Raw genomic sequence first — 50,642 nt, forward strand, 5'->3', positions numbered from 1 at the left:
CGAAATACGTGGCAGACCCGGACCATGTCGCGCCCCCTGCTGGTGCCTGGTCTTCATTGCTCGACAAAGACTACCTGGATCAGCGCTCTGCCCTGATCTCGACAAAGCGCATGCCATCGGTCGATGCCGGACAACCCGGTGGCGCCACCACGGCCTATGCCCCCATGCCTGATCAGCCCGAATACGGCACCAGTCACGTCAGCGTGGTCGACCGTCACGGCAATGCCGTGTCCATGACCACCACCATCGAGTCAGGATTTGGCGCCCGCATCATGGTCACGACAGACGAAGGTCGTCCAGGTGGATTCCTGCTCAACAACGAACTGACCGACTTCAGCTTCGCACCTGCTGACGAACAGGGTCGTCCCATCGCCAACAGGGTTGCACCGGGCAAGCGCCCCCGCTCCTCCATGGCGCCGGTGATGGTGTTTGACAAGCGAAGTGGCGAACTGCTGATGAGCCTGGGCAGCCCAGGAGGGGCCTTCATCATCCACTATGTCGCCAAGGTTTTGCTGGGCACTCAATGGTGGGGCTTGTCACCCCAATCCGCCATCGACCTGCCCAATATCGGCACGACAGGTGGCCCTCTGGTGCTGGAAGAAGATCGCTTCACCCAAGGCACCCTTGGCGCGATCGAGGCCAGGGGACACAAAGTCGTGCAGATTCCGCTCACCAGTGGCCTGCAAGCTCTGCAACGCCTTGGTCAGGGCGACCAAGGGGTCTGGCGGGGTGGGGCCGACCCTCGCCGTGAAGGTGAGGTGATGGGGCAATAGGCCGACAGGGCGACCGGGCAATGGGGCAGTCTCCGCATCGGAGACAATACACTGGTGGCCATCCCTCAGACCTTCATCCAGGACCTGCTCAACCGCGTTGACATCGTCGACGTGGTGGGACGCTATGTCCAGCTGAAGAAAGGGGGCGCCAACCTGATGGGGCTGTGCCCTTTCCACGGAGAAAAGTCGCCATCATTCTCGGTCAGCCCGTCCAAACAGTTCTATCACTGCTTTGGTTGCGGAGCGAATGGCAACGCCATCGGCTTCCTCATGGAGCACACCGGCATGAACTTTGTGGAGGCAGTCAAGGAGCTGGCTCAGCAAACCGGCATGCAGGTACCCGAAGAAGAAGCGCGACCGGGCGACCGGGAGCGCGCCGCCAAAGCCCGCGAAAAGCGGGCAAGCCTGACCGACTTGCTCGCCAAGGCAGCCAAGGACTATCAAAAGCAACTCAAGGACTCGCCGCGCGCTGTGTCCTATCTGAAGCAGCGCGGGCTGACAGGCGCCGTCGCCAAGGCTTTTGGCATGGGCTACGCACCTGAAGGCTGGCGCCACCTCGCTGGTGTCGTTCCTGACTACGCGGATGCCCGTCTGGTGGAGTCCGGGCTGGTCATCGAGCACGTCGACGAGAAGAATGCCGAAGGAGAGTCGAAACGCTACGACCGTTTCCGCGACCGGATCATGTTCCCGATCCGCAACGTCAAGGGCGAAACCATCGGGTTTGGTGGCCGCGTGCTCGACAAGGGCGAACCCAAATACCTGAACTCGCCGGAAACACCGGTGTTCAGCAAAGGTCACGAACTCTACGGCCTGTTCGAGGCCCGCACCCCCATCCGCGCAGCTGGCTATGCGCTGGTCACCGAAGGCTACATGGATGTGGTGGCCCTGGCCCAGCTCGGCTTCCCTCAAGCGGTAGCCACACTGGGCACCGCCTGCACACCCGATCATGTGCAAAAACTCTTCCGGTTCACCGATTCGGTGGTTTTCAGCTTTGACGGCGACGCCGCTGGCAGGCGTGCAGCGCGCAAGGCTCTGGAAGCCGCCCTGCCTCTGGCCACTGATACGCGCAGCATCCGTTTTCTCTTCCTGCCGGCCGAACATGACCCCGACAGCTTTATCCGGGCCAACGGCGCGCAGGCCTTCGAAGACATGGTTCAGAAGGCGACCGTGCTCTCGCGTTTCCTGATGGAAGCGGCTAGCGCAGACTGCGACCTGTCAACGGCCGAAGGGCGAGCCCGCATGGCCTCGCAGGCAAGGCCACTGTGGACAGCCCTGCCCGATGGGGCACTCAAACGCCAGCTTCTGGGCGACCTGGCTGACCAGGCCGGGCTTGACGCCAGAGACCTGGAGCAACTCTGGGCCGGGCAGCAACGCCACGACACTGGCAAACGTTCTGCAAAGAGCCGCTGGTCCCCGGAAGGACAAGCCGCGAATGGTGAAGGGGAGCGCCAGGCAGGCAAATATCGCAAAGGCAAGGACTGGCAGACACCGGGTGGCAGTTCGAAACCCTACCCATATCCATCCCGAAGGGAGGGCCAGCCCCGGAGCGCAGCACGCGCTCAACGAGGCGTTCCCAGCCGGGCAGACCGTGCGGTGGGCCTCTTGCTGGCCAATGCGCAGGAATGGGATGCATTGTCGCCTGATGACCACACTCTGCTGGGCCACCTGCCCTCCCCGCATGGCGATGTGTTCGCCTGGCTGGAAAGCCAGATGATGGAGCATGGACCTCAGCCGTGGTCCGCCTTGCGCGAAGGCTTGCGGGGGCATGCGTTTGAGGAAATGGCCTGCAAACAGGTGGAATTGGCCACTCTGGGTGCCGACACCCAGGCAGAACAGGAAGAGTTGCTGGGCGTGATGAATCTCTTGCGGGAAGACGCCTGGGCCGCTCAGGCCGCGGTTCTGGCCGAGCGCGTAGCCGGTGGTGACTCCCATGCGCTGGAAGAATACAAACGCATTCGCGACAAGATCACAGCCTTGAAAAACGGCCAGGCGGTATAATATAAGGCTTACGCACCGCAAGCGCGACAGCAGCACCTCCGGCAAAGGCCTAACCCCAGGACAGGGGCGACGCGGAACTGACCCCGGCCACCTCCGCTCTCAGCAAGAGCGCGAGAGATCCCCGCAAGGACTGCACACCAAATGATCGCCCACACAGCTTGCGGGCCCGCCCTCTTCCGGCCAAAGGCGGGTCCAGCGCACCTCCATGCTCAGCTCATGACACGCCATTGTGGCGCGCGTTTGCCGTGCATGAACAGGTGAAGATGCTTCCCAGCCGGCCCCGATCCGAGAATTTTGAGGTTCAAATGCCCGCGAAAAAGTCCACTACCGGCGCACCCGCCAAAACGACCCGCAAGAAGGCTGCTGCCGTCGAGTCCGATTCCGTCGAGAAGAAGAAAGTGACCACAGCCAAGGCTTCAGCAGCCGCGACGAAGGCCAGCACCAAGTCCACTGCGACCAAGAAAGCTGCCGCCGCCAAAACCACCCGCACCAAGGCCGACGCTGCGGATGCCGCGCCTGCCCCAGCCAAGAAGAAGCCAGGACGTCCGGCGAAAGCCAAGACGGCGGCCCCTGCTGCCAAGACGCCGGCCAAGCGGGGTCGCAAGCCCAAGGCTTCCAAGATGTCCGACGATTCGGACGATTTTGACGACGACTTCGACAACGACGGGGACGACGGCAGCGAGGCCGACAAGACACCTCAGGCCAAGCCGGAGAAGGTCAAGCCGCTGCGCATGAAGATCAGCAAAGCCAAAGAGCGCGCGCTGATGAAAGAGTTCGGCCTGGACGATACCGTCCTGTCCGAAGAAGAGGCCACTTCACGCCGCGAACGTCTCAAGACGCTGATCAAGCTGGGCAAGACCCGTGGCTACCTGACCCATGGCGAGATCAACGATCACCTGCCCGACAAGCTGGTCGAGACCGAAACACTGGAAGTGGTGGTCTCCCTGCTCAACGACATGGGTGTGGCCGTCTATGAGCAAACGCCGGACGCCGAAACCCTGTTCCAGAACAACATCGTTCCCTCCGCTTCAACCGAAGAAGAAGCAGAAGAGGAAGCGGAAGCCGCCATCTCCACGGTGGACAGCGAGTTCGGCCGCACGACCGACCCGGTTCGCATGTACATGCGCGAGATGGGCACGGTCGAACTGCTGACCCGCGAAGGCGAGATTGAAATCGCCAAGCGCATCGAAGCCGGGCTGCACGACATGATGGCCGCGATCTCCGAGTCGCCCGCCACCATCGCCGAGATCCTGGCCCTGTCCGACGAAATTCGCGCCGACAAAACCGTGATCTCCACCATCGTCGACGGCTTCGCCGATGCCGATGAGAATGACGACTACGTGGCTGAAGAAGACTTCGACGACTACGACGAAGAAGACGATGATGACGGCAAAGGTGGCTCCAAGGCGCTGACCCGCAAGCTCGAAGAGCTCAAGAACGAAGCGCTGCGCCGCTTCGACTCCATCCGCGACTTGTTCGAGAAGCTGCACAAGATCTATGACCGCGAAGGCTATGGCAGCCCGAACTTCGTCAAGACCCAGCAGCAGATCACCAAGACGCTGATGACCATCCGCTTCACGGCCAAGACCATTGAGAAGCTGTGCGACACCGTGCGCGGTCAGGTGGACGAAGTGCGCAAGAAAGAGCGCCAGCTGCGCCGCATCATCGTCGACAAGTGCGGCATGCCCCAGGAAACCTTCATCAAGGAGTTCCCTCCCAACCTGCTCAACCTGCAGTGGGTGGAAAAGCAGGCTGCGGCCGGCAAGCCATGGAGCACCATCATCGAGCGCAACATCCCGCCGGTGCAGGAACTCCAGCAAGGCCTGATGGACATCCAGAACAGCGTGGTCGTGCCCCTGCCCCAGCTCAAGGACATCCACAAGCGGATGAATGAAGGCGAGGCAAACTCGCGCGATGCCAAGAAGGAAATGATCGAGGCCAACCTGCGTCTGGTGATCTCCATTGCGAAGAAGTACACCAACCGTGGCCTGCAGTTCCTGGACCTGATCCAGGAAGGCAACATCGGCCTGATGAAGGCGGTGGACAAGTTCGAATACCGCCGCGGCTACAAGTTCTCGACCTACGCCACCTGGTGGATTCGTCAGGCCATCACGCGCTCCATCGCTGACCAGGCCCGCACCATCCGCATCCCGGTGCACATGATCGAGACCATCAACAAGATGAACCGCATCTCGCGCCAGCACTTGCAGGAATTCGGCTTCGAGCCGGATGCCTCCATCCTGGCCGAGAAGATGGAAATGCCCGAAGACAAGATCCGCAAGATCATGAAGATTGCGAAAGAGCCGATCTCGATGGAAACTCCCATCGGCGACGACGACGACTCGCATCTGGGCGACTTCATCGAAGACCAGGCCAACACCGCACCCATCGATGCGGCCATGCAGGCTGGTTTGCGCGAAGTGGTCAAGGACATTCTCGACAGCCTCACGCCGCGCGAAGCCAAAGTGCTGCGCATGCGCTTCGGCATCGAAATGTCAACCGACCACACGCTGGAAGAAGTGGGCAAGCAGTTCGACGTGACCCGAGAGCGCATCCGCCAGATCGAGTCCAAAGCTGTGCGCAAGCTCAAGCACCCCAGCCGCTCGGACAAGCTGCGCAGCTTCATCGATTCGATGTAAGCCGCGACGCTGTCGTCAAGCGAGCAACAAAAAGGGAGCCCTCGGGGCTCCCTTTTTGTTTAAAGGCGCCAAGGTCGGCGACCGAGCGGCATGCCCTTACACCGTCTCCAACGCCAGCACGCCCGTGGCAGTGTTGGAGATGGGGATGTGGTAGTTGCTGTGCACCTTGCGCACGCCAGCGCCACCGGCCGTGAGGGCCGCGCGCATGGCCAGCCACATGAGCAGTTCCACGCCTTGCGTGCCGGCCTTTTCCACTAACTCCAGATCGCTGAATTGCGTGGCCCATTCAGGGTTGCTTTCCATGGATTCGAGGAACTGCAGGTCGAAGGCCTTGTTGATGAAGCCGGCGCGCTCGCCTTCGAGTTGGTGAGAGAGGCCTCCGGTGGCCATGACGGCGACTTTCTTGTCGCTGTCCCAGTTCACGATGGCCTCGCCCACTGCCTTGCCCAACTTGTAGCAGCGCTTGGCGGTAGGCAACGGGAACTGCACCGTGTTGATGTTGATGGGGACGATCTGCACCGGCGCCACGGCTTCATTCGGCCAGAACAGTTTGAACGGCAGTGTGCAGGCATGGTCGACCAGCATTTCCTGACAGGTCACGATGTCGAACTCTTTGGCGATGAGCTCATTGATGAGGTGCCAGGACAGGTCCACGCAGCCTTGCATGGGCGGCAGCGTGGGAATGCCCCAACCTTCATCGGCATTGCTGTAGGTGGCGGCCGCGCCCACGGCAAAGGTGGGCATCTTGTCGAGGAAGAAGTTCAGGCCGTGGTCGTTGTAGAACACGACAACCACGTCGGGCTGATGCTCGCCCAGCCACTGGTGGATGGGCGGAAAGCCGTCGAAGAACGGCTTCCAGTACGGTTCGTTTTGCAGACCTTTGTGGATGGCGCCGCCGATGGCGGGGATGTGCGAGGTGGCCAGACCACCGATGAGTTGTGCCATGTTGATTCTCCTGACGGATCAGATCTTCTGAATTCGAGTGAGTGACTCAGGTGCCATGTCGCCATGCTGTTGAGTCGATGCTGAGGAGCGAGCGATTGGCCTTGGACACCCGTGGAACCGGCTTTGCCGGGCCACCGGGGTGCAGCCCCCTTCCAGGGGGAAGGCGCACAGCGCCGCAGGGGGTCAGCACTGGTTGTTGGCTGCCACGAGCTTGGCCTTGAACTCGTCCTTGCTCATGCCGGTCTGCTGGGCACCAATGTCCTGCATGTCCAGACCAAAGATGCCGGCGAACTTGGCCAGGTAGTAGGCATTGCCGCCCGCTTCCAGCAAGGCCAGCACCTGCTTGGAGCGAATGGCCTCGGCTTGCTGCTCGTTCAGGCCGTACTTCTGCATGTAGGCCTCGGGGTCGGCGACAAAGGCGTCGCGGTTGGCCTTGTCGTTGAAGGAAAAGCACATCTTGTTCAGTGCAAGGCCTTTGGCCGCCATTTCACCGTCAAACGGCGTGGTGCCGGGAATGCTGATCTTGTTGCTCACAGCGAGTCTCCTCTGAATGTTCCGCTTGTGAAGCGGTGCGTCGACAACTGAAGGAAAGTTTGCGCCGCTCATTGCAAAAAATAAACACATGATTCATCATATATTTCATGAGCAATATCGATTGGTTGGATCTGGATGCGTCGCTGCTGAAAACCTTGGTTGCGGTACTGGAGCACGGCAGCGTCACCCAGGCGGCCCACGCCCTGGGCGTGACCCAATCGGCCGTAAGCCATCAGCTGGACAAGCTGCGGGCCATCACGGGCGACGCCTTGTTCGTCAAGAGCGGGCGCGGCATTGTGGCCACAGCCCGTGCGCTGGCACTGGCCGAGCCGGCACGTTTGCTCTTGCGTGACATGGAACGGTTTGCCCATGCAGGCGATTTCGACCCGGCGCGCTGGCAGGCAACCGTCACCATTGCGGCCAACGATTTCCAGCGAGAGGTGTTGCTGCCATCGCTGATGGTGCGTTTGCGAATATCGGCGCCCGGTGTGACGCTGCGCGTCATCCCCTCCGATGTGCCCAGCCTGGACATGTTGCGTGATCGGCATTGCGACATCGCCATCAGTCCTCGCCCGCCGGAAGGGAGCGACATCCTGCAGCAAAGACTGTTCGTCGACGAATACCGCGTGTACTATGACCCGGGGGTCCGGGAACCACCGCGCCAGCTCAAAGACTACGAAGCCGCCGAGCACATCACCGTGGTCTATGAGCCCCGACGCAGCCTGCAGGTCGACACGGACCTGGCAGCAGCGGGCGTCCGCCGCCACTTTGCCGTGCAGGTGCCGGGCTTTGCCGCATTGCCCGCCTTTCTGGCCGGCAGTGATTGGCTGGCCACCGCACCGTCGCTTCTCGCCCTGGGCTTCATGCGTCCGTTTGCCAGCGTGGCTGTTCCTGTGTCGAAGTGCCCTCGTTTGCCGATGTACCTGATTTGGCATCGACAACACCATGATGACGCAGCACACCGCTGGCTGAGAGAGCAGCTGCTCGAGGTAGCCAAGGCAGCGTTGCCACAGCCACCAGCCAGACGCAGCCGCAACACTCGGCCTCGGTCAGTCTGAAGCTGGGGCACCCTGCTTCGACCGGCGCCATTGCTGGGGGCTCATGCCGGTGTGGCGCTTGAAGAAGCGGGAAAAATAGGCGGGGTCCTCAAAGCCCAGCTCCATGGACAAACTGGCCGCCGGTGCGGCCACATAGAGCAGGCGACGGCATGCCTCTCGAATCAGGCGTTCGTGTACGAGGGTCAGCGCACTGCATTGGCGTTGTGCCCTCACCAGGCGGTTCAATCGCTGAGTAGACAAACCCAGCTTGGCGGCATAGTCGTCCATGCTCCAGTGTTCGGCGTAGTGCGCCTCGATGAGCATCAGGTAGCGCGTGAACAGGCTTTGCTGGTCCGTCGCGCTGCTCATCAGGTCTCGCCGCTCGCCCATTCGTGCCAGTCGCCAGACGACTGCCCGTGCCAGCCATCCGATGACCGGGCTGTCGGCCGCGTCTGGACTGTTGAACTCTGCTGTGAGCCCTGCCAACTGATGCCGCAACCGGTCCGCGTCGGCGGGTTGTTCGCGCAAGTCGATCACGCCGGGGGAATCGAACAGGGTCTGAAACGATTGACCGACCTGCTGGAAGTCGCCCTCCAGCAACAAGCGCGGTGAGAGTGTGAGCACATGTCCGTCGGTGTCCGGCGCAAAACGAAACCCGTGCACCACGCCTGGCGGTGCCACGATGGCCGCCGGGCCCGCTACCGAACCCTGCCAGTCGTCGAGTGCCACGTCCGCACGCCCTTCATGCAGACACAGCACCTGGTGCAGGCCTGTATGCACGTGGGGCTCGATCTCCCACCGGTAGAGCTGGCTGCGTGATCGCACGTCTTCAATGTGCAGGATCTCCTGGCCCGGTGCACTGCGCTCGCCGTAAAGGGCGAACTTCGGAATGGAGCGGCGGTGTCGAGGCTTTCCGGGATGACTGACCATTTGTCCATTTTGATCGAAAAGTACAATCAATAGCAGCAAATATTGCATTTTTTGTTTTGTTGTCAGACGTAAAGTGCACTCCATCGCCAATTCAAGGACCGAAGGAGACACACATGAGCACGAGTCTGGGCAGCTTTCATTTCGACCCCTATTCCCCGGCCATCGACGCCGACCCGTTCCCTTACTACAAGCACCTGCGTGACGAGCACCCCTGCTTCTGGAGCGAGGAAGCCCAGATGTGGGTGCTCTCACGCTACGCCGATATCGTCTCTGCCGGACAGGACTGGCAGACCTACTCTTCGGCCAGTGGCAACCTGATGACCGAGCTGCCAGGCCGCGCCGGTGCCACGCTGGGCAGCTCTGATCCACCAAAGCACGACCGACTGCGTGGGTTGATCCAGCACGCCTTCATGAAGCGCAATCTGATGGCGCTGGAAGAGCCCATCCGGGATGTGGCCAGACAGGTGTTTGCCCAACTCAAGGATGTGAAAGAGTTCGACTTCAAGGACGTGTCAGCGCAGTTCACGGTGAAGGTACTCATGGCTGCCCTGGGACTGCCCATGGGCGAAGACGCGCTGGTGCCCGAGCATGAAGTTCGCGAGAACGCTGTGCTGATGGTGCAAAGCGATGCCCGTACCCGCGCCAAAGGGCCGGAGCACATTGCGGCCTACAACTGGATGCAGGAGTACGCCAGCAAGGTGATTGCCATGCGCCGCGCCGAGCCACAGAACGACCTCATCAGCAACTTTGCGCTGGCCGAGATCGATGGTGATCGCCTGGACGACCGCGAAGTGCTGCTGACCACCACGACGTTGATCATGGCGGGCGTGGAGTCACTGGGCGGCTTCATGATGATGTTCGCCTACAACCTGGCCACCTTCGACGAGGCGCGCCGCGCCGTGGTGGCCAACCCGGCCCTGCTACCCGACGCCATCGAGGAAAGCCTGCGTTTCAACACCTCGGCCCAGCGCTTCCGTCGCCGCCTGATGAAGGACGTGAGCCTGCATGGCCAGACCATGAAGGAAGGCGACTTCGTCTGTCTGGCCTATGGCAGCGGCAACCGCGATGAGCGCCAGTACCCCAACCCGGATGTGTACGACATCACCCGCAAGCCTCGCGGGCACCTGGGCTTTGGCGGCGGCGTACACGCCTGCCTGGGCACTGCCATTGCGCGCCTGGCGGTGAAGATCGCTTTTGAAGAGTTCCATCAAGTCGTTCCCGACTATGCCCGCGCAGCAGACCAGCTGCCATGGATGCCGTCGTCAACATTCCGCAGCCCGCTGGTGCTGCAACTCAGGGCGCTGTGAATCACACCAGCGCACAAGATCTCATCGAACCACGGAGAAACCATGGCCAACATTACTTTTATTGAAGCTGACGGGCAGTCCACCACCATCGATCTGGCAGACGGCTGGAGCCTGATGCAAGGCGCCATCACCAATGGCGTCGAAGGCATTGTTGGTGAATGCGGTGGTTCTTGCGCCTGCGCTACCTGTCACTGCTACGTGGACGACTTTCTGGCGGGCGTGCTGCCGGCACCGAGTGAAGGCGAGCTGGACTTGCTGGAGAACGTTGCCGCAGAGCGCAAAGCCAACAGCCGCCTGGCCTGCCAGATCAAGGCCAGTGCCGCCATCGATGGCGGCGTGGTGACGCTGCCGGAGTGCCAGGAATGAGCAAGCCAACGGGTGACGCGCCTGGCATGGTGATTGTGGGAGCCGGCCAGGCCGGTGTGCAAGCCGCCGAAGCTTTGCGCGCCGGTGGGTATGAAGGCTCTGTCACCTTGTTGGGCGACGAGCCCTATGGGCCTTATCACAGACCGCCCTTGTCCAAGGCCTGGCTCGCCGGCGAAATGGATGCTGCCCAACTGATGATGCGCGCGCCCGACATGCTGGCGCGCAAGAACATCGACTTGCGCACGCGTGTGTCCGTGGCTTCCATTGACCGCCCGCAGAAGCTGTTGCATCTCAAGAATGGTTCGGTACTGCCGTATGACGGGCTGGTGCTGGCCACAGGCTCGACGCCTCGCTCGCTGAACATCCCTGGCGCCGATACCATGGGCGTGCTGGCACTGCGCTCCCGCGACGATGCCAATGCCATATCCGACAGGATGACGATGTGCGCCGAACAAAGCCGGCCTGTTGTGGTCATCGGCGGCGGTTTCATCGGGCTGGAGGTGGCAGCCACCGCACGCCAGAAGGACCTGCTGGTCACCGTACTCGAATCGGCGCCGCGCCTGCTCGGTCGAGTGCTCTCGCCGTCCCTCTCGGACTGGTATGCCCGATTGCACACCGGTCATGGTGTGACCTTGATGCTGAACACCCAGTGCATCGCCATCGAGCACGATGAACAGGGCGTGACAGGTGTGCGGCTATCCGATGGCAGCTTACTGCCCGCCGGCCTGGTAGTGGTCGGCGTTGGTGTACTGGCCAACGATGCAATGGCCAGGAAAGCAGGCCTGCCATGTGATCGCGGCATCATTGTCGACGCCTGCGGCCGCACCGACGACCCTTTCATCGTGGCTGCTGGCGACTGCACAGCGCGGCGCCTGTCCGATGGCAGCCTGCTGAGGCTGGAGTCAGTGCAGAACGCCACCGAGCAGGGCAAGAGCGCCGCGTCGGCCCTGCTGGGCCAGGAGCGCCCGTTCACCGCCACACCGTGGTTCTGGAGCGACCAGTTCGACAAGAAGCTGCAGATGGCGGGCTTGTCGATGGGTGCTGACCACTGGGCGGTGCGCGGCGACATGGACGCGGGCACCGGGTTCAGTGTCTACCACTTTGCCGGCGACCGTCTCATCGCAGTCGACAGCATCAACAGCGCCAGGGAGCACCTTCAGGCCCGCAAGCTGCTGGACGCTGGTGTGTCACCAACGGTGGCCCAGGCAACCGATACCGGTTTTGATCTGGCCAGCCTGCTGAAGAAAGCCTGAAACGGCTGCGGTCACGCCCTGAGTGTGACCACCACCGACAAGCCCGGATTGGCATTGCGGATCGTGAAGCTACCACCGTGTGCCATGACCACCAGCTTGCACAGGTACAGACCCAGGCCCACACCACCAGCGCCCCGCGTGCGGGCTGAGTCGGGGCGGTAGAAGGCTTCCGTCAGGCGTTCGAGCTGATCTTCCGGTACACCAGGGCCATGGTCACGAACTTCGACGATGGCTTCATCGGGCGCCTCTCCCTGACGCACACTCACATGCACTTCAGGCGCTTCCGGGGCACCCGTGCTGTGCCGAAGCGCATTGTCCAGCAAGTTGCGCATCAGCAGACGCACGCGCGAAGCATCGACCGCAACCTTGGGCATGTCCTGCGTGGCATCCACCGTCACGTCCTTTGCTCGAGGGTGGCGCGCAGCCAGGTCGCGCAGCACGCCGCGCGCCAGATCTGGCAGGTCAATCGGCTCCCTCTGCAGCACCGCATGATTGCCCGCCAGGCGTTCGCTTTCGAGCAGGTCCGCAATCAGGCAGGCCATTTCCTGCAGGTCTCGAAGCAGGGCAGCGCGGCCGTCTGCCGTATCGCCCTCTTCCGGCAACAGCTCCGCGTTGAGCCGAGCACGGGTCAGCGGACTGCGCAGCTCATGACTGATGGCCAGCAGCAGGGCTCGCTTGGCTTCGAGCATCTGGTGGATGTCCTTGCCCATCTCATTGATGGTGTCAGCCAGCTGGCCAAGTTCGTCCGGGTGGCGCGTGCAACGCACCGGAATCGGAGTGGTGAAATCACCTTTGCCAAACCGTTGTGCGCCCGCCTGAATATCGTCCAGAGGCCGCAAGATGAAACGCACGTAGGCGTAAGCAAGCCAGGTGAGCAGCAGCAGCGCCAGCAAAGCGTAGCCGATCACGCGAGGACGCCGCTCAAAAGCCTGCCCGTCGATCCCGAACGTCACGGTATGGCCGTCCGCAGTGGTGCGGGTCAGGATGCGGTCCCAATCCTTGCCTCCACCCCAGTGCTCTTTGCCCCAGGCCTCTTCAGAGGTGTCGTCACTGCGCAGCAGGTGATCATCGCCTTCGCCGTCATCCGGGTGTGACTGCCACTGAAGACTGGGGCCTGAGATGGACACCGTCAAAGGCAACCTCGCCACCACGGCCTGGGCCTTGACCCGATCGGGCGTACCGGCGTCATTGGTGATTTCCGCCACCAGATGATCCACATAGTCCATCATGATGGGCCGCGCAGCCTCTCGCCAGCCAAGCGAGAAGGCCTTCTGTGCACCGGCAATGAACACAAAGGTCATGGCCGACGCCAGCAACAGAAACAGCATGACCATCCGCAGCTTGATGGAATGCCCAAGCTTGTGGCGGGCTCGCCGGTGCCATGGCCCGCAGCCTGGTTCCAGCTCGTCGGTGCTTCGGGATCTCGAGAACACGTTCAATTCAACTCCTTGCGCAATGCCAGGGTATAGCCGGCATTGCGCAGCGTCTTGATGCAAGCCAATGGCTCCAGTTTCTTGCGTAGGCGACTGACCACAATGTCCACCGCTCGGGTATAGAGGTCGGCCTCGTGCCCTCGCAACTGGTTGAGGATGTCGTCGCGGCTATACACGCGACCCGGGTGGCGTGCCAGCATCACCAGCAGCTCGTACTCGGTGCCGGTCAGCTCCACTGCCTCACCCTGTCGCAGCACACTGCGGCGAGCGGTGTCTATGGCCAGCCCCTCGAAACGCAACACCTCGTCGTCACCATCACTTCCATGGTTCGACGATGCACTGCCTTGTACGGGGCGCCTGCGCATCACGGTTTGCACCCGGGCCACCAGCTCACGCGGCTCGAACGGTTTGGGCAGATAGTCGTCCGCCCCCAGTTCCAGACCCACCACGCGGTCCATCACGTCGCCGCGCGCAGTGAGCATCACAATGGGAATATCGTTGTCCTTGCGAATGGTCCGGCACAGCTCGAAACCATCCATTTCAGGCAACATGACGTCCAGAATGGCCACGTCGTAGCCGCCGGCCGCCAGACGTTCCAGCCCCTGGCTGGGTCGAACAGCTTGCTCCAGCGCCATGTCAAAGCGCTTGAAGTAGGTTGCCAGGGGGGGGCCGAGCTGATCGTCGTCGTCAATGAGCAGAATTTTGTGCATATCTCATTCTGACATTGCGGCAAGCCGTGCAGGAAAACGCCTGCGGTGCCGGAGCACGATTTGCCGCACCCGTTGTTGAACCGGGCGCTCCAGAGCGTCAAACGCCTTGGCCGCCTGTTGCACGTGACGCAACCAGAAGCCTTGCGTGCCCTGGTCCTGATGGTCCAGCAGCGTCAGGGCATGGTCGCGGTCAAACCGGTTGGACCAGAACAAGGTCAGCCATTCGGCATGAGGGTCCCGAACTTGCAGCATCAGCGCAGGCCCGAGAATCCGCATCTGAAGCAGCAAGCGCTTGTGCACCACCGTTCTGGAAGAACCGCCGCCCGGCGGGCGACGGCGCTGGTCCAGGCGGAAGGATGTGGGCATAGGGATCGGCATGATCGCCACCACTGCCTGGGGCTCGATCAGCTCTCAGAGCCGTGACGGCCCCAGCCACCCCAGCGGCCATGGCGTTTGGCCATGCGCTCGCGCACCATTTGCTGTTGCTCAGGGTTCAGGCTGTCGTAGAAGTCGCCAAGGGCTGCGATGACGCTCGGTGCCCCTGTCTGGACCATTTCGGTCTTGCTGGCCACCAGGGCCTGCGCGGCCTCACGGTCGAACTTGTCGCCCGCCACCAGTGCCTGAATGGCGTCACGGGTGGAGACCTTTTCCTGTGCCTTGATGGCCACGCGCTGGGCTTCCAGTGCTTCGCCCAACGCCACCAGCTTGGCACGCTGGTCAGCGTTCAGATCGAGCTTCTTGGTCACACGCTCGACAATCTTGCCGCGCACTTCGGCAGACTTCTCGACCGTCATGGGGCCGCGATGCTCTCGGTAGTGGTGAGCACCGCAGGCGGTCAGGCCGCCGAGCAAAACAGTGACACTGGCCAGGCCAATCAGGGTACGTTTGATCCAGACTTTCATGATGACATCCTCTCTTGGGTTCAGTGGGTAGAAAAACTGAGTTGATGTCCATGATGGTGCCGGCAAGCGCCCTGGCTGTGGTTTCTGCTCCTTCTCTCTTCTTTTCGCTTTGTTTCATGTTCCTGCCGCAGCGCAACATGGCTCTGCGGCAGGAACCAGGGCTGGGGAACGCCGCTCAGAAGCGCTCGGTGTCCACTTCCTTGTTGGCCTGTTCGGGGTAACGGTCGCCCTTGACCGTGTTCTGGTTGATCAGGCCATTGAGGCGTGCCAGAACATCGTCAGACAGCTTCACACCGTCTGCACCCAGATCTTCCCTGAGGTGATCCACGCTGCGCGTGCCGGGGATGGGCAGGATGTCATCGCCCTGGTGCAGCAGCCATGCAATGGCCAACTGAGCGGGCGTGCAGCCCACTTCTTTGGCGATGGCTGCGTAGGCCTCAAAGAGTTTGAAGTTCTCAGGATAGTTCTCTGCCGAGAAACGGGGCATGGGCTTGCGAATGTCCTTCGCTTCGAATGCCGCCACATCGAGCTTCCCACACAGGAAGCCTCGCGCCACAGGGCTGAAGGCCACGAACGAAACGCCCAGTTCCCGGCAAGCCTCGAGCACCGCAATCTCGGGGTTGCGCGACCACAGCGAATATTCAGTTTGCAAAGCGGCAATGGGGTGTTCGGCATGCGCCTTGCGCAAGGTATCGGCCGACACTTCCGACAGCCCGATGGATTGAATCTTGCCTGCACGCACCAGGTCGGCGAGAGCGCCGACGCTTTCTTCGACGGGGACCTTCTTGTCCCATCGGTGCAAGTAGTACAGGTCAATCACCTCCGTCTGCAGGCGCTGGAGGGCTTCGTCACAGGTGGCTTTGATCTTCTCCGGGCGACCGTCGATCACGCGAACTTTTACGCCTTCGGCGTTGGGCTCCCCACCCATGCCGCACTTGCTGGCCAGCGTGAACTTGGAGCGGTGCTTGGCCAACACCTTGCCCACGATGGTTTCGCTCTGACCAAAGCCATACAGCGCAGCGGTGTCGAAGTGGGTCACCCCCTCATCAAGCGCGGTCAGCAGCAGGCGCTCGGCCTCTTCAAACGTGGCAGGCTGCCCGTAAGCGTGGCAGATGTTCATACAGCCGAGACCAATGGCGCCGACAGTGAATGGGCCCAGTTTGCGTTGTTGCATCAGTTGTTTTCCTTTCCTGAACAATGGCATGTCCGGTCGCGGGTGGCAAATCACGTTGTGACGCCATGCATGGCGTCACAGCACATCGACCGATTCCACATAAATCACCTCACAGGCTCCGCGCCCGGTGTCGTCGCGGGTCACGGAGGAGTTCCAGTAGCGGCCGTCGGGACCGGTGATATTGACCAGGTAGCCCTGGACTCTGACCACCTGGCCTTCTCGCACGTTCTTGAGCACTGATGCCAGGCGATCGGTCGCAGGCACCATGTGCATATTGGCACTGGATTGCTCAATCTCGCGGCGCGGAATGGGAAACGATTGAACCTTCCAGAAATAGAAACGCCCGCTCTGCGAGATGTCGATCTCGTCAAGCACAGCGGTATCGGACATTCGCCCCCAGCCCAGCGCAAGGTCGACAGGTGAAAGTGTCGACTCCCAACCTTTCCTGTAGTGTTCGGCACCCAGCACCCGCGCGGTGATGTCAAAGCTGTGCAGTGCCTTGGCCTGGTACTCACCCAGCTTAAATACCAGATCGTCGGCCACTGGAGACTGGTCCGGCACCTGCGCTGCCACTACCCCAGGCGGTCGCGAGACAGGTCGACCGGACCACTGCTGAAAGGCAAACCAGGCCACCACCGCCAGCAGCAGCCACCGCTTCCAGCTCATGCCATGTTCCTCATGTCCATGGGTTCACAGTGTAGTGTGCCTTCTACGGCCATCGTGGCCCTGAAACGAGACCGGGGGCATCCAGAACGGATCACCCCCGGTTTGACAGCATCACCCGATGTCGATCAACCCTGGAGCTGCTGCTCCAGCTGGTTGAGCACCTGGTAGCAAGGCAGCACGCTGGCCACGCTCGCGTTGGGCTCACGGCCTTCGCCGATGGCGGCGAAAAACTCGCGATCTTGCAGCTCGATGCCATTCATGGACACGTCGACCTTGGATACGTCCACCACCGACTCGGGCTCTTTGGCGTGCGACTGCACCAGATCGTCGTAACGGGCGATGTAGGTGGCGGTATCGCCGATGTAGCGGAAGAAGGTGCCGAGCGGGCCGTCGTTGTTGAAGGACAGGCTGAGCGTGCAGATGGCGCCGTTTTCTGCCTGGAGCTGGATGCTCATGTCCATTGCAATGCCCAGGTCCTTGTGGATGGGGCCCTGGATGGCATTGGCTTTGACGACAGGGCTGCCGGCCTGGTAGGCGAACAAGTCGACCGTGTGGGCGGCGTGGTGCCACAGCAGGTGGTCGGTCCAGCTGCGTGGCTGCCCCAGCGCGTTCATGTTGGTGCGGCGGAAGAAATAGGTCTGCACATCCATTTGCTGGATGTTGAATTCGCCCGCGGCAATCTTCTTGTGCACAAACTGGTGGCTGGGGTTGAAGCGACGGGTGTGGCCGCACATGGCCACCAGGCCGGTCTGCTTTTGCAGCGCAACCACTTCCTCACCTTCGGCCAGCACGTCACACAGCGGAATCTCCACTTGCACGTGCTTGCCGGCTTCCAGGCAGGCCTTGGACTGGGAGGCGTGCATTTGTGTGGGCGTGCAGAGGATGACGGCGTCCACTTCCTTGATCTTCAGCGAGTCGGCCAGATCGGTGGTGACGTGACCAATGCCGTATTTGTCGGCCACTTCCTGGGTCTTGGCCAGGTCGCGGCTGATCAGGGAGACGACTTCCACATCGGGAATGTTCTTGATGCCGTCCAGGTGCTTGATACCGAAAGCGCCGGCACCGGCGAGAGCGACTTTGATGGTCATGTTTTCTTCCTTTTAAGCGTTCTCAAGAATCGCGTGGCCGACAGCAGTATTCGACGCCGGCACGTGATAGAAGCGATGTTTAACCGTGGGCAGTGCACCCGTGACCTTGCCGCCATTGACGTCGGCCATGGCGCCGCGGGCGATCAGCCACATCACGAGTTCGATACCCTCGCTGCCCGCTTCGCGCACGTAGTCGATGTGCGGCACGGCAGCACATGCGACCGGGTCATTGATGAGCTTGTCCAGCCACTCATTGTCCCATTCGCGGTTGATCAGGCCGGCGCGGGCACCCTGGAGCTGGTGGCTCATGCCACCTGTGCCCCAGATGTGCACGTTCAGGTCATCGTCGTACGACTCCACGGCTTTGCGAATGGCCTGGCCGAGAGCGAAGCAACGCTGACCGGATGGCACGGGGTACTGCACAACGTTGACAGCGAACGGAATCACAGGGCAAGGCCATGCACCCTGCTTCGGGTCCTGCTCGCCGCACATCAACGAAAGTGGCACGGTGAGGCCGTGGTCCACATCCATCTTGTTGACGATGGTGAGGTCGAAGTCCTGCTGGATGACGCTTTGTGCAATGTGCGATGCCAGTTCGGGGTGACCGATGACCTTGGGCACCGGGCGTGGGCCCCAGCCTTCATCGGCCGGCAGGTACTCGGCCGCCGTGCCGATCGCGAAAGTGGGAATCATGTCCAGGCTGAAGGCCGTGGCATGGTCGTTGTAGACGAGGAAGATGACGTCAGGCTTGTTGTCCTTCATCCATTGCTTGGAATACTCGTATCCGGCAAACAGCGGCTTCCAGTAGTCTTCGTGCGTCTTGCCCAGGTCCATGGCCGCACCGATGGCGGGGACGTGGGAGGTGTAGACCGATGCGGTAATTTTTGCCAAGGGACTTCTCCTGTTTCTGATCAAACCCGCTCAGAGCGAATCGCTCTCGAATGCATGTTCATGTCCAACCGAGGATGCCGTGGGTCCGGGTTTCCCGGCCCGCTGGCATCGCCCCCTTGAGGGGGTCGCGCGAAGCGCGGCGGGGGTGTTTCATTTCTTGCCTTGGGGCTGGTGCTGTGGCTGAGCGTCGCCGTCTTCACCGTCGTAGCGGTTGCCTTCAACGGATCGGCCGCCGGCCATCATCATGGCGCGGTACTCTTCTTCGGTCATACCAGTCATGGAGCCTGCCATTTGCTGGAAGCTCTTGCCGTCAGTGGCGCCAATCTTGGCCAGGAAGTAGATGTTGCCGCCGGTGCGCATGCACCAGTTGAGGTCGCGTGCCAGCACAGCCTGCTTCTGCTCTTCGGTCATGGCCCACTCGTCGAGGTAGGCCCGTTCGTTGGCCTTGAAACGCTCGCGGTTCTCGGCCTTCATCAGGCTCATGCAAAACTGATTGAGCCAATAACCTTTGCGGCTTTGTTCGGCGTCGAAAATGATCGTGCCGGGAACATCGGTATAGGGTTTATCGAGAGCCATATCAGTTTTCCTCAGGCCAGTACAGGCGCATGGGGTTGTCCACGAGCAGTTTTTTCTGCAACTCCGCCGTGCGGGCGATGTGCGGAATGAAGTCCACCAGCAGGCCGTCATCCGGCATATGGTCCTTCAGATTCGGGTGTGGCCAGTCGGTGCCCCAGAGCACGCGGTCAGGGAACTCTTCGACCACACGGCGCGCAAACGGCACCACATCCTGGTAGGCCTGCTGCTCGCCGTCGAGCGCCTTGGGTCCGGTGACGGACAGGCGCTCAGGGCAGCTCACCTTGCTCCAGACGTTGTCATGCTCGCGCATGAACTTCAGGAACAGCTCGAATTCAGGGCCATCCACCGGCTTGCTCACATCCGGGCGGCCCATGTGGTCCACCACCACGGTGGTCGGCAGGCTGGTGAAGAAGTCCCACAACTCAGGCAGATCCACCGCCTCGAAATAGATGACCACGTGCCAGCCCAGCTTGGCGATGCGGCCGGCAATTTCCATCAACTCGTCTTTGGGCGTGAAATCGACCAGACGTTTGACAAAGTTGAAACGCACGCCGCGTACACCGGCGTCGTGCAATTCCTGCAGCTCTTCGTCGGTGACCGTTCGCCGAACCGTGGCCACGCCGCGCGCTTTGCCTTCGCTGGCCTTGCAGGCGTCGACCATGGCGCGGTTGTCGGCACCGTGGCAGGTGGCCTGCACGATCACATTGCGCGAGAAGCCCAGGTGATCGCGCAATGCAAAAAGTTCGGCCTTGGAGGCGTCACATGGCGTGTACTTGCGCTCAGGTGCATAGGGGAATTCGCCGCCAGGGCCAAACACGTGGCAGTGTGCATCCACCGCCCCTGCAGGCAAGTGGAATTTGGGCTTGGCAGGGCCGGCGTACCAGTCCAGCCAGCCAGCAGTCTTGGTGAAATCACCCGATGTGGGTTTCGTCATTCAACAACCTCCAATGATCGATAACGCCCCAAGTCGAGAACACAGCAGAACCGGCTTCGCCGGGCTGCAGGTGTTGCCCCCTTGAGGGGGTCGCGCAAAGCGCGGCGGGGGTAAGCCTGGGTCAGTCGATGTACTTGAGGCCTGCGGCAGCCAGCGGCTCGCGCATGTTGTACATGTCCAAACCGAGCACGCCGGAGGCGAGTTTGTCGCGCTTCTCGCCTTCGTTGGCCTCGCGTTTGATGGCTGCTTCCAGCGCCGCCTTGGCTTTGGCCTTGGGCACACACACCACGCCGTCGTCGTCGGCCACCATCACATCGCCGGGGTTCACCATCATCCCGGCGCACACCACCGGAATATTCACTGAACCCAGCGTGGCCTTGATGGTGCCTTTGCTACTGATGGCCTTGGACCAGACGGGGAAGTTCATTTCCTTGAGCGTCTTCACATCGCGCACGCCGGCATCGATGATGAGCGCGCGTGCCCCACGGGCCTGGAAGCTGGTGGCCAGCAAGTCACCAAAGTAGCCGTCGGTGCATTCAGCGGTGATGGCAGCCACCACGACATCCCCAGGCTGGATCTGTTCGGCCACGACGTGCATCATCCAGTTGTCGCCAGGGTGGAGCAAAACGGTCACGGCCGTACCGGAAACCTGAACACCCGTCTGGATGGGGCGCATATAGGGCTTGAGCAGGCCAACTCGGCCCATGGCTTCGTGCACGGTGGCACTGCCCAGAGCGGCCAGCGCGTCAGCGGTTTCGCGGTCAGCGCGCTCGATGTTGCGGTAAACGACGCCTAGTTCGTACATTCATTTCTCCTGTGGGTGTTCAGCAGTGCGGTGGTGTGCGGCAACCGTTTCAGCGGCCCTTGGCCTTCAACGCCGCATCGAGGCGCGGGAACACGCGGCGGGCGTTGCCTTCGTAAACCATGTAGCGCTGCTCTTCCGTGAGGTTGGGCGTGGCTTGCACATAGCGCTTGGTGTCGTCGAAGTAGTAGCCGGTTTCCGGGTCGATACCGCGCACAGCTCCGATCATCTCGGACGCAAACAAGATGTTCTCGACCGGAATGACCTTGGTGAGCAGGTCGATGCCGGGCTGGTGGTACACGCAGGTGTCGAAGAAGATGTTGTTCAGCAGGTGCTCTTGCACCAGCGGCTTCTTCAGTGCCTGGGCCAGACCACGGAAACGGCCCCAGTGGTAGGGCACTGCGCCTCCACCATGGGGAATGACAAAGCGCAGCGTCGGGAAGTCCTTGAACAGATCGCCTTGCAGGCACTGCATGAAGGCCGTGGTGTCCGCGTTCAGGTAATGCGCACCGGTGGTGTGAAAGCAATCGTTGCAGCTGGTCGAGACGTGGACCATGGCCGGGATGTCGTACTCCACCATTTTTTCGTAAATGGGGTACCAGTGACGATCGGTCAGTGGCGGGCTGGTCCAGTGGCCACCCGATGGATCGGGGTTGAGGTTGATGCCGACAAAACCGTAGTCCTTGATGCAGCGCTCCAGCTCCGGGATGCAGGTCTTGGGGTCGACGCCGGGTGACTGCGGCAACATGGCAGCGCCGATGAAGTTGTCGGGGAACAATTGGCTGACGCGATAGCACAGCTCGTTGCAGATCGCCGCCCAGGTGCTGGAGACTTCGAAATCGCCAATGTGGTGGGCCATGAAGCTGGCACGCGGGCTGAAGATGGTCAGGTCGGAGCCGCGCTCGAGCATCAGCTTGAGCTGGTTGGTTTCGATCGATTCGCGCAGCTCGTCGTCGCTGATCTTCAGATCTGCCGGACGGGGTTTGACCGAAGCATCCTTGATGCCTGCAACCTGCTGGTTGCGCCAGTCTTCCAGCGCCTTCGGCGCGGTGGTGTAGTGACCATGACAGTCGATGATCAGAGGGTTGGCTTGGCTCATGGTGTCTCCGTTGCGCAGGCGCCGCGCCTGCACTGGGTGCTGAGTTATTGGAAGTGGTGGGCACGCGGACCCGAGCGATCATTGTGACGGGAAGCCCCGTGCGGACCAATCCGGTGCCCCTGCTATCAGATAGAGCAATTTCGAATATCCGATGGCTTGGCTATATCAAATGACTGACATCTCGACACACGGCACCACATCCTCTCAACATCCGCCCAGCTTGAGTCCCACTCGTCTCCTGCGGGGCAGATCACCCCAGAACGATCTGGTATAAAAGTGGTGCAAACATATCGAGATTGCATAGATGGACTTGAAGCAGATCGAGTACTTCGTTCGCGTGGCTGAACTGGGCAGCTTCACGCGCGCGGCAGCTGCCCTGGACGTTGCACAACCTGCCCTGTCCAGGCAGATTCGCCAGTTGGAAGTCGAGTTGCGCCAGCATCTGCTGGTGCGCAACGGGCGAGGGGCAGTGCCCACCGATGCGGGCAAGCTGCTGCTGGAGCACGGGCGCGGTATCCTGCACCAGGTCGAACGCGCCAAGGAAGAACTGGGTCGGGTACGTGGCGCGCTGGCCGGGCGTGTGGCGATAGGACTGCCTCCCAGTCTGGCCCGGGTGCTGACCGTTCCGCTCACACGCCTTTTCCGGGAGCGCCTGCCTGAAGCCAGCCTGTCGATCAGCGAAGGTCTGTCTGCCGGCATGCAGGAATGGCTGACCACCGGGCGCCTGGACATTGCCGTGCTCTACAACGCGCAGCCTTCACCCGATATCGAGATCCAGCCCCTGCTTGACGAAGAGTTGCTGCTGGTAGAGCCGCGCCCGCCAGGGCTGGCAGAGGATCCACCGCCTCAGCCAGTGGACCTCACCATGCTGGCCAACTTGCCACTGGTCATTCCCAGTCTGCCCAACGCCGTGCGCATGCATGTGGAGACGGCGCTCGCTGGCGTGGGCTGCCGACCCAAGGTGGCTTTGGAGATTGACGGCATTGCCGCCATTCTGGACCTGGTGGCCGACGGTGCTGGCGCGGCCCTGCTCTCGCGCAATGCTGTCGCCAGCTCTGTCAGGCCATCGGCCTACCAGCTGCGGCCGCTCTCGCCGCCAATGCGCATCCGGTTGAGCCTGGCGACGAGCGCATTGCGGCCAACCACGCTGACCCAGCGGGCAACACTCGACCTGATTCAGGAAGCGCACGCCTCACTCGACAAACGCTGAGGCCACCTGTCCGCCTGGGTCGCAGGCGCCGCTCAACCCGGCAACCAGCCAGGGACTTGTCCCAACCCCCACAGCAAGAGGTTGAGGCTCACAAACGAGGCAGCCGTCGCGACCAGCAAGGCGGCCGAACTCACGCCCTCGTGTCCATGGCGCTGCGAGAGAATCGGGTAGATCCCCATCATCGGCATGGCACAGGTCAGCAGTGCCGCAGTCCGCAGTAACGGGTCATGAACTGGCACGATGAACAGCAGCGCCACACACATCACCAATGGGTGCAAGACCAGTTTGCCCATGCCGATCTGCGCCACCGTGGCCTTCATGCCGTGTACCTTCAGCCCCACCAGTCCACCACCGATGACAAACAGGGAGAGCGCGCCACTGGATTTGGCAAACAGGTCCACGCTTCTGGCAATCGGCCCAGGCAGCTGCCAGCCGGCAAAGGACGCCATCATGCCCAGCACGATGGCAATGATCAGCGGATTGCGCACCAGGCCCAGCAGCGATCGTTTGAAGGCTTGGTGCCAGTCGCCTTTGCCATCGGCGTCCATGTCGGCCAATGCCAGCAGGATGGGAATGATGAGCAGGTTCTCTACCATCATGTTCAGTGCCAGAGAGACACCCGCCGTGGAGGCGCCGAGCGTGAGCAGGATGGTGGGATAGCCGACAAAGCCGCTGTTGGGGCAACTCATGCCCATGGCCATCATGCTGGCATGGCTCATGGAGCCGCCCTTGCCCCACCGTGCCCATGCAAAGCCGAGCGAGAGCGTCAACAGACCGGCCACCGCGTACGCTGTCAGGTATTGACCATTGAGGATTTCGTTCACGCTACGCTGTGACAGCGCATTGAACAGGAGTGACGGCAAAGCCAGATTGATCACAAACTTGCCGAATACGCGCATGTCCTCTCGCGTGAACAAGCCCATGCGCGTCACCACATAGCCTGTGAGAATGCACAGATAGATCGGTCCGGTGATGCTCAGGATGTCCAGCATGGCAATCGTCTAGTGCGAGACGTGATGCACGACAAGGTCACGACTGCTCGCGCGAGGCGAGCAAACCGTCTGCCCATTCCTGCCAGCGTGGCTTCTTGCTGACGGACGCGAAACTGCCACCCCGCGCCCTGGCAGCCATCCAGTCATGTTTTTGCGCGATGGCTGCAGCCATGTAAGGCTCGAACCCGGCTTCGCGAACCGTGTTGGCCACTTCACGCATTTCTTCGGCCCGGCGTTTGCCGTGTTGCGCCACACGGCTGTAGAAATACTCGCCTTGCCTGGGCCAGTCGATCTGGGGAAACGTCTCTTGCAAGGTCGCGATCATGGCCTCTTCGACGCCGTAGTGGCGAGCAGTGGTAAAGCTCTCGATCACCAGTGCTTCCAGGCCTTTGATCATCACGCTGCGGCACATTTTGGTGGCCGAAGCGATGCCGAGCTTGTCGCTCGCGTGTTTGACCGCCATGCCAAACCCCTGCAGAACCGGCAGCATCTCGGCTGCATGCTTCCCTCCCAGCAGCATGGGTACCTTGATGCCATAGGGGGGAACGGAAGTCATGACGCCTGCCTCCACATAACGGGCACCTGCGCTATCGATGTGGCCAGCGGCTGCCTGCTTGGTGCCAGGCGATGCGGAGTTGAGATCGATGAACCAGCTTCCCTGCCCGATGTGGGCTGCCGCCTCTTTGGCCACCGCCAGCGTATTGGACGCTGTGACAGCCGAAATGATGAAGTCCGATCGCTCGCACAGCTCGGCCATCCCCGCACAAGCATGCACGCCTGCTTCCTCGGCCCGCGCGCGCATGGACGTCGCTGCGGCGTCATCGCCCAGCAAAAGGTCCCAAGCCGAGACGGATGCCATCACGCCCTTGAGCCCTTGGGCGAAAGTGCTGCCCACTTCTCCGAATCCGATGATGCCGAGGCGGAAAGATGCAGACATGAATATCACTCCTTGCATCCGGCGACGCCGATCACACGCGCCTCGCCGGAATAGAAAGAGGCCTGGCGTGACTGACTTCCAGGCCTCATGTCATGAGATGGCTTGACCGAGTGGTCTGCCCTTGACTTGATCAGAGGCGCAAAGCAAACAGCGTGATGGAAGGGAACGCGATCAGGATGGCTGTCCGGACCATGTCGCTGGCCACGAATGGCATGACGGCCCTGTAGGTGTGACTGATGGGCGTTTCCCTCGACAGTGAATTGATCACGAACAGGTTCATGCCCACCGGTGGCGTGATCAGCCCAACCTCCACGACGATCAGCACCAGAATGCCGAACCAGATCGCCAGTTCTTCCTGGCCCAGGCCAAAATCCAGGCCTGTGATGATCGGGAAGAACACAGGGATGGTCAGCAGGATCATGGACAAAGAGTCCATGAAGCAACCCAGAATCACATACAGCACCAGGATGGCAATCAACACCAGCCAGGGGCTCACGCCCCAGCCTGCCACAGCCATCGCCGCTTCCTGCGGAAGCTGGGACAGCGCCAGAAAAGTGTTGTAAACACCTGCGCCAAGCACGATCATGTAAATCATGCCAGAGGCGACAGCCGTTCCGACGATGGCGCCAATCAGGGTCTTGCGATTGAGGCCGCCGGCAAACCAGGCTGCCATGCCCGTACCGAAGGCGCCAACTGCTGCCCCCTCGGTCGGCGTGAAGAAGCCGCCGTAAATGCCGCCGACCACCAGTGCGAAGATCACGAGCACAGGCCAGACTTTGGCAGTGGCGATCAGCCGCTCTTCCATTGGCATGGGCTCCATGGAACCCACATCCTGTGGCTTGAGGCGCGCATAGATCGCAATCACGATCATGTAGCCAATGGCGGCCAGAATGCCAGGCACAAATGCCGCCAGGAACAGCTTGGCAATGTTCTGCTCAGTCAGGATGGCATAGATCACCAGCACCACAGACGGGGGAATCAGAATACCCAGCGTGCCACCAGCGGCCAGACAGGCCGTGGAGATACCGCCTGCGTACCCAGAGCGCTTGAGTTCGGGCAAGGCCACCTGCCCCATCGTGGCAGCAGTGGCCAGCGAAGAGCCGCAAATGGCGCCAAAACCGGCGCAAGCGCCCACTGCGGCCATGGCCACGCCGCCCTTGCGGTGACCAATCCATGCCTCTGCCGCCTTGAACAGCGCCTGAGAGAGCCCCCCCAGAGCTGCAAACTGCCCCATGAGCAGGAACAAAGGAATGACGGAAAGCGAATAGCTGGCAAAGGTGGTGTAGGTCACCTGCTTGAGCTGGCTCAGGATGGGGATCGCCGACCCGTAGACCACCCAGGAGCCGCCAAGACCGCACACCAGCATGGCCAAGCCAATCGGTACGCGAATGAAGATCAGCAGCAGCAGCAGAGGAAATGACCACAGGGCCAGTTCAAAATTAGACATGAGGGTTCAACACAAAAAAAGCACGTTCGGACCGGGAAACGAAGGAGCGCGGCTCAGGCTCGGCAAGGCATGAAAAACCGCTTCACGGTGAGGCAGCCTCAGTGAGCGCCACCACCTTGGGCCACCCATTCAGGCGGGGCCTTGAACAGGCCAAGGTGCGTCAAGGCCTTGGCCACATACGCGATGCAGCCAATCACGGCTCCCACAAAGCAGGCAGCATAGGCCCACCACAGTGGCATCTGAAGAATGAAAGTCGTCTCCAGGTACTCTTTCTTCTCGACGGTGCCCTCATAGAGTTTCCAGGTCAGCACCAGCCAGACGGCCATCATCACCAGGTCACTGATGATGTCGATGCTGCGCTGGAACCATTTGGGCATGTGCATGTAGAGCAGGTCCACAGTGGCATGGCCATTGCGCAGAAAGCACCAGGGCATGAAACAGAACACGGCGACGCCAATGCCTGATTCCACCAGTTCGAAATCACCGGGAACCGGCATCGGATCGAGACCGACATAGTTCAGCGAGCGCCCTGTAATGCTGACAACGGCCATCAGTGTCAAAGCCACCAGAATGAGGCCGCCGAAAAGGGCGGTCCACTGAGCCAGCCTGTCAATCCAACGCATCATGATGAAATATCCTTTCGCTGCTCACATCGGAGCAGAAGCCGACATTGGCTCAGGGCGAACAGCCGCGAAGTGCCGGGGAAACGCAATACCGATCGAAGTATTGCACAAGGTGTCCTCACCTTGATTTGACAACAAAGAACAACAGACCGAGGCGCATCTGGCCCTGGGGGCAAATTCCGCGTCTCGGATTCACATACTGATTACCCGGGTGCCGCGCTGCTTTTGGCAGGACAGCAGCCCGGGCAATCAGAGTGAGCAGATGCCGGATTACTTGGTTTCTTTGGCAATCAGGTCACGGGCAGCAGCGGCCAGCTTGGCGCCGTCGATTCCCTTGCCCTGCACCTCTTTCATCCAGTCGGCCTCAACGGTGGCCGCAGCTTCGCGCCAGCGCTTGGTCTCGGCTTCATCCAGTGCCACGATGTTGTTGCCTCGCTTTTCGGCAATGGCCTTGCCAGCCTTGTCGCCAGCGTCCATGGCCGCGCCGAACAGGGCTGCCGTTTCCACGCCGGAGTTGTTGTCGATGACCTTCTTCAGGTCGGCAGGCAGGCTGTCGTACTTGGCCTTGTTCATGGACACGGCAAAGGTCTGGGTGTACAGGCCTTTCTCACCGGCAAAAGTCGTGTGGTTACCCACCAACTCGGTGACCTTCACGGCAGGCGTCACTTCCCATGGAATCGTGGTGCCGTCGATCACACCTTTGGACAGTGCTTCGCTCACGGCCGGCACGGGCATGCCCACTGGCGTAGCGCCCAGTTTGGTGAGCATGTTGTTGATGATGCGAGAGCCGCCCCGAATTTTCATGCCTTTGAGGCTTTCCAGGCCCGTCACTGGCTTCTTGGTGTGGAACAGGCCTGGGCCGTGGGTGTGAACCGCGATGAGCTTGACTTCCTTGAACTCGTCTGCCGCGTAAGCCTCAACGTATTTCTGGAAAGCACGGGAAGACTGTTCGGCAGAGCCGCTCATGAAGGGCAGCTCGAACACTTCGGCCTTGTTGAAGCGGCCAGGGGTGTAGCCCAGCACCGTCCAGGTCAGGTCAACCACGCCGTCTTTGGCCTGATCGAACAGCTGCGGGGGGGTGCCGCCGAGCTGCATGGCGCTGAATACCTGGACCTTGATACGGCCATTGGACTCCGCCTCGACCTTCTTGGCCCAGGGCATGATGGCCTTGGCAGGAATGGTGGCCTGCGGTGGCAGCATCTGGTGGAAACGCAGCGTCACCGTTCCCTCGGCGAAAGCGGCACCGCTGGCAAGTGTGGCAACGGCGGTGGCGGCAGCAGCGATCAGGCTGCGGCGACGATTGAATGAAATCATGAACAGTCTCCTAGGTAAATGAAGCGGACGGTCTAGCTTCTGGGGCTTGATCCTGGGTCGCACTGCAGGCAGTCAGGGCGGAAAGACCCGACACCGACAGTAGCAGCGCCCCAACTATGCGAGAGAAGGCCTGCCAAAACCAGAATCCGCCATCACAAGCAGATATGCCGTATCGCTATGAATGAGGGGTTGAGTCCTCATGAATGTTAAAGATCCCCAGACAAATCGCGGGTTCCCGAACCAGTGATCTTGCCCCTGAAAGTGCAATGGCATCGGGTTTACCCCTAGCATGTTCTACAGGGGCTGCGCCCACCTCAGTCTTCTTCGAACGCAGCTGGCTGACCGGCCGATACGGCCGCTACCGAATAGACCGCGCTGGGCGCGTTGCGAGTCTGCAGAAAGCCCTCCAGGCTTTCTCCTCGCATGGCGGCATAGATGTGCAGATTGCTCACACCCAGAACGGCTGCCCATTTTTCCAGAACAAAGAAGATCGCCCCATGGTGGATGAGGCCACGCCAGTCACGCCGGCGCAAGAGGTCTGACTCCACGTCGCTCAGGCCCGCGCGTATGTAGGCACCCTCCTCGTCGGCCAGAAAGGCCTGGCGGTGCGCCGGTTCGGTCATGGCATGCAGGAACCGGTTGAGGCGCAAGGCTTTCACACTGCGCGCCAACGTATACGGATAAGTCCCCTGCAGATTCTCTGCACCACGGGTTTGCGTTTCCATGTGGTCCTGTTGGCGCCTGATTTCGCCCGCAACGGCTCCATGCGCCTGATTCTCGTAGACGGCCGTGGCAATGCCGGTCATGGAGGGCAGGTAGTACGCCTGGTGCCGCTTGACCACTGACGCCGAGAGGGCTCCGCGCATGACCAGCCACATGATGACTTCCGCACCCTCGACGCCGCCCAGTTCTGCGAGCTCGGCCTGGGTGAGCTGAGCCAGCCGCTCGGGGTCTTTTTCTATCAGCTCCAGAAACGTCTGATCCCAGGGAACGTTGTTGAAACCGCAGCGCTCACCATGCACTTGGTGGGACAACCCTCCGGTGGCCACGATAGCGACCTTGATGTCTTCCGGGTAGCTCTCGATGGCGTTTCTCAGTGCCTTGCCCAAGTCGAAGCAACGACGGGCTGACGGCATGGGAAACTGCAGCACGCCCACCTGCAACGGAATGATGGGCACCGGCCAGCCTTCATCGTGACGCATCAACACCGACAGCGGCGAGAAGCAGCCATGGTCGAGAGGTTTGCCCTGAAAGAATGAGAGGTCGAACGCATCTGCCATGACAGACTGGCCAATGTGAGCAGCCAGCGCCGGGTGGCCGTCAATGCCGGGAAGATGGCGTACCCCACCTCCTTCATCAGCCACCTCGAACCGCTCTCCCACACCCAGCGCAAAGGGCGAATAGTGGTCAAGAAAGAACGAGCTGATGTGGTCGTTGTAGATCACCAGCAGAACATCCGGCCTCTGCTCTTCCAGCCAGGCGCGTGATGGCTCGAAGGCTTCAAAAATGGGGGCCCAGACGGGGTCATGGTGTTTGCCGCTGTCCTGGGCAAACCCGATGGTGGGCGTATGGGAGGCAGCGACTGCGCCGACGATTCTGGCCATGGAGTCTCCTTGATCTGACTGGCAAAAGGTGCCGAAAAGCGTCGAATTCTGGCCGGCAGACCCTGGTCGGAACAGATGTTGATTTCCCTCTCGCGATAACCTAGAGTTATCGCCATCTTGTTTCTATCGCGTTTCTTTTTCATGGCCCCGCCCTTTTTTCACGCCTGTTCCAGATGAAACTCAACGCACTTCAGGCCCTGGTGGCTGCCATTGAAGAAGGCAGCCTGCGCGCGGCCGCCCGGCGCATGGGGATGTCTCAGCCCGCTTTGACCAAAACCGTGCGCGAGCTGGAGCATGAGCTGGGTAGCCGGTTGTTGATGCGCTCATCCAAAGGCGTGGTGCCCACCGCGCAAGGCAAGGTCCTGTTTGACCACGCGCTCTCGGTATCCAGAGAGCTGGGCACCGCAGTCGATCGCATACAGCAGCTCGGGGGCAATATGGTGGGCGAGCTATCCATTGGCGCCGTGCCGCTGGCGGTCATGCTGCTCATTCCCGAAACACTGCGCACTTTCGGCACCTCTTATCCCGACATCCGGCTGCGCATCAGCGAGGAGCTCTACATTGCCCAGCTACAGCGCCTGCGACTGGGCGAAGTGGATGTGGCAGTGGGCGGTATCCCTGCAGGGCTCTCCAGTGGCGAGTTTCTGGTCGAGCCGCTGCTTCAGACTCGGATGGTCGTCGTGGTGCGCAAGGGTAGCCCGCACGAGACAGCCACATCGCTGAAGGCCCTTGTTAGTGCCCGTTGGGTCTACACAGGTGCCGCCCAGCACGAAGGCTATGCGCGGCAGCTCTACGAATCCAGCGGTTTGCCTGCGCCCAGGGTAGGCGCCATGGTCAACTCCACCCTGGCTCTGATCTCGCTCGTCGGCAGTGGTGACTTTGTCGGCTTGCTGCCCATACAGATCGCCAGGCACCCGCTTTGCGCGCGCTATCTGAGCATTGTTCCAGTGGCCGAACAAGGCTTGCCGCTCACGGTCGGCGCCATGGTCCGCAGCGACGCCACAGTGTCACCTGCCGTCCGTCACTTCATCGCCCATCTGCACCGAGCAGCACACCAGGCAGAGGGCGGTGCGATCGCCCCCGTGTAAGCCCACCTGCCCTCCGCCCCCTTCCAACAAAAAAGGTCTCCCGAGGGAGACCTTTTCTGTCCAGAGGGACAGCACTTACTTGCTGTTCTGCTGTACCAGTGCGCGAGCCTGCTTCACCAGGCTTGCTCCGTCGATGCCTTTGCCTTGCATCTCCTTGACCCAGTCCGCTTCCACAGACGCAGCCGTCTCGCGGAATTTGGCGGTTTCAGCCTCATCCAGCGCCACCACGTTGTTGCCATTCTTCTCAGCCATGGCTTTGCCGCGCACATCGCCTTCATCCATGGCCTTGCCGAACAGGGACGCCATGCCTGCGCCAGAGTTGTCGTCCAGCACCTTCTTCAGATCTGCCGGCAGGCTCTCGTACTTGGCCTTGTTCATGGCCACCACAAAGGTGGTCACGTACAGCGCGCGGTCACCGGCAAAGGTGGTGTGGTTGTGCACCAGCTCAGGCACTTTCAGGGCTGGGCCCACTTCCCATGGAATCGTGGTGCCATCGAGCACGCCCTTGGACAAGGCTTCGGTCACGGCAGGCACTGGCATGCCCACCGGAGTAGCACCCAGTTTGGTCAGCATGTTGTTGACGATACGCGTACCGCCGCGGATCTTCATGCCTTTGAGGCTGTCCAGACCGGTGACAGGCTTCTTGGTGTGGAACAAGCCAGGGCCATGCACGTGAACGGTCAGCACGTGAACGTCCTTGAACTCGTCCATCGCATTCTTCTGAACGTATTCGTAGAAAGATTTGGAGGTTTGCTCGGCAGACAGGGACGCCATGAAAGGCAGCTCGAAGGCTTCAACCTTGTTGAAGCGGCCAGGCGTGTAGCCTGGCAGGGTCCAGATGATGTCGACCACACCGTCGCGCGCCTGATCGTACAGCTGCGGAGGAGTGCCGCCGAGCTGCATGGCACCGAACATCTGAATCTTGATACGACCCTTGGAATCTTCTTCAACCTTCTTGGCCCAGGGAGCGATCGCCTTGGATGGAATCGTGGCCTGAGGCGGCAGGAACTGGTGGAAACGCAGGGTCACTTCTTGCGCTTGTGCGGTCAGGCTCGCCGAGGCAGCCAGAGCCATGGTGCCAAGCGTTCTCTTCCATGAAAACATGTCCGGTTTCTCCTTCAATAATGGCTGGGGTCAACAAAAAAGAGGTGTGAAACCACACCTCTTTTTCACTGGTTATTGTTTATAACCACGACAAAATTTGCAGAGACCGGTGTTTACCCTAAAGCGGGCCAACAAGTGACACCAGGCTTACACCAGTCCCAGCAACCTGACGGCATTCCCCTTGAGGATGCCCGGCATCACTTCTTCCCTGAAGCCGGCCACCTCAAAGTCTTTCATCCAGCGTTCAGGCGTGATGAGCGGATAGTCACTGCCAAACAGGACTCTGTCCTTGAGCAAGGTGTTAGCGTATTGCACCAATTGTTTCGGGAAGTATTTCGGACTCCAGCCTGACAGGTCGATCCACACGTTGGGCTTGTGCATGGCCACAGACAGTGCTTCATCCTGCCATGGAAAGCTGGGGTGCGCCATGACGATCTGCATGTCGGGGAAGTCGATGGCCACGTCGTCCAGGTGAATCGGATTGCTGTACTCCAGGCGCAGTCCACCTCCACATCGCATGCCACTGCCGATGCCACTGTGGCCGGTGTGGAAGATGGCGGGCATCTTGTACTCGTTGACCACTTCGTAGATCGGCCATGCCATCTTGTCGTATGGGTGGTAGCCCTGAACCGTGGGGTGGAACTTGAAGCCCCTGATGCCCTCTTCCTTGATCAGGCGCTCTGCCTCGCGTGCCCCCATCTTTCCCTTGTGGGGGTCAATGCTGGCGAACGCAATCATCATGTCGCTGTTGGCTTTGGCAGCGGCAGCGATTTCCTCGTTGGGGATGCGTCGCCGCCCCAGTTTGGCCTCACTGTCCACCGTGAACATCACCAGGCCGATGTTCTTTTCCCGGTAGTAGGCCACGGTTTCTTCGATGGTCGGGCGTCGGTTGCTACCGAAATACTTATCGGCAGCGCGGTCGTACTCCTCGCCATAAGCGTCAAAGGGGTTCCAGCAACTCACTTCAGCGTGGGTGTGTATGTCAATCGCGATCAGGTTCTTGTGGTCCATAAGGCATCCAGGTTATGCAGAGGGTCCCTTAGGGGAAATACGGAGCGATATCCGATGAGAGGGGCTTGATTTGATTATTGGTTATAACAATAATCATGGCACTCAACAAGCACAAATGGCACATCACATGACGACCATCACCCCCGACCTCAGTATGACTCTTCACGGCGATCAGGAACAGATCGCTGTCATCCGGATGACACGCCCGGCCAAGCGAAATGCCCTGAATGACGGGCTGATCCTGGCCATCCGGGACGTCTTCCAGAACCTGCCCAAATCGGTCAAGGCGGCAGTGGTGGATGGAGAGGGTGACCACTTCTGTGCCGGACTGGACCTGTCCGAACTGCAAGAGCGCGACGCCAGCGAAGGCGTTTTCCACTCGCGCATGTGGCACGCTGCACTCGAATGCGTGGAAAAGGGAACCGTGCCCGTCATTGCGGCACTGCACGGTGCGGTGGTTGGCGGAGGCCTGGAGCTGGCCAGCGCTTGCCACATCCGGGTAGCGGACGACACCACCTTCTATGCCCTGCCTGAAGGCACGCGCGGCATTTTTGTCGGCGGCGGTGGCGCGGTGCGCGTCCCCAAGCTGATCGGAGCAGCCCGCATGACAGACATGATGCTCACCGGCCGGGTTTACAACGCTGAAGATGGCGAGCGCGTCGGGCTCTCGCAGTACGTTGTGCCTGCGGGTACGGCGCTGGAAAAGGCGATGGAGCTGGCCACGCGCATTGCGGCCAACGCCCCCATGACCAATTTCGCTCTGATGCATGCACTGCCCCGGATCGCCGAGCAGCCTGGCGACCATGGGTTCTTCACTGAAGCCCTGATGGCCTCCATAGCCCAGGCCGCACCGGAAGCCAAGGAGCGTGTCCGCGCCTTCCTCGAAGGCAAGGCCGCCAAAGTCAGCAAAGGCTGAACCTGCGCTGCCAGCTGGCAACCGCGCTGCTGATGCAGGCCTGCCGGCTGTTCTCATTTCACCCCAGGAACACGAGAGAGACATGAGCACCCAGACCAAAGCCCGCTACCGCAACATGACGTTTGGCGTGACGCGCTCCACCTTGCGCGACGGCGCCCCCGGCACCCACTACTTCAAAGCCGACAAGGCGTTGGGCGAGTTCCCCGATCGCATCACGGACAGACTGGTGTACTGGGCCAAAGAGCGCCCGGACCAGACGCTTTTCGCGCAGCGCCAGAAGCAGGCCGATGGCAGCCTGGGTGACTGGAAGCATGTGACGTTTGCGCAAGTGCTCAGCTCCGCTCGCAGCATCGGACAGGCCATCGTCAACCGTGGTCTTTCGGCTGAGCGTCCCGTTCTCATCCTGAGCGAGAACAGCATCGAGCACGCCCTGATGGCGCTCGGCTGCGTGTATGCGGGCGTTCCCTATTGCCCCTGCTCGCCGGCCTATTCGCTGCTGAGCCAGGACTTCGACAAGCTCAAGCACGTCATCAAGACGCTGACCCCCGGCATGGTCTTCGCGCGCGATGCCGAACGATTCAGCCGAGCCATCAACGCCACCATCGCCGAGGATGTGGAGGTGGTCACGGCAGAAGGTGCGGTTGAAGGTCGCCCCACCACCGCTTTTGCTGACCTGATGGCCACCGAGCCTGGTGCATCGGTGGAAGCTGCCATGCAGGCCACCGGGCCTGACACCATCGTCAAGTTCCTGTTCACCTCGGGCTCGACCAAAATGCCCAAGGCCGTCATCAACACCCAACGCATGTGGTGCGCCAACCAGCAGCAGATGGCGACGTCCATGCCCCTGCTGGCCGAGGGCGAGCTGACTCTGGTCGACTGGCTGCCCTGGAACCACACCTTTGGCGGCAACCACAACTTCGGCATGGTGGTCTACCACGGTGGCACCTTGTACATCGACGACGGCAAGCCCACGCCAGCGCTGATGCACGAGACCTTGCGCAACCTGCGCGAGATTGCCCCCACGGTGTACTTCAATGTGCCGACCGGGTTCGAAGCCATCGCCAACGCGATGAAGGAAGACCCGCAACTGCGCAAGACACTGCTCTCGCGCGTTCGGATGTTCTTCTACGCCGGTGCCGCCCTGGCCCAACCGATCTGGGACAGCTTGTTCGAGTCGGCAGAAAAGGAAATTGGCGAACGCATTGTCATGACCACCGGCCTGGGCATGACTGAATCCGGCCCCTTTGGCATCTTTGTGACCAGCCCTGACGTTCAAGCCGGCGACCTGGGCCTGCCTACGCCAGGCCTGGAGCTCAAACTCGTGGACATCGACGACAAGGTCGAAGTGCGCTACCGTGGCCCGAACATCACACCCGGCTACTGGCGCATGCCGGAAGAAACCAAGGAAGCCTTTGATGACGAGGGTTTTTTCTGCACCGGTGATGCCGTCAAGTGGATCGACGAAACCGACATCCACTTGGGTCTGAAGTTTGACGGCCGGATCGCCGAGGATTTCAAGCTGGCCACCGGTACCTTTGTGAGTGTGGGTCCTCTGCGCGGCAAGATCATTGCTGCTGGCGCGCCCTACATCCAGGACGTGGTGCTCACTGGCCTGAACATGAAGGAAGTGGGCGCCATGGTCTTCCCTACTCCACTGGTGCGCAAGCTCACTGATTTGCCTGCCGATGCGTCACTGCATGACGTACTGGACCACCCTGCGGTGCTGGAATTCTTTCAGGGCGTCGTGGACAAGCTGGCGGAAACGGCCACCGGCAGTGCCAACCGCATTGCGCGCATGTGTCTTCTGGCCGACGCACCCACCATCGATCGCGGCGAGGTGACAGACAAAGGTTCCATCAACCAGCGCGCTGTGCTCAAGCACCGCGCCGACACGGTAACCAACCTGCACGCAGACAAGCTGCACTACATCATCAAGCCGAGGTAACCCCCCGCGCCGCCTGCGGCGTCACCCCCCAAGGGGGGGGCGATGCCTTGCGGACCGGCGGAGCCGGATCCGCGGCATCCTCGGTTGAGATGGTTGGCACTTGGTACTGCTGTGCGTTCATTCGAGATTCAAGGAATACAACATGGCAACCCGTGGATTTTTCAACTCGTTCGAGGATGTGGTCATCCTGGACGGCGTACGTACCCCCCTGGTGGACTACTGCGGCGCGCTGGGGCACATTTCCCCGACTGACCTGGGCATCAAGGCGGCACGCGAGGCACTCAAACGCGCTGGCGTGGGTGGCGAGGAAATCGGTTCTGTGGTCACCGGCAACATGGCGCCTGGCGACTTCGACCAGTTCTTCCTGCCCCGTCACGTGGGGCTCTACGCCGGGGTGCCTGTCGAAGTGCCCGCCATCATGGCCCAGCGCATCTGCGGCACTGGCTTTGAGTTGTTCCGCCACGCCGGCGAGCACATCCAGGCCGGCGTGTGCGATGCCGCGCTGGTGGTGGGCACCGAGAGCATGACACGCAACCCGATTGCCGCTTTCGATCACCGCACCGGCTTCAAGCTGGGTGCACCGGTGGGTTTCAAGGACTACATGTGGGAAGCGCTCAAGGATCCGGCTGCTGGCATCAACATGATCCAGACGGCCGAGAACCTGGCGAAGAAATACGGCATCACCCGCGAAGAGGTGGACGCGTTTGCTTCCTCATCCTTCGCCAAGGCGGTTGCAGCTCAGGAAAGCGGTTTCCTCGCAGGTGAAATCACACCCGTCATCACCGAGAAGTTCGAGATGGACGGCTACAAGTCCCGCGGCATCCGCTTGCAAGGCAAGGTCATCGAAGTCAGTACCGACACGCATCCACGCATCTCACCTGCAGAAGTGCTGGCCAAGCTGCGCACCGTGTTTGAGGGTGGCGTGCAAACCGGCGGCAACAGCTCTGCATTGGTCGACGCCGCCGCTGCCTGCGTAGTGACCTCTGGCGAATACGCCAAAGCCAAGGGCCGCCAGCCACTGGCACGTGTGGTCGGTGCCGCTGCCGTGGGCGTGCCGCCGGAAATCATGGGCATCGGGCCAGCGCCCGCCATCCGCCTGCTGCTGGAACGCACCGGGCTCAAGCTGGACGACATCGCCCGCTTCGAAGTGAACGAAGCGCAAGGTGCGCAAACGCTGGCCGTGGCCAAAGAGCTGGGCATGGACATCGGCAGACTCAATGTCAACGGCGGCGCGATTGCCCTGGGCCACCCGCTCGCCGCGACCGGTGTTCGCCTGACGCTGACACTGGCCCGCGAGCTGCAACGCAGCGGACAACGCTATGGCATTTCCAGTGCCTGTGTCGGCGGTGGTCAGGGCATTGCTTTGCTGATCGAAAACACTGGTATTTGAACACCCCCGAAACTGGACCACCCCCGCGCCGCCGCCGTGCGGCGTCACCCCCTCAAGGGGGCGGTGCCTGGCGGACAGGCGAAGCCTGATCCTCGGCACCCTCGGATTTGAGACCTCTTCTCTCGACACGTTTTTCAGGAGATACACATGAAAGTTCAAGGACAAGCAGCTCTGGTCACCGGTGGTGGCTCGGGCCTGGGTGAAGCCACCGCACGTGAACTCGCCCGCATGGGTGCCAAGGTCGCGGTGCTCGACGTCAACAAGGCCGGTGCCGAGCGCGTCGCCGCTGAAATCGGCGGCATTGCCATCGAGTGCGACATCACCAACACCGACAGCGTGAGCGCCGCCATCGAAGCAGCAGAAAAAGCGCACGGCCCGGCTCGCATCCTGATGAACATTGCCGGTATTGGCACCGCCAAGCGTGTGGTGGGCAAAGACGGCTCGGCTGCTCCGCTGGAGTCATTTGCCAAGGTGGTTCAGGTCAACCTGATCGGCACTTACAACATGAGCCGACTGTTTGCTGCGGCGTGCGTCAAGCTCGACCCGATGGAAGATGGCGAACGTGGCGTGATGATGTTCACCGCCAGCGTCGCAGCGTTCGACGGCCAGGTCGGCCAGCAGGCTTACAGCGCTTCCAAGGGCGGCATCGTTGGCATGACCCTGCCGATGGCACGCGATCTGGCGCAACACGGCATCCGCGTATGCACCATCGCCCCTGGCCTGTTCGCCACGCCACTGATGAAGGAGCTGCCAGAGGCCGTGCAGGAATCACTGGCCAAGAGCATTCCGTTCCCGCCACGCCTGGGAAAGCCCGAGGAGTTTGCGGAGCTGGCCGCGCACATCGTCACCAACGGTCACCTCAATGGCGAAGTGATTCGTCTGGACGGCGCGCTGCGCATGGCACCTAGATAACTGCCCACCCCCGCGCCGCCGCTGCGCGGCGTCACCCCCTCAAGGGGGCGGTGCCCTGTGCACCGGCAAAGCCGGACGCACGGCACCCTCGAATGGAGAAATCGGTACACAACCGGATCTGAATATGAGCAAAGTCGTTGTTTATGAAGTGGATGTGATGTTCGGGGATTGCGATCCGGCGGGCATTGTTTTCTTTCCCAATTTCAGCAAGTGGATGGATGCGTCTTCGCTGAACTTTTTCGTGCAGTGTGGTGTTCCGCCTTGGCGCGAGCTGGTCAAGACGACCGGCATCATCGGCACGCCGCTGCTGGAGATCAACACCAAGTTCATGCGCCCTGCCACCTACGGAGAGCGTCTGCAGATCCATACCAGTGTGACCGAATGGAGAGAGAAGGTGCTGATCCACAAACACGTGGTCATGCGCGGCGACACGGTGCTGTGCGAAGGCACCGAGGTGCGGGCCTTCTGCATGCGCGACCCGGAAAACCCGGACCGCATCAAGTCCATCCCGATTCCCGAAGACATCAAAGCCAAGTGCAGCTGATGACCGCGGCACCCGCCCGAACCAAACACACCGAAGCAGGAGACACCACATGTACTACGAACCCGGAAAAACGCCGCACGGATTGCCGCACGATCCATTCAAGTCTTGTGTGATCCCGCGCCCGATCGGATGGATCTCGACTGTGGATGCTCAGGGGCGAGACAACCTCGCGCCCTACAGCCAGTTCCAGAACGTGACCTTTGATCCACCGATCGTCATGTTCAGCGCCAATCAAAGCACTCAAGGCGAGCGCAAGGACTCTGTACGCAACGCCGAGCAGACAGGGCAGTTCGTCTGGAACATGGCGACCTACGCCTTGCGCGAAGCCGTCAATATCTCCGCCGAAGAGCTTCCGCACGGTGTGGACGAGTTTGAACGTGCTGGCCTGGAAAAGCTCTCCAGCCGGCTGGTCAAACCCATGCGCGTCAAAGGCTCGCCCATCCAGTTCGAGTGCGAATACCTCAACACGGTCCGCTTCCCCGGCAAGCCGCCCATGGGAACCGTGGACGTGGTGTTCGGCAAGGTCATTGCCATCCATATCGATGACGAAGCACTGACGCCAGAAGGTCTGGTCGACGTGCTCAAGATTCAGCCGCTGGCCCGCATGGGCTACTACGACTACACCTGCGTCGACAACCAGTTCCAGATGGTGATCCCGGGCAACAGCAAGGCCTTGTTGGCGGGGCTGGAGGGATCCCCTGACAAAGCGCATGACGCCACCGGTCAGCGCTGAGCCCTTCCATCGCAGACAACATCAACCCCATTCTGCTCCTGACTCCGGGGAGCAGCGAACAACCGACAGGTACCACCGTGAGCTCGTTCCAACCCAATACCGAAGAAATGAACTTCATCCTGCATCGGGTGCTCAAGGCGCCCGAGCAGTTGCAAGCCCTGGCCCCCTTCGGCGAAGTCGACGCCGACCTGATGCAGCAGGTCACAGAAGAGTCGGGCAAGTTCGTGACTGAAGTGGTCGCTCCGCTCAACCGGGACGGCGACGAAATTGGCGTCAGCTTCAAGGACGGATCGGTCACCACGCCGCCAGGATTCAAGCAGGCCTACCAATCATTCTGGCAATCAGGTTGGCCTTCCCTGGCGTGCGATCCGGACGACGGCGGGCAGGGCTTGCCAGCTGCACTGGAAGCCATGCTGTATGAAATGCTCAGCGCAGCCAACCATGGCTGGACCATGGCGCCGGGCCTGTTGCATGGCGCCTACGAGTGCATCAAGCACCATGCCTCCAATGAGCTCAAGGCAACTTATCTGGACAAGGTGGCCACCGGAGAATGGCTGGCCACCATGTGCCTGACCGAACCACATGCCGGCTCTGACCTTGGCCTGGCCCGCACCAAGGCCACGCCCATGGCCGATGGACGCTATGCGCTCAACGGCACCAAGATTTTCATCTCTGGCGGCGAACACGATCTGACCGACAACATTGTTCACCTGGTGCTGGCTAGACTGCCAGATGCACCTCCCGGACCCAAGGGCTTGTCGCTGTTCCTGGTGCCCAAGTTCTATGAGGATGGCACCCGAAGCGCAGTGGTGTGTGAGCGCATCGAGGAGAAAATGGGCCTGCACGGCAGCCCCACCTGCGTGATGCGCTTTGACGATGCACCCGCCTGGATCGTGGGTGAGCCCGGCAAGGGCCTGAACGCCATGTTTGTCATGATGAATGCGGCCCGCCTGCACGTGGGGCTGCAAGGCGTTGGGCTTCTGGAATCGGCCTGGCAGAAGGCCGAAGCCTATGCGCGCGAGCGTCGCCAGATGCGTGCACCGGGCACCGGCAGCAAAGCTGGCGAGGCTGACCTGATTGAGCAGCACCCTGCCATGCGCCGCATTCTGGATGCGCAACGTGCCTGGATCGACGCTGGCCGTGTGGTGGCTTACCGCACCGCCATCGAGCTGGACATCATCAAGCACCACGCGGATGCTGACCGCCGCGCCGTGGCCAACCGCTGGTGTGCATTGGCCACACCTGTCCTCAAAGCCGCCTGGACGGACCAGGCCTTCACAGGCGGCAGCGCATGCCTGCAGGTCTTTGGCGGACACGGCTATGTTCGCGAGTGGGGTATCGAGCAAGTGGTGCGCGACTCACGCGTGGCCATGATCTATGAAGGCACAAACGAGATACAGGCCATCGACCTGCTGCTGCGCAAAACCCTTTCGGACGGCGCGGCAGCCATGCAAGGCCTGCTCGATGAGCTGGAATCCGAACTTGGCAGCAGCGAATTCGATGCTGAGATCCGCAGCGGCATGGAGCGGCTGGGCTTGCTGATGCGAGAGCGCATGGTGCCGGCAGTTCAGGCCGACGGCGCAGACCCTGCGCTGGGCAACTGGCTGGCCGACGACTTCCTGCGTGCCGTTGCCATGGTGCTCATGGGCTGGGCCTGGTCGCGCATCCGCGCCACCACTGGCGCCGAGCAGCAACGCTGGGCACAGCCGAGCGGAGCTTTTCTTCGCTGGGTCTGGCCAGAATTCGACATGCGCATGAGCATGATGGAGCGGACGCTGGGTTAGTCCCCTGCTTTGCTCGTAGCAATCGCCCAACTTTGAGCAGCACGGTTATCCTTACGCCCATGAGTGAACCTTCCGTCGCAAAAAACATGCGCCGTGGACGAGCGCCCCGCAAGACCACGACAAGTGGGCCTGCTCCGCAGGCAGCCGAAACCATCGACACCACCTACCTGGAGTCGCTCCTGGGCTACAACGCGCGCCGGGCCGCCCTTTCGGTGATTTCTGTGTTCCTTCAGCGCATGGCTCCGTTCGGTTTGCGACCGGTGGACTTCTCTGTGCTGACGCTCATTGCCCACAACCCCGGCATCACGTCGCGGCAGATCTGTTCAGCACTGGACATCCTCCCGCCCAACCTCGTCGGCCTGATCAAGTCTCTCGATCAGCGCGGCCTCATCATCCGCAAGCCCCACCCTACCGACCGCCGCGCGCAGGGGCTTCATCTCTCCGCTGCCGGCAAGAAGATGCAAAAGTCGGCGCAGTCGACGGCCACCTTGCTGGAGCAGGACGTGGCCAGCAATCTCAGCGCTGAAGAACTCGATACGCTCAAGCATCTGCTTCGCCGCGTCTACGATCAGCACTCAGGCAGCAACGCATCGCTCGACTGAGCCAGTCGCCGGCCGGGATCGGGATGGTGCACCGCGGCATTCAGGACAAGGCAGCGCCATAGGCGATTCAACTCCTAAGGGTATGCCCTGAATTTGCGCACCTAAGTACTCAAAAGCGTTAACTATTCACCATTTCCTGAAGCGTGAAACCTTCTCTTGGCCTTATATTGGACTCGGCTACCTGTCCATCGTTAAGACCTATCAGAGTCGGGAGCCAAAGGAGACGAGTCGATGAGTACCCGAGAAAACCTGCCCGCACTTCGCCTGTTCAGCCTGCTTGAGGCACGGTACGCCATGCGCGTATTGTGGGCGCTCAGCGACGGACACCCCCAGACCTTCCGCTTGCTTCAGGACAGCGTCGGAGGCGTCACACCCAACACCTTGAACACCCGCATCAAGGAGCTGCGTGCAGCCAAGCTGGTGGACCATGGCGGCGACGGCTACTGCCTCACGCCCATGGGTGCAGACCTGGCGCGCTTGCTGTGTGACCTGCAACCGTTCGCGAACAAGTGGCACCCGGCCACTCAGCCAAAGACTGTTGAGCAGGCGCCGCCTGCAACGCACGTGGCCGAGTCCAGCGACGGCGTAGATCGAATGGCCGAAGCAACGCTGTCCTCCATGCGCCCCTGATCTGCCCCGCCATCATCGACACTGGCGGCCTCCTCGCCAGTGCTTGAACACGTCAGGGCACCGCGACGACCTTGTGCCGCTGCTCGCCCAGCAGCGGGCTGCCCAGACGGATCTCATCCCCGACATTGAGAAACACCGGCGGCTTGAAGCCCAGGCCAACGCCCGGGGGCGTGCCGGTGGGAATCACGTCGCCTGGCTGCAGCGCCATGAACTGGCTCAGATAGCTCACCACCTTCGCCACGCTGAAGATCATCGTTCTGGTATTGCCTGTCTGGCGACGCTCTCCGTTGACATCCAGCCAGAGATCGACCGACTGCACATCCCCGACTTCATCGGGCGTGACCAGCCATGGGCCCAGCGGACAATGCGTCGGGTAGCTCTTGCCTTTGACCCACTGCCCCTCGTAGTCCATCTGGTACGAGCGCTCGGAGCCGTCATTGACCAGGCAGTAGCCTGCCACGTGTCTGAGTGCATCCGCTTCGCTTACTCGCCAGGCAGGGGTACCGATCACTACGCCCAATTCCACCTCCCAGTCCATGCGAGTCGAGCCGGGCGGCAGCCACATGTCGTCGTGAGGACCGCAAATTGAACTGGTGTGCTTGTTGAACACCACTGGTTGCGACGGCACTTTCAGCCCTGCCTCGGCGGCATGGTCAGCATAGTTCAGGCCAATACACAGCACATTGCCAACGCCGCCCACACAGGCCCCCAGCCGGGCAGAGGCACTCAGCGAGGGCAAAGAAGCGGCGTCCACGGCGCGAAGGCGCGCAAGGCCGGCCTCATCCAGCACCGCTGGCGTGATGTCCGGGACAACGCTCGAGAGGTCGCGCATCACGCCGTCTGCGTCAACAAGACCCGCTTTTTCCTGCCCCACTGGGCCATGCCGAAAGAGTTTCATGGATATTTGGCGTCAAATTCGACGAAGTTAGTGGCTTTTAATGAAAATGCAGGCCTGGTAGGCGCAAGACATGTCCATCTCGGCACCAGAACGCCCGCTGCGTCAGCCTCATCATTGTGCGACGGTTGCCGGCTCCCTGCACGAGCAAAAAAGTCTGCATCAGGGTCTTGAAATCCGGACACCCATCCCCAACTGACCGACGCTGCCCGCAATCGCCGCGGCTCAAAGCCTCTGACCACGGGGCTTTCAGGTCCGCCTGACCTGCTGGCCAGGTCTGACACCGTCCGCGACGCGCAGCGCATCTTTGTTATTCATACCACTACCTGTCTTCGCGCATGACGCAACAAAATTCCCACCCTGCATCGCCTGACCACCAGGAAGCCCCCGGCGTTTCCCCGGAAGAAGCCGAAGTCGCGGCAGCGGCCAATGAAGCAGACGCTCTGGCCGCCCTGACCAACGAAGTGGCTGAACTGAAAGCCAAGAACGCCGATCTGGCTGATCAGTATCTCCGAGCCAAAGCCGAGGTGGAAAACGCCCGTCGCCGGGCCGACGAAGAAGTCAGCAAGGCTCGCAAATTCGGTGTGGAGAGCTTTGCAGAGAGCCTGCTGGCGGTCGCCGACAGCCTCGAAGCCGCCCTGGGCGTCCAGGAAGCCACCGCAGAGCAGCTGCGTGAAGGCACCGAAGCAACGTTCAAGCAGCTGGTAAGCGCTCTGGAGAAGCAGAAAGTGGCCCAGATCGCACCGCCGGCCGGCACCAAGTTCGACCCTCACCAGCATCAGGCCATCAGCGTGGTCCCTGCTGACCAGGAGGCCAACACCGTCGTCATGGTGCTGCAAAAAGGCTATCAGATTGCCGATCGCGTGCTGCGCCCGGCGCTGGTCACGGTGGCCGCCCCCAAATAAGCCGCACGCGCGGCGATGACCCTGGGAGATATTCACGCAGAAATCACATGCTGCGCACTTGAAATCCCCAGAGTTATCCACACCTCTTCAACAGTTCAATATTTCCGTTTCAGGAGCTTCACATCATGGGAAAAATCATCGGCATTGACCTGGGCACCACCAACTCGTGCGTGTCGGTCATGGAAGGCAACAACACCAAAGTGATCGAGAACAGCGAAGGTGCACGCACCACGCCGTCGATCATTGCCTACCAGGAAGATGGCGAGATCCTCGTGGGCGCGCCGGCCAAGCGCCAGGCAGTGACCAACCCCCGCAACACGCTTTACGCCGTCAAGCGTCTGATCGGCCGCAAGTTCGAAGAGAAAGAGGTCCAGAAAGACATCGACCTCATGCCTTTCGAGATTGTCAAGGCTGACAACGGCGACGCGTGGGTGGAAGTTCGCGGCAAGAAGTACGCGCCCCCACAGGTGAGCGCTGAAGTGCTGCGCAAGATGAAAAAGACCGCCGAAGACTACCTCGGCGAAGAAGTGACCGAAGCCGTGATCACGGTGCCGGCCTACTTCAACGATGCGCAGCGCCAGGCCACCAAGGACGCCGGCCGCATCGCGGGCCTGGAAGTCAAGCGCATCATCAACGAGCCCACCGCTGCTGCCCTGGCCTTCGGCCTGGACAAGACCGACAAGGGCGACCGCAAGATTGCAGTGTATGACCTTGGCGGCGGTACCTTCGACGTCTCCATCATCGAGATTGCCGATGTGGATGGCGAGAAGCAGTTTGAAGTGCTCTCCACCAACGGCGACACCTTCCTCGGCGGTGAAGACTTCGACCAGCGCATCATCGACTTCATCATCACCGAGTTCAAGAAGGACCAGGGCGTTGACCTGTCGGCCGACGTGCTGGCGCTGCAGCGCCTGAAGGAAGCTGCCGAAAAAGCCAAGATCGAACTGTCGTCTTCGGCCGCCACCGACATCAACCTGCCTTACATCACCGCTGACGCGACCGGCCCCAAGCACCTGAACATCAAGCTCACGCGTGCCAAGCTGGAAGCACTGGTGGAAGACCTGATCGAGCGCACCATTGCCCCATGCCGCACGGCCATCAAGGATGCTGGCGTCAATGTCTCCGACATCGACGACGTGATTCTGGTGGGCGGCATGACCCGCATGCCCAAGGTGCAGGAAAAGGTCAAGGAGTTCTTCGGTCAGGATCCACGTCGCGATGTCAACCCTGACGAAGCTGTGGCCGTGGGTGCCGCCGTTCAGGGCCAGGTGCTCTCCGGTGACCGCAAGGACGTGCTGCTGCTGGACGTGACCCCGCTGTCGCTCGGTATCGAGACCATGGGCGGTGTGATGACCAAGATGATTGCCAAGAACACAACCATCCCGACCAAGTTTTCTCAGGTCTTCTCGACGGCGGAGGACAACCAGCCTGCCGTGACCATCAAGGTGTACCAGGGTGAGCGCGAGCTGGCCTCGGGCAACAAGGGCCTGGGCGAATTCAATCTGGAAGGCATTCCCGCCGCACCGCGTGGCATGCCACAGATCGAGGTGACTTTTGACATTGACGCCAACGGTATCCTGCACGTGAGCGCCAAGGACAAAGGCACGGGCAAGGAAAACAAGATCACCATCAAGGCCAACTCCGGGCTCTCCGAAGAAGAGATCCAGAACATGGTCAAGGACGCTGAGGTCAACGCAGAGGAAGACAAGAAGAAGGTCGAACTCGTGCAGGCCCGCAACCAGGGCGAAGCCATGGTGCACAGCGTGAAGAAGAGCCTGGACGAGCATGGCGACAAGCTCGAGTCCAGCGAGAAGGAAGCAATTGAAGCCGCGATCAAGGATCTGGAAGAAGCCATCAAGGGCGACGACAAGGAAGCGATCGAAGCCAAGAACGAAGCCCTGATGAAGGCCAGCCAGAAGCTGGGCGAGAAGGTCTACGCTGACATGCAGGCCCAGCAAGCAGCTGCCGGCGGCGCAGACGGCGGCGAACAGCCTGAAGCTGGCGGCAAAGCGGCGGATGATGACGTTGTCGACGCCGAGTTCAAGGAAGTCAAAGACAACAAATAATTGGTCTGACAGGGGCCGGCAGCCGCCCGCCCCCCTGCTTCCCCGAACGCAAGAGTGCGGCGCTTTCACGCCCCTCTTGCGTTTGCGGTTTCCACGGCGCAAGTCAGCAGGGAACAGCCGCCAGAAACACCCGGAGCAGATCCGCCAACACCACAGACCACCGACGACAGCAAGATGGCAAAACGAGACTACTACGAAGCCCTGGGCGTCCCGAAGAACGCCTCGGACGATGAAATCAAGAAGGCTTATCGCAAGCTGGCGATGAAGTACCACCCTGACCGCAACCAGGGTGATGCAGCCAAAGACGCCGAGGACAAGTTCAAAGAGGTCAAAGAAGCCTACGAAATGCTGTCCGATCCACAGAAAAAGGCTGCGTATGACCAGTATGGCCATGCAGGCGTGGATCCCAACATGCGCGGCGGCATGGGCGGCGGCGCTGATGGTTTTGCCGGATTTGGCGAAGCGTTTGGCGACATCTTCGGCGATATCTTTGGCGGCGCACGAGGGGGTGGCCGAGGCCGCCAGGTGTACCGCGGCGCAGATCTGTCCTACGCCATGGAGGTCTCGCTCGAAGAGGCTGCCAATGGCAAGGAAACCCAGATCCGCATTCCAAGCTGGGATGACTGCGAGACCTGCAAAGGCTCAGGCGCCAAACCTGGCACCAGTGCCACCACCTGCTCGACCTGCCATGGCCAGGGCGTGGTGCAGATGCGCCAGGGCTTTTTCAGCGTGCAGCAGACTTGTCCTCATTGCCAGGGAACCGGCAAGATCATTCCCGAGCCTTGTGGCACCTGTCATGGGCAAGGCAAGATCAAGCGGCAAAAGACGCTGGAGATCAAGATTCCGGCCGGCATCGACGACGGTCAACGCATCCGAAGCTCAGGCAACGGCGAACCTGGGCAGAATGGCGGCCCCAACGGCGATCTCTATATCGAGATCCGCCTTCGCAAACACGACATTTTCGAGCGCGACGGCGATGATCTGCACTGCCGGGTGCCCGTGAGCATGACCACGGCATCACTGGGTGGCGAAATTGACGTGCCGACTCTTCAGGGCAAGGCTGTCATCGATCTGCCCGAAGGCACGCAAAGTGGCAAGACATTCCGTCTGCGCGGAAAAGGCATCAAGGGCGTTCGCAGCAACTACCCGGGAGATCTGTACTGCCACGTGGCTGTGGAGACGCCAGTGAAGCTCACCGAACACCAGCGCAAGCTGCTCAAAGAACTGGATGAGTCCTTCAAGAAGGGCGGACTCAAGCACAGCCCGAACGACAAGGGCTGGTTCGAAAAGGCAAAGTCCTTCTTCTCGTAAGAGAGAAAGTAGCGGCTTTCCGCTATTTCAGCTCGAATCCGAAAGCGCCACCGTCTGCTTCAGGCACAAGCCTGAAACAGGGTGGCGCTGACATTTTCCAGGAGAGCTCAGCGGCACATCAGAGCAAACCACTGGCGCGCGTTGTCAGCGGAGCGCCCCAGTGTGCAGCTGCCCTGATCTGGGCCTTGAAGCCCATACCGGCTCGCCGCCCTTCCACACCGGTCACCGGCTGCTCTGCGACAGCCATCGCACCGCCATTGAGCGCAGGGTCGGCAGCAAAATCCGGCAGCTCGTCTCCCTCACGCGCCGGAGCCGCAGCAGCTTCGGACACACCGGTGGCTGGCTCTGTCCCGGCCGCATCACTGTTTCCTGGCGCTGGCGCTGGCGTTACCGCTGCCGCACTGCCTGCGGGCAGTACTTCGCCGCCTTGCGACGCCTCCAGGAACGGCACGCCGATGTCCAGAAGGTCGGACGATGCTTCTTGCGCCCGGATTCGACTGTCTGCCAGACGGCTCTCCAGTTGCGCTGCGCGCACCGCACGCTGGACATAAATGCCGTGATCACTGGTCACAGGTTCATGTCGAACCGCATGCTGGACATGCAACGCAGGTGTGAGCCTGTCAACATTGGCTTCGACCATCGCCATGGGCGGCGGCACCTCTCCATCCGGGACAAAGAGCAAGCCATCGGGCATTGCCGCACCCAGCTCGCCGACCAGCACCCGGTCGGCCCCCAGGCCAGTCACGCCGATCATGGACGGTTCCGCCTCGACCTGGCCCACACTGACAAGCACGGGTGTGCCTTCTGGCGTGGTGTCGATGACAGGCACGGGCGTGCTCACCGGCGGAGGCATGTCGGTTCCTACCCAGGGCGGAGGTGCAACACCCGGCGATGGCGCAGGGACAGGTGCCGGAGAAGGGGCAGGCGCCGGTGCAGGTGGCGGCGGAGGTTCTGCCGGCGCCGCGGCCACAGGACCGAGTCGCAGTTGGGCTTGCGCCGTGTCGGTGCCGTCCGAGATTTCATAGGTGACCACTGGTACCGGGCCGGCATAGCCGCCCGCTGGAACGAAGCTGAACGCCCCATCCGGCTGCAGAGAGAGTGTCCCCACACCGGGAATGACAACAGGTGTGCCTGGCACGAACGCTTCCGGAATACCGTCCCTGTTCACATCGACCGTGAACCCCGTGACTGTGATCGGATCTCCATCGACATCGCTGTCGTTGGGCAGTACGTTGCCGTTGACCGGCGTATCGTGGCCGATGCTCAAGGGGCCATCGTCCTGCGCGACCGGTGCGTCGTTGACCGGCCGAACGGTTCCCGTCACTGTTGCGGTGGCCTGTCCGCCCTGGCCGTCATCGACCACGTAGGTAAAGGCCGATGGGCCGTTGAAGTCCGGCGTGGGCGTGAACAACAAGCCGCCTCCGCCATCGAGCGTGATCTGACCACTGCCATCGGAGAGCACCACCGTGATGCCCGGGCCGAAAGCCTGCCCATCGACCGACACAATGGTCAGTGGATTGCCATCCACATCACTGTCATTGTCCAGCACAGGAATGACCGTCGACATGTCTTCATCGACAATGAACGCATCATCGACAGCGACCGGTACATCGTTGGCGCCCAGCACTGTCACGTCCATGGTGGCCGAAGCGCTTCCGCCGTTGCCATCGCTGATGGTATAAGCCAGACTCGTCACGACGGATTCGCCGGCGCCCAGCGACTGGAATTCGCCATTCGGATCAAAAGTCACCTGCCCCGAAGCATCAATGCTGAACAGACCGCCCTGGCTGCCTGCCACCGAAGTCTGGGGAGCCGCAGCCAGAGGATCACCGTCGGAATCAGTGTCGTTTGACAGTGCATTGCCCACTGGGCCGGCCAGTGCATCTTCGCTCACAGACCATTGGTCATCCACTGCGGTGGGTGGTGGGTTGGTGACCGTGTAAGTGAACGTGGTGGTGGTCGAGGCGCCAAACGGATCGGCAGCCGTGATGGTCACAGAATGGACACCCCCGACTCCGCCCTGGCTCGCATCGGCCAGCAAAGTGCCCGAAATCACGCCACTGGCACTGTCGATACTCAGACCGGCAGGCAGGCCTGCAGCACTGAACGTCAATACGTGGCCATCTGCGTCCGTGAAGGCTGAGCTCACATCCATGGGAACAATGGCTTGCGAGTCAACAGCCGACTGATCAGCTGGCTCCGAACCAGGGACAACCGTCGGCGCACTGTTGGCGCCAAGAACGGTCACCGTGACTATTGCCGTATCGTTGCCACCCTCGCCGTCGGACATGGCATAGGTGAACGAAGTCACTGCTGAGTCGCCTGGCGACAGACTGGAAAACTCGCCATTGGGGTCAAAAGTCACCTGTCCGTTGCCGTCAATGCTGAACAAGCCACCACCCGAGCCGGCCGTAACGGCTTGAGGTGTGGTCGACAAAGCGTCTCCGTCCGCGTCCACGTCATTGGCCAGCGCATCACCCACCAACACCACACCACCATCTTCCGAGGCAGTGAAGGCATCGTCCATCGCGGTCGGTGGCGGGTTGGTCACGGTGTAGTTGAAGGTGGTGCTGACCGTCTCGCCACTGGGGTCAGCGGCCGTGACGGTCACAGCGTACACGC

At 61.2% G+C, this 50,642-nt stretch carries 46 protein-coding genes (1 of these 46 only partly in view); 21 read left to right on the forward strand and 25 right to left on the reverse strand.

Features of this window, described 5'->3' with window-relative positions; genetic code table 11:
- The 3 genes from ABWV89_RS17070 to rpoD form a co-directional block, all read left to right on the forward strand.
- Positions 1-773, forward strand: the 3' end of a protein-coding gene (locus ABWV89_RS17070) for a gamma-glutamyltransferase family protein (protein WP_353399624.1). It extends 1,069 nt beyond the left edge of the window; only the last 773 of its 1,842 coding nucleotides appear in the window; its start codon lies off the left edge, out of view; the stop codon is at positions 771-773.
- 54 nt (positions 774-827) lie between these two features.
- Complete coding sequence (gene dnaG / locus ABWV89_RS17075; protein WP_353399627.1) at positions 828-2,771, forward strand: DNA primase; 1,944 nt, start codon at positions 828-830, stop codon at positions 2,769-2,771.
- 305 nt (positions 2,772-3,076) lie between these two features.
- Positions 3,077-5,410, forward strand: coding sequence for an RNA polymerase sigma factor RpoD (rpoD, locus tag ABWV89_RS17080; RefSeq protein WP_353399630.1), 2,334 nt, complete (start codon positions 3,077-3,079; stop codon positions 5,408-5,410).
- Between the two features lie 96 nt (positions 5,411-5,506).
- Here the strand turns inward: rpoD and ABWV89_RS17085 are convergent, their stop codons facing one another.
- A complete protein-coding gene (locus ABWV89_RS17085; RefSeq protein WP_353399632.1) occupies positions 5,507-6,355 on the reverse strand; it encodes a class III extradiol dioxygenase family protein in 849 nt (282 codons plus the stop codon).
- Between the two features lie 183 nt (positions 6,356-6,538).
- On the reverse strand, positions 6,539-6,889 hold the full coding sequence (locus tag ABWV89_RS17090; protein ID WP_353399635.1) for a protocatechuate 4,5-dioxygenase subunit alpha: 351 nt from the start codon (positions 6,887-6,889) through the stop codon (positions 6,539-6,541).
- A gap of 107 nt (positions 6,890-6,996) precedes the next feature.
- On the opposite strand from ABWV89_RS17090, the gene ABWV89_RS17095 reads away from it, so the two are divergent.
- Entirely contained in the window at positions 6,997-7,947 is a 951-nt protein-coding gene (locus tag ABWV89_RS17095) for a LysR family transcriptional regulator (RefSeq protein ID WP_353399638.1), read from the forward strand.
- On the opposite strand, the gene ABWV89_RS17100 is transcribed toward ABWV89_RS17095, so the two are convergent.
- Positions 7,939-8,856 carry a helix-turn-helix domain-containing protein gene (locus ABWV89_RS17100; RefSeq protein ID WP_353399641.1) on the reverse strand — a complete coding sequence of 306 codons (918 nt, stop codon included), beginning with the start codon at positions 8,854-8,856 and terminating at the stop codon, positions 7,939-7,941. The genes ABWV89_RS17095 and ABWV89_RS17100 overlap by 9 nt on opposite strands.
- A gap of 113 nt (positions 8,857-8,969) precedes the next feature.
- Between ABWV89_RS17100 and ABWV89_RS17105 the strand changes: the two genes are divergently transcribed.
- The 3 genes from ABWV89_RS17105 to ABWV89_RS17115 are packed head-to-tail and all read left to right on the forward strand — an operon-like array spanning position 8,970 to position 11,782.
- The gene (locus ABWV89_RS17105; RefSeq protein WP_353399644.1) at positions 8,970-10,163 is read left to right on the forward strand and encodes a cytochrome P450; all 1,194 of its coding nucleotides are present in this window, start codon (positions 8,970-8,972) and stop codon (positions 10,161-10,163) included.
- 42 nt (positions 10,164-10,205) lie between these two features.
- On the forward strand, positions 10,206-10,529 hold the full coding sequence (locus ABWV89_RS17110) for a 2Fe-2S iron-sulfur cluster-binding protein (RefSeq protein WP_353399647.1): 324 nt from the start codon (positions 10,206-10,208) through the stop codon (positions 10,527-10,529).
- The gene (locus ABWV89_RS17115; RefSeq protein WP_353399650.1) at positions 10,526-11,782 is read left to right on the forward strand and encodes an NAD(P)/FAD-dependent oxidoreductase; all 1,257 of its coding nucleotides are present in this window, start codon (positions 10,526-10,528) and stop codon (positions 11,780-11,782) included. The genes ABWV89_RS17110 and ABWV89_RS17115 overlap by 4 nt, the downstream gene beginning before the upstream one ends.
- A gap of 11 nt (positions 11,783-11,793) precedes the next feature.
- Here the strand turns inward: ABWV89_RS17115 and ABWV89_RS17120 are convergent, their stop codons facing one another.
- The 12 genes from ABWV89_RS17120 to ABWV89_RS17175 form a co-directional block, all read right to left on the reverse strand.
- Positions 11,794-13,215 carry a sensor histidine kinase gene (locus ABWV89_RS17120; protein ID WP_353399653.1) on the reverse strand — a complete coding sequence of 474 codons (1,422 nt, stop codon included), beginning with the start codon at positions 13,213-13,215 and terminating at the stop codon, positions 11,794-11,796.
- Between the two features lie 2 nt (positions 13,216-13,217).
- Entirely contained in the window at positions 13,218-13,925 is a 708-nt protein-coding gene (locus ABWV89_RS17125; protein WP_353399656.1) for a response regulator transcription factor, read from the reverse strand.
- A 3-nt stretch (positions 13,926-13,928) separates the two neighbouring features.
- A complete protein-coding gene (locus ABWV89_RS17130) occupies positions 13,929-14,303 on the reverse strand; it encodes a hypothetical protein (protein WP_353399659.1) in 375 nt (124 codons plus the stop codon).
- A gap of 26 nt (positions 14,304-14,329) precedes the next feature.
- Positions 14,330-14,827: a Spy/CpxP family protein refolding chaperone gene (locus tag ABWV89_RS17135; RefSeq protein WP_353399662.1), complete on the reverse strand. Its 498-nt coding sequence runs from the start codon at positions 14,825-14,827 to the stop codon at positions 14,330-14,332.
- A 175-nt stretch (positions 14,828-15,002) separates the two neighbouring features.
- A complete protein-coding gene (locus tag ABWV89_RS17140) occupies positions 15,003-16,001 on the reverse strand; it encodes an aldo/keto reductase (RefSeq protein WP_353399664.1) in 999 nt (332 codons plus the stop codon).
- 75 nt (positions 16,002-16,076) lie between these two features.
- Positions 16,077-16,667 carry a hypothetical protein gene (locus ABWV89_RS17145; protein WP_353399667.1) on the reverse strand — a complete coding sequence of 197 codons (591 nt, stop codon included), beginning with the start codon at positions 16,665-16,667 and terminating at the stop codon, positions 16,077-16,079.
- A 125-nt stretch (positions 16,668-16,792) separates the two neighbouring features.
- Entirely contained in the window at positions 16,793-17,755 is a 963-nt protein-coding gene (locus tag ABWV89_RS17150) for a Gfo/Idh/MocA family oxidoreductase (RefSeq protein ID WP_353399669.1), read from the reverse strand.
- Between the two features lie 12 nt (positions 17,756-17,767).
- Complete coding sequence (locus ABWV89_RS17155) at positions 17,768-18,646, reverse strand: class III extradiol dioxygenase subunit beta (protein WP_353399672.1); 879 nt, start codon at positions 18,644-18,646, stop codon at positions 17,768-17,770.
- 150 nt (positions 18,647-18,796) lie between these two features.
- Positions 18,797-19,222: a protocatechuate 4,5-dioxygenase subunit alpha gene (gene ligA / locus ABWV89_RS17160; RefSeq protein ID WP_353399674.1), complete on the reverse strand. Its 426-nt coding sequence runs from the start codon at positions 19,220-19,222 to the stop codon at positions 18,797-18,799.
- 1 nt (position 19,223) lies between these two features.
- Positions 19,224-20,156, reverse strand: coding sequence for an amidohydrolase family protein (locus tag ABWV89_RS17165; RefSeq protein ID WP_353399677.1), 933 nt, complete (start codon positions 20,154-20,156; stop codon positions 19,224-19,226).
- Positions 20,157-20,277: 121 nt separating this feature from the next.
- Positions 20,278-20,961 (reverse strand): 4-carboxy-4-hydroxy-2-oxoadipate aldolase/oxaloacetate decarboxylase, encoded by a 684-nt coding sequence (gene ligK / locus ABWV89_RS17170; RefSeq protein WP_353399679.1) that lies wholly within the window; start codon positions 20,959-20,961, stop codon positions 20,278-20,280.
- Positions 20,962-21,010: 49 nt separating this feature from the next.
- Positions 21,011-22,039, reverse strand: a complete 1,029-nt coding sequence (locus ABWV89_RS17175; protein ID WP_353399758.1) for an amidohydrolase family protein — start codon at positions 22,037-22,039, stop codon at positions 21,011-21,013.
- Positions 22,040-22,361: 322 nt separating this feature from the next.
- Here ABWV89_RS17175 and ABWV89_RS17180 point away from each other — a divergent pair, with 322 nt between their 5' ends.
- The gene (locus tag ABWV89_RS17180; protein WP_353399682.1) at positions 22,362-23,267 is read left to right on the forward strand and encodes a LysR substrate-binding domain-containing protein; all 906 of its coding nucleotides are present in this window, start codon (positions 22,362-22,364) and stop codon (positions 23,265-23,267) included.
- Positions 23,268-23,299: 32 nt separating this feature from the next.
- Here the strand turns inward: ABWV89_RS17180 and ABWV89_RS17185 are convergent, their stop codons facing one another.
- The 6 genes from ABWV89_RS17185 to ABWV89_RS17210 all read right to left on the reverse strand — a co-directional run bounded on the left by ABWV89_RS17185 (position 23,300) and on the right by ABWV89_RS17210 (position 30,184).
- Entirely contained in the window at positions 23,300-24,259 is a 960-nt protein-coding gene (locus ABWV89_RS17185) for an AEC family transporter (protein WP_353399685.1), read from the reverse strand.
- 37 nt (positions 24,260-24,296) lie between these two features.
- Positions 24,297-25,196, reverse strand: coding sequence for an NAD(P)-dependent oxidoreductase (locus tag ABWV89_RS17190; protein WP_353399687.1), 900 nt, complete (start codon positions 25,194-25,196; stop codon positions 24,297-24,299).
- Positions 25,197-25,326: 130 nt separating this feature from the next.
- The gene (locus tag ABWV89_RS17195; RefSeq protein WP_353399690.1) at positions 25,327-26,643 is read right to left on the reverse strand and encodes a TRAP transporter large permease; all 1,317 of its coding nucleotides are present in this window, start codon (positions 26,641-26,643) and stop codon (positions 25,327-25,329) included.
- A gap of 98 nt (positions 26,644-26,741) precedes the next feature.
- The gene (locus tag ABWV89_RS17200; RefSeq protein WP_353399693.1) at positions 26,742-27,269 is read right to left on the reverse strand and encodes a TRAP transporter small permease; all 528 of its coding nucleotides are present in this window, start codon (positions 27,267-27,269) and stop codon (positions 26,742-26,744) included.
- Positions 27,270-27,536: 267 nt separating this feature from the next.
- The gene (locus ABWV89_RS17205) at positions 27,537-28,580 is read right to left on the reverse strand and encodes a TRAP transporter substrate-binding protein (RefSeq protein WP_353399696.1); all 1,044 of its coding nucleotides are present in this window, start codon (positions 28,578-28,580) and stop codon (positions 27,537-27,539) included.
- Positions 28,581-28,894: 314 nt separating this feature from the next.
- Positions 28,895-30,184 carry a gallate dioxygenase gene (locus tag ABWV89_RS17210; RefSeq protein ID WP_353399698.1) on the reverse strand — a complete coding sequence of 430 codons (1,290 nt, stop codon included), beginning with the start codon at positions 30,182-30,184 and terminating at the stop codon, positions 28,895-28,897.
- A gap of 173 nt (positions 30,185-30,357) precedes the next feature.
- Here ABWV89_RS17210 and ABWV89_RS17215 point away from each other — a divergent pair, with 173 nt between their 5' ends.
- Positions 30,358-31,272: a LysR family transcriptional regulator gene (locus ABWV89_RS17215; RefSeq protein WP_353399701.1), complete on the forward strand. Its 915-nt coding sequence runs from the start codon at positions 30,358-30,360 to the stop codon at positions 31,270-31,272.
- 75 nt (positions 31,273-31,347) lie between these two features.
- On the opposite strand, the gene ABWV89_RS17220 is transcribed toward ABWV89_RS17215, so the two are convergent.
- Both ABWV89_RS17220 and ABWV89_RS17225 read right to left on the reverse strand, forming a co-directional pair.
- Positions 31,348-32,376: a TRAP transporter substrate-binding protein gene (locus ABWV89_RS17220; protein ID WP_353399704.1), complete on the reverse strand. Its 1,029-nt coding sequence runs from the start codon at positions 32,374-32,376 to the stop codon at positions 31,348-31,350.
- 147 nt (positions 32,377-32,523) lie between these two features.
- A complete protein-coding gene (locus tag ABWV89_RS17225; RefSeq protein WP_353399707.1) occupies positions 32,524-33,387 on the reverse strand; it encodes an amidohydrolase family protein in 864 nt (287 codons plus the stop codon).
- A gap of 127 nt (positions 33,388-33,514) precedes the next feature.
- On the opposite strand from ABWV89_RS17225, the gene ABWV89_RS17230 reads away from it, so the two are divergent.
- The 9 genes from ABWV89_RS17230 to ABWV89_RS17270 all read left to right on the forward strand — a co-directional run bounded on the left by ABWV89_RS17230 (position 33,515) and on the right by ABWV89_RS17270 (position 42,843).
- Complete coding sequence (locus tag ABWV89_RS17230; protein WP_353399710.1) at positions 33,515-34,303, forward strand: crotonase/enoyl-CoA hydratase family protein; 789 nt, start codon at positions 33,515-33,517, stop codon at positions 34,301-34,303.
- Positions 34,304-34,385: 82 nt separating this feature from the next.
- A complete protein-coding gene (locus ABWV89_RS17235) occupies positions 34,386-36,248 on the forward strand; it encodes a feruloyl-CoA synthase (protein ID WP_353399713.1) in 1,863 nt (620 codons plus the stop codon).
- A gap of 142 nt (positions 36,249-36,390) precedes the next feature.
- Positions 36,391-37,638 carry a thiolase family protein gene (locus tag ABWV89_RS17240; RefSeq protein WP_353399716.1) on the forward strand — a complete coding sequence of 416 codons (1,248 nt, stop codon included), beginning with the start codon at positions 36,391-36,393 and terminating at the stop codon, positions 37,636-37,638.
- Positions 37,639-37,785: 147 nt separating this feature from the next.
- Positions 37,786-38,550, forward strand: coding sequence for an SDR family NAD(P)-dependent oxidoreductase (locus ABWV89_RS17245; protein ID WP_353399719.1), 765 nt, complete (start codon positions 37,786-37,788; stop codon positions 38,548-38,550).
- Positions 38,551-38,674: 124 nt separating this feature from the next.
- Complete coding sequence (locus tag ABWV89_RS17250; RefSeq protein ID WP_353399722.1) at positions 38,675-39,094, forward strand: acyl-CoA thioesterase; 420 nt, start codon at positions 38,675-38,677, stop codon at positions 39,092-39,094.
- A gap of 49 nt (positions 39,095-39,143) precedes the next feature.
- Positions 39,144-39,827, forward strand: a complete 684-nt coding sequence (locus ABWV89_RS17255) for a flavin reductase family protein (protein ID WP_353399725.1) — start codon at positions 39,144-39,146, stop codon at positions 39,825-39,827.
- 107 nt (positions 39,828-39,934) lie between these two features.
- The gene (locus ABWV89_RS17260; protein WP_353399761.1) at positions 39,935-41,611 is read left to right on the forward strand and encodes an acyl-CoA dehydrogenase family protein; all 1,677 of its coding nucleotides are present in this window, start codon (positions 39,935-39,937) and stop codon (positions 41,609-41,611) included.
- Between the two features lie 59 nt (positions 41,612-41,670).
- Positions 41,671-42,213: a MarR family winged helix-turn-helix transcriptional regulator gene (locus ABWV89_RS17265; RefSeq protein ID WP_353399728.1), complete on the forward strand. Its 543-nt coding sequence runs from the start codon at positions 41,671-41,673 to the stop codon at positions 42,211-42,213.
- 231 nt (positions 42,214-42,444) lie between these two features.
- Positions 42,445-42,843: a winged helix-turn-helix transcriptional regulator gene (locus ABWV89_RS17270; protein WP_353399731.1), complete on the forward strand. Its 399-nt coding sequence runs from the start codon at positions 42,445-42,447 to the stop codon at positions 42,841-42,843.
- A 52-nt stretch (positions 42,844-42,895) separates the two neighbouring features.
- On the opposite strand, the gene ABWV89_RS17275 is transcribed toward ABWV89_RS17270, so the two are convergent.
- Entirely contained in the window at positions 42,896-43,741 is an 846-nt protein-coding gene (locus tag ABWV89_RS17275; RefSeq protein WP_353399734.1) for a fumarylacetoacetate hydrolase family protein, read from the reverse strand.
- A 335-nt stretch (positions 43,742-44,076) separates the two neighbouring features.
- On the opposite strand from ABWV89_RS17275, the gene grpE reads away from it, so the two are divergent.
- The 3 genes from grpE to dnaJ all read left to right on the forward strand — a co-directional run bounded on the left by grpE (position 44,077) and on the right by dnaJ (position 48,020).
- Positions 44,077-44,643 (forward strand): nucleotide exchange factor GrpE, encoded by a 567-nt coding sequence (grpE, locus tag ABWV89_RS17280; RefSeq protein WP_353399737.1) that lies wholly within the window; start codon positions 44,077-44,079, stop codon positions 44,641-44,643.
- Positions 44,644-44,768: 125 nt separating this feature from the next.
- Positions 44,769-46,709 (forward strand): molecular chaperone DnaK, encoded by a 1,941-nt coding sequence (gene dnaK / locus ABWV89_RS17285; protein WP_353399740.1) that lies wholly within the window; start codon positions 44,769-44,771, stop codon positions 46,707-46,709.
- Positions 46,710-46,883: 174 nt separating this feature from the next.
- Complete coding sequence (gene dnaJ, locus ABWV89_RS17290; protein WP_353399743.1) at positions 46,884-48,020, forward strand: molecular chaperone DnaJ; 1,137 nt, start codon at positions 46,884-46,886, stop codon at positions 48,018-48,020.
- Positions 48,021-48,138: 118 nt separating this feature from the next.
- Here the strand turns inward: dnaJ and ABWV89_RS17295 are convergent.
- On the reverse strand, positions 48,139-50,642 hold a 2,504-nt coding region (locus ABWV89_RS17295), incomplete at its 5' end, for a cadherin-like domain-containing protein (RefSeq protein ID WP_353399746.1).

It is taken from the genome of Hydrogenophaga sp. 5NK40-0174, assembly GCF_040372165.1.
Lineage (GTDB): Bacteria > Pseudomonadota > Gammaproteobacteria > Burkholderiales > Burkholderiaceae_C > Hydrogenophaga.

What these genes read in the sequence shown, in the direction of transcription:
- ABWV89_RS17185 (WP_353399685.1), bottom strand. Translation starts at nt 24,259, where the DNA reads ATGCTGGACATCCTGAGCATCACCGGACCGATCTATCTGTGCATTCTC.
- ABWV89_RS17135 (WP_353399662.1), bottom strand. Translation starts at nt 14,827, where the DNA reads ATGAAAGTCTGGATCAAACGTACCCTGATTGGCCTGGCCAGTGTCACT.
- ABWV89_RS17085 (WP_353399632.1), bottom strand. Translation starts at nt 6,355, where the DNA reads ATGGCACAACTCATCGGTGGTCTGGCCACCTCGCACATCCCCGCCATC.
- ABWV89_RS17195 (WP_353399690.1), bottom strand. Translation starts at nt 26,643, where the DNA reads ATGTCTAATTTTGAACTGGCCCTGTGGTCATTTCCTCTGCTGCTGCTG.
- ABWV89_RS17275 (WP_353399734.1), bottom strand. Translation starts at nt 43,741, where the DNA reads ATGAAACTCTTTCGGCATGGCCCAGTGGGGCAGGAAAAAGCGGGTCTT.
- ABWV89_RS17130 (WP_353399659.1), bottom strand. Translation starts at nt 14,303, where the DNA reads ATGCCGATCCCTATGCCCACATCCTTCCGCCTGGACCAGCGCCGTCGC.
- ligA (WP_353399674.1), bottom strand. Translation starts at nt 19,222, where the DNA reads ATGGCTCTCGATAAACCCTATACCGATGTTCCCGGCACGATCATTTTC.
- grpE (WP_353399737.1), top strand. Translation starts at nt 44,077, where the DNA reads ATGACGCAACAAAATTCCCACCCTGCATCGCCTGACCACCAGGAAGCC.
- ABWV89_RS17150 (WP_353399669.1), bottom strand. Translation starts at nt 17,755, where the DNA reads ATGACCATCAAAGTCGCTCTCGCCGGTGCCGGCGCTTTCGGTATCAAG.
- ABWV89_RS17140 (WP_353399664.1), bottom strand. Translation starts at nt 16,001, where the DNA reads ATGCAACAACGCAAACTGGGCCCATTCACTGTCGGCGCCATTGGTCTC.
- ABWV89_RS17165 (WP_353399677.1), bottom strand. Translation starts at nt 20,156, where the DNA reads ATGACGAAACCCACATCGGGTGATTTCACCAAGACTGCTGGCTGGCTG.
- ABWV89_RS17250 (WP_353399722.1), top strand. Translation starts at nt 38,675, where the DNA reads ATGAGCAAAGTCGTTGTTTATGAAGTGGATGTGATGTTCGGGGATTGC.
- ABWV89_RS17270 (WP_353399731.1), top strand. Translation starts at nt 42,445, where the DNA reads ATGAGTACCCGAGAAAACCTGCCCGCACTTCGCCTGTTCAGCCTGCTT.
- ligK (WP_353399679.1), bottom strand. Translation starts at nt 20,961, where the DNA reads ATGTACGAACTAGGCGTCGTTTACCGCAACATCGAGCGCGCTGACCGC.
- ABWV89_RS17190 (WP_353399687.1), bottom strand. Translation starts at nt 25,196, where the DNA reads ATGTCTGCATCTTTCCGCCTCGGCATCATCGGATTCGGAGAAGTGGGC.
- ABWV89_RS17215 (WP_353399701.1), top strand. Translation starts at nt 30,358, where the DNA reads ATGAAACTCAACGCACTTCAGGCCCTGGTGGCTGCCATTGAAGAAGGC.
- ABWV89_RS17180 (WP_353399682.1), top strand. Translation starts at nt 22,362, where the DNA reads ATGGACTTGAAGCAGATCGAGTACTTCGTTCGCGTGGCTGAACTGGGC.
- ABWV89_RS17105 (WP_353399644.1), top strand. Translation starts at nt 8,970, where the DNA reads ATGAGCACGAGTCTGGGCAGCTTTCATTTCGACCCCTATTCCCCGGCC.
- ABWV89_RS17110 (WP_353399647.1), top strand. Translation starts at nt 10,206, where the DNA reads ATGGCCAACATTACTTTTATTGAAGCTGACGGGCAGTCCACCACCATC.
- ABWV89_RS17210 (WP_353399698.1), bottom strand. Translation starts at nt 30,184, where the DNA reads ATGGCCAGAATCGTCGGCGCAGTCGCTGCCTCCCATACGCCCACCATC.
- ABWV89_RS17220 (WP_353399704.1), bottom strand. Translation starts at nt 32,376, where the DNA reads ATGTTTTCATGGAAGAGAACGCTTGGCACCATGGCTCTGGCTGCCTCG.
- ABWV89_RS17225 (WP_353399707.1), bottom strand. Translation starts at nt 33,387, where the DNA reads ATGGACCACAAGAACCTGATCGCGATTGACATACACACCCACGCTGAA.
- ABWV89_RS17095 (WP_353399638.1), top strand. Translation starts at nt 6,997, where the DNA reads ATGAGCAATATCGATTGGTTGGATCTGGATGCGTCGCTGCTGAAAACC.
- dnaJ (WP_353399743.1), top strand. Translation starts at nt 46,884, where the DNA reads ATGGCAAAACGAGACTACTACGAAGCCCTGGGCGTCCCGAAGAACGCC.
- dnaK (WP_353399740.1), top strand. Translation starts at nt 44,769, where the DNA reads ATGGGAAAAATCATCGGCATTGACCTGGGCACCACCAACTCGTGCGTG.
- ABWV89_RS17100 (WP_353399641.1), bottom strand. Translation starts at nt 8,856, where the DNA reads ATGGTCAGTCATCCCGGAAAGCCTCGACACCGCCGCTCCATTCCGAAG.
- ABWV89_RS17230 (WP_353399710.1), top strand. Translation starts at nt 33,515, where the DNA reads ATGACGACCATCACCCCCGACCTCAGTATGACTCTTCACGGCGATCAG.
- ABWV89_RS17115 (WP_353399650.1), top strand. Translation starts at nt 10,526, where the DNA reads ATGAGCAAGCCAACGGGTGACGCGCCTGGCATGGTGATTGTGGGAGCC.
- rpoD (WP_353399630.1), top strand. Translation starts at nt 3,077, where the DNA reads ATGCCCGCGAAAAAGTCCACTACCGGCGCACCCGCCAAAACGACCCGC.
- ABWV89_RS17200 (WP_353399693.1), bottom strand. Translation starts at nt 27,269, where the DNA reads ATGATGCGTTGGATTGACAGGCTGGCTCAGTGGACCGCCCTTTTCGGC.
- ABWV89_RS17240 (WP_353399716.1), top strand. Translation starts at nt 36,391, where the DNA reads ATGGCAACCCGTGGATTTTTCAACTCGTTCGAGGATGTGGTCATCCTG.
- ABWV89_RS17205 (WP_353399696.1), bottom strand. Translation starts at nt 28,580, where the DNA reads ATGATTTCATTCAATCGTCGCCGCAGCCTGATCGCTGCTGCCGCCACC.
- ABWV89_RS17245 (WP_353399719.1), top strand. Translation starts at nt 37,786, where the DNA reads ATGAAAGTTCAAGGACAAGCAGCTCTGGTCACCGGTGGTGGCTCGGGC.
- ABWV89_RS17255 (WP_353399725.1), top strand. Translation starts at nt 39,144, where the DNA reads ATGTACTACGAACCCGGAAAAACGCCGCACGGATTGCCGCACGATCCA.
- ABWV89_RS17145 (WP_353399667.1), bottom strand. Translation starts at nt 16,667, where the DNA reads ATGAGCTGGAAGCGGTGGCTGCTGCTGGCGGTGGTGGCCTGGTTTGCC.
- ABWV89_RS17125 (WP_353399656.1), bottom strand. Translation starts at nt 13,925, where the DNA reads ATGCACAAAATTCTGCTCATTGACGACGACGATCAGCTCGGCCCCCCC.
- ABWV89_RS17265 (WP_353399728.1), top strand. Translation starts at nt 41,671, where the DNA reads ATGAGTGAACCTTCCGTCGCAAAAAACATGCGCCGTGGACGAGCGCCC.
- ABWV89_RS17260 (WP_353399761.1), top strand. Translation starts at nt 39,935, where the DNA reads ATGAACTTCATCCTGCATCGGGTGCTCAAGGCGCCCGAGCAGTTGCAA.
- ABWV89_RS17235 (WP_353399713.1), top strand. Translation starts at nt 34,386, where the DNA reads ATGAGCACCCAGACCAAAGCCCGCTACCGCAACATGACGTTTGGCGTG.